The organism is Streptococcus sp. NSSLK0004, from assembly GCF_059039125.1.
On the sequence record NZ_CM180142.1, the window covers coordinates 1,129,429 to 1,187,099 of the forward strand.

A 57,671-nucleotide genomic window follows, 5' to 3' on the forward strand; every position below is an offset into this window, starting at 1 on the left:
ATGATTGAATCAAGTGGTGTGCATGGATTTTGGTCTGCTTGAGTTGCTGGCGGTCGTTTCTGGAATCATAGAGCCGATCATTGTTGGTCAAGTTTGCCTGATACATCTCCACCAATTCCTCATAGCTGGGAAAGTCCAAGTAATTGCTCATGCCAAAATCAGAGACCAGTTTCAGCTTCTTCGTCTTTTCTGGATTGAGAATATACTTGATGAGGCTCTTACGATACTTGGTGCTATGCACCGCAAAGTGTTTAGTGACGACCATAAAACTCCTTCAGCTGCTGACACTTTATGTTAAAGTCCTTCTCCACTTCCTTTATGAGTTGGCCAATGCCTTGCACCAAAAATCCACGGTCGCTTGGTGTTAAGATGTGAGTCTGGTTGACGGTCCGTGCGATTTGATTGAGGTTGTTTCCGATTCGTCTCAACTCAAATACCAAGTCGTCATAGTTACTGGTGTCAATGGTCAGAAAGGTCATGTTGGGATTGAGCAGAACTTTTCTAGCATAAGCAGAGAAATTTTTACAGCCACTCTGACCGATACGGTTGTTCAGGGTTTCCAACTCCTGGTCTGTCAGAAAGACTTTTTTGAGGTTGGTACGGTAACGATTTTCCATATCTAACCTCCCATGTACTTGTCACGAAAATCTGGGCTAAGTGGGATAGCCTTCTCCACTTCTGCCATCAGCTCCTGCACACAGGTTAGGATAATTCGCAAGTGCTCTGCTGTAACCTGATGGGTCTGTTCAGCCATGATAGTCACTTGTAAAATGTCTCGACTGATTTGTTCAATCTTCTGGGACTGCCAGAGGGCAAACCAATCCGTTACTGCCTGCTTCCTCTCAACCAAGTCCATCAGCTTTTGACGGACAAAGGGAGAGAATTGCTCTGCGTGTTCCTGCTTCATCAGCTCCTGAATCTGCTCAAGTTCTCCTGGTGTCAGATTGATTTCCTTACGGATAATACGATAGTGGTCTGTCATCTCGTTATACTCCTTCTCTACTTGCCTCTATCGGGTCAGCCCCGATACCGTATGGGATACGGGTGCTTCCTAAAAGCCTCAACGCTTCGCTTTTCGGCTTTTGCGAGCTCAGTTATTGTGTCCACAATAACCTAAAATCTAATCGCCAGCTGAACCCAAACCTTACAGGTTGGTCAGCCGACGATAAGAAAACATGGTGGCTTCGCCCCAAACCCCCAAGAAAAAGTCAAGGGTTGATTTTCTAAAACTAGATAGAGTGTAACAAGAGAGAGCTGAAAAAATTATCACAGGAAAAGAAAAAGAGCCATTTGGCTCTCGAAAAATTTCTGAAATGAAATAGCTTAACCTAAAACTTCAAAATCATCACTACCATCGGCTTCACCTGTTAGACACGTGAAGCACATGTAGCTCCCTACCAGTGCACTCCCTGCTACCCAAATAGGAGATCCACAATTCATACACCTTGCCCCTCCTTCTTTTTCTTCAAGTACTGCACGCAAGGTTTCTTCAAGCTCTTTGGGATTGATGTCTGGATTATTATTGATAGTCAATTCGACAAATTCTTTGATTGAAATAAGATTCAATACTTTACCTCCGTTCTAATCTATTTTTTAGTCCGTGTCCATCTAAGCACTTATCATATCTTTATTGCCAATAAATCCATCCAATTTTTTGGAAAACCATAGTGTCTCAAATCCACTTGTTCTTGATTACTTTCTTCCAGAAGCTTTTGTAATTTTTTATTCCAAAAATTCTTAGTTTCTATGGACATTGACAAGATAAGATGTCTCATTGCTATAAAATAGATAAATAGTGTCTTGCTATCATTCTCTGAGTCTGTCACTAGCAACTCTCTGTCAGAATGATGAAAAGCTGGCAGTGTATGGTGTAAGCGACCATATAATCTGCCATTGTGTGAGCAAATATTCCTAAGATAACGAAGAGCGTTACACCAAGACAATAAGATTTTAGCTGGAATGTTATCATCCTTGTCCAAGGGAAGACTAATATAGGCAGCAACCTTATTTCGATATTCTGGTTGTAGGGCAACGAGGAAGGACGCTATATTTCCAAATGTCATTAAACGAAAAACGGTCCAAGGTAACACGACCCCATATTGGTTAATCTGATTCTTGATTGTGGCATCATCTTGTTTTTCCAAAATCAATCGTGACAAATGATATTTTGTTTTCAAAACAATATCCAGCCTCTTAGGATTTTCTTTTCGGTATTTAGATTGTTCTGAATAATAGAGAGCATCATCTTCAAAAATATAAGAAGGTTTATTGTATCCAATCGTCAGAGCATCAGCTGTACTCTTCTTCAAAAAAACTTCGATACGCTCCAATATCTCTTGAAGAAAATTTCTAAAGTAGCTATCAAATAAGTAAACTCTTTTTGCTTCTATGTATTTTCTGTCCACCAACTTCCCATATTGAGAGAATGATTGGAAGTCTATATCTCTTAAAAAGTCAATACAATCCTGTTTATAAAAATCATCATTCCCATTGTATTTGAAAGACCAGTTAGAGTTTTCTTTCATATGGACATATAACTGTTCTTCAGTTAAAGCCGGCTCAAGAGAACATTTTAATTGAGTTGGTGCTAATACTGGTCTATAAACCAACCTAGTTTTATCAGTAATATCTAAATCTAACGGAAAATAGTCCTTAAAATTTATTAATTCAAATACATTATTAGGCATAAAATATCTCTCCGCAATATGAAAAAAGGCCACCTAGTTATACATTGCTGTACCTTCGATGACTTCTAATCTAACTAAATTATACCACAACACCTCCTACTAAGCAAGAAATATTTTTACTTCGTTTGATTCAACGATGACACATATTACAAAAAACAGGCCAAAATAATTGGTCTGTTATTTGTTATTATTGCTCTCTCGCCGACCTTGTCTAAATTTCTCAATGTTTTTTTCCAATTGTTCCATGTTAAGTTTATTTTTCGCTTCTTGGATCGACTTATCAAGACTTTGTTCCTCATCGGTTATAACGCTTTGAGATAATTCAACGTTCTTATCAGGCTTAAAATTTGTATCAAAAACCACATCTAGGAGTTGTTCTACTTTGGTTAGTTCAGTATCTGACATCTCAGATAGTCGATGAATCAGTCGTTTAAATTGATCCTGGTTCTGTTTTTTCTTTTGAAAAAATTTCATTATCTTCTCCTTCAATTGTAAAAAGGTAGCCTTCATAGGACTACCTGACTTATAAATCATCAATGGCTACTGAAATAGCCTGCAACTTTTTATTTTGGATTTTCTTTTCATCAATCAATTGATGAAGTTCTTCAATTTGCTTCTGACAGGCGGAAATATCCTTGTTGTTTTGTGCAATGGTATCAGCCAAGTGTTGTTTATAGTCACTTGTGATATTTACCTTCTTCGGCTGACTTTGTTTAACGGTTGATGCGAGCGTTTGTACATCTTTAGATTCTGACTCCTTTTGTTGCTGTTCAAAAGCAGCCACATAATCTACTTCTTCAATTGGTTTTTCATCCTGTTTATGGAAAAGTGCTGCAATTTTTGCTCGTTCTTCATGGGAAGATGTTGGTTTCACATCATCTAGTGGCTGATCAAAATTCCAAGTTTTACTCATTTTATATCCTCATTTCTGTAATCTGAGTGTAGTGTGGTTTCTTTACCAAAGGCTTGCTCTAGTGCTTCATGAAATGACAACTGACTAGATTGTTGCCGTTTGATAAAGGTACTGTACATAGCTGTTTGTAGTTGGTCTCGATAGTGTTCCAATTTCTCAGTCTCACGTGAGACTTTTTCTTCTTGTCTAGCTACTTTTTCAGCCAGACGTTCAATCACACTCATAGGGTGTCCTCCTTGTCACTTTCTAGATTATGATAGTGGACTTGATTTTGTTATCACAATTCCATAGCACGCTCTCGTTTAGGTGGAGGATGATTCTTATTAACTTGTGCTTGGGCTGTTTGGATACAATCACTTAAGGATAGTTCACTCTGCTGTTTCACAATATCATTCCAATCTGACTTTGTTTCAAGTCCTTGCAATGGTGGTAAATCTTGAGAAAGCGGAAGTCCTTTATCTGACAGTTTCTGACAAAATTCTCTTCCTGCCTCATCGTTATCAACAGCCAATGTTAATGCATTTGAATGAGTTTGGTAGAAGGTTGTCGTCTCTTGTATTGCCTGAAGATAATGACTAAGTCTGCTTGGATTTACTGTATCTAGAAATGCCAATTTCCCCTGTTCCTCTGCTGCTAGACGCAAGGTCTGATAAGCAATCACAGAAAGTTTTAAACCTTCCATTGAAATCAGGCGAACATCGGATAATTGCTTTTGGTAAAGCTGATAATAACTCATCATATCGATAACTGATTCACAAAAAATGAGTCGCTTAGGATCCCCAATATCGAAACTAATACCGACATGGCCATGAGATCCTTTCATGATTTTTTTGAGATAACCTCGATCGTGCTTTTCTTCATTTTTGACGAGACCTTGAAGGCTTGCGGCCTGTAAGATCCCATTATGGTCAAAGCTTTTAAACACTAATGCTGACTCCGAATGATAAGTAGCTTGAGCAAGCAATCCTTGTCTACCAAAGGTATTTATAGTCTCATCACTTAGGCCACGAACTTCATTCAAGTAAGTAAGTGCTTGCTGAAAGGGTTCTTCACGCAAATAATATTGAAACGGTTGATAAACCTCTTCTATTACTTTGGTCAGTTCAAAATCTCCAGTTTCAAGATAAGACACAGCCTCTTTGAAAGAAACACCTGCCACTAATTGAACAAAGTCTATCACATCCCCTTGTATATCTCTTGAAAACCATTTGAAAGTATTGGTATCCGCAAAAATCCGAAAGGAATCATGGTCTGGGTGTTCATAAATGTGTCCTGATAAACGTCTGAAGGAATAACCCAGACTTTCAGCCACATTTAAAATGGCCTTTTGTTTTACTGCTTTAATTCGTGTCATCTTGTCTCCCTATAAAAAAAGCAGAAGAATGTCTCCTGCTAGTTGTTCTCACTTGTTGTAGTTCAGTCGGTCATTTTTTGCGGACAGTTCATACATGCTATCCTTTTCTGTTCTCTGCTCCTGCGTTTGCTCTCGTTTGATTTCTCCCTCCGTATCTTCTTGGCACAAGCAGGACAATACCTTGATGCACCAGAGCCCGGGACATATTCAACGCCGCACACCGTACAATTTTTAGCGGGCATTGCTGCCCACCGTTTTGTAGGTATGATATGTAATTCATCGACAAAGCCGATGAATTTATAGTAAATCTTGATTTCCTGCTTCACTGTTCCGTCTGCCATCTTCTCACGCTCCGAAACAAGTATCTTGTCTATGAGTGCGTTTATAACTGTTGCATCCAGTTCTTTTAAGCCTTGATAATTTCGGATAAGGGCGAGGAAGTCACGGATTCCCCGTGATTTCTCGTAGCTTTCATTAAGAGTTTCCGTCACCTCTTTCAGCCTTGCTTCAATTTCAAGCTGCTCTTTCTGGTATTTCCCCGACATCATCTCAAAATTCCGCTCGGTAATACGCTCCATGACCTTATCCTCGTAGAGAGAGGAAAACAGCCTGTCCAGTTCCGCAAGGCGTTTGTTCAGCTTCTTACGTTCTTTCTCTAATGCTTTCGCCCTGCTCTGGTCTGTTTCCGTGAGCCGCTTTTCTATGGCCCTGACCGCCTTTTCATCATTCACTGCCATATCCGCAAAACAGTTGATGTCGGCAAGAACGGCATTGAATAAATCCCTTGCTTCTATATTGTGGGCACTACACTCGCTTCTTCCGTTTCTTGCATAATTATTACATGAATACTGTACACAGTCGATAATCTCTGGGCGTTTCCTCCTGTGTACGTTCATTGCCCGCAGAGCACATCCGCAGTCCACACACTTGATAACGCCTGCAAAAATATTTACAAATCCTCCCTTGTTCTGTGGAAGCCTACGACTTGTAATAAGCTGTTGGACAATATCAAATTCCTCCTGCGTGACTATTCCCTCATGGGTATTGGGTATCACTTCCCATTCTTCGGGCAGCTTAGAGGGGCGTTTCTTGCTTTTCATATTGGCGGCAATCCGTTTGTAGCCTACAAGATTTCCCGCATATATCGGGCTTCTTAAAATGCTCCTCACGCTGTTCCCACTCCAAATATAGCGTTTGTCCTCGTTCCCCTCAAAATGACGTTCAAAGCCTGTTTCGCCACGCTCCGCCGCATAAGCGGCAGGGCGTAGGATATGCTGTTTATTAAGATGTCTGCAAATTTTGGCAACTCCATTCCCTTTTAATGCAAGGTCGAATATCTCTTTTACAACATGTGCCACTTTATCATCTATCAGCAGATGGTTGTGGTCGGCAGGGTCTTTGATATAGCCATAAGGGGCGGTAGTTCCCATGAATTTCCCCTGTTGAAACCTCGCCCGATATGCCGATTTTATCTTAACAGATATGTCAGCGGCATACATTTCGTTTAAAATGTTGCGGAAAGGCGTGATGTCCATAGCAGATTTATTCAAGGTATCTACGCCGTCATTGACCGCTATATACCTCACGTTATGCTCTGGGAAGAAAACTTCCAGATATAACCCACAATCAAGATAGTTTCTCCCCAGACGGGATAAATCTTTCGTAATCACGCAGTTTATCAGACCGCTTTCAATGTCTTTTATCATATTCTGGAAACTTGGTCTTTGGAAATTTGTACCAGAATAACCATCGTCCACATACGTTTTTGCTATGTGCCATCCCTGCTTTTTCACATAATCCGTGAGGATGGATTTCTGTGTCGCAATGCTCGCACTCTCGTTATCCGTACCATCGTCTTTAGATAAGCGGCAATAAATGCCGACTAAATAGATTTTCTTTTCTTCTTTGATTCCTGCCATACTGTAAAACCTCCGTATCTGTCCTATCTGTTTTCATGTCCCATTGCGTACATTCTAAGCGGACAGCCCCTCATTGTCGAAGGTGTCGCCCTCGGCAATCTTCTTCCGAATATCCTCGGAGATAATCGGGACAAACGCTTCTGTAACGGTCTGTGTGCCGACATATTCACGGCTGATTATCATCTGCACTGGTGCTTTTGGCACGATACGCTTTCTCTTTTTATCTGCTTTCTTATCCTCGCCCATACTTAAATCTTCCTTTCCAGACAGGGCAGGGAAGAGTTTGGAAATGTCCCCGCCCTGCCAATCAGATACCATTAATCCTCGCTGTTTAATTCTTTCTGTAATGCTTTAAGGAGTGCCGCCGCTTCATCAGCGTTCAGCGTGATTCCCTTGCCGCACTTTTCACGGTTCGGGGAAAAGCTGCGGATGTCATACTTCGGCTCTTTCCCATTCCATGAAATGAGATTGATTTCCTTTGTGTAGCCACTGTCGCCCGTAGACAATACTGCGATTTCCTTTACGATTTCATACTGGATTTCTCTCATTCTCCATACCTCAACTCTCTGTATTTACTTCCCGAAAAAAGAAGATTAGCGGCTGTCACGGTTGCGTTTCCTCTGCAACTCACGCTCCAAAAGTTTGATGATGGTTTCCTCCATCTGCTTCGGCGTTGTGTTCTTCGGAAAGTATTTTTTCAGCTTGCTTGTGTTGATTTTCAAGGTTTCTTTCTGGTTGCCCTTTTCCTCCGTCATAATCGCAAATATCGTATCCATGTCAAGCCGCCCGCTCTGGCTTAACTGTTTCATCCGCTGTGCCTGTGAGAGTGAGGGCGTTGCTTCTTCGCTCTCCATCGTGGCAAAGAGGTTTTCCTGCTCGTCTTTCTTCAAGAAGGACAGTTCCACCGCAGGCGTGAGGGCGATTTTCCCCTCGTCCACCATCTGCAAAATCGGCGGTATCAGTTCCGTCAGGCGGATAAAACGCTGCACGGTCATCCTGCCCACGCCGAAGCCCTGTGCCACCTTGTCGTCCGTCCGCAACTTCGTCACAACTTGTGACGAGGTTAAGTCTGTGCGGAAACCCTGCCGCTTCATGGCTTCGGATTTCATCTTGTAAGCAAACGCCCGCTCCGATGGCAGGATATTCTCACGCTGCAAATTGCTGTCTACAAGGGTGATGATGGCTCGGTCACGGTCTAAGGGCAGGACAAACGCAGGCACGGTATTTATCCCTGCAAGTTCAGAAGCACGGACACGCCGCTGTCCTGCAATCACTTCATAACCGTCCCCGTCCTCTTTCGGGCGTGTGATTATCGGCGTGACAATGCCAAATTCCTTGATGCTTTCCGCTAACTCTGACAGTGTTTCATCTTCTGCCACATGAAACGGATTGTCGGGGAACGGGTACAAGTCTTTGGTCTTTAACACCTTAAAATCCTGTTTCTTCATTCACATATCTACCTTTCTTTCGCTCTGCTTCTATGATTTTTCTGCAATTCTTCCAACACTTCGGGCGGTATTTTTGACAGCAGCCGCCCCATCTGCTCGTTGGTTCTCTGCAATTCAAATATCTTCTGATTCGCTTTCTGCACCTTTAGTTCCTGCTCGTACTTTTCATCACGCATACGCCCCGCATAGTCTGATTCCTGCCCAATTCTCTCTTTCAAACTGTCGATATACGCCTGCTGTTTCCCGATTTCCTTAGAGAATTTCTCCACGTCTGGCAGCCATGCAGAGAGTAAATCTAACGCTTTATCCCTTTTCTTCCCTGCGTTAAAGGCGTTGATGTCGGATAGGGCAGACACGATTTCTTCATACTGTTTATCAAGCCTGCCGCCTAATTTATAGAGCCATGTGGGGACGTGTTTCCGCTTGGTTTCCATTGAGGACTGCCCCCGTTCAAGCTGATTCCACCGTGAGGACATCCGCTCATGGTAGGCGGTCTGCCACTCGGATAATGATTTCTGGTTGCCTAAGATAGCTTTCGCTGACAGCTTATTGTCTGGCGTAATCGGCACAAAGCAGAGGTGCATATGGGGCGTTCTCTCGTCCATATGGACGACAGCGGAGAGGATATTCTGCTTTCCAACACGCTCCGAAATGAAGTCAAGAGCCGTCTGGAAATACGCTTTTTGTTCTTCGGGCGGTAACTGGTTCATAAATTCTGGTGAAGCCGTGATGAGCGTTTCCACCATCATCACGCTGTCTTTCCTTGTCCTGCACCCTGCTTCGGCTACCTTTCGGTTAATCTCTTTCTTATAGGTGTACTTTGGCGGTGCGACAAGATGATAGTTATTTTTAGAGCGTTCCATGTCGATATCTGGGTTGCTTTTGTAGGCTTCTTTCTTCCGCTCGTTGTGGCGTTCGCAAGCCGCAACGCCGCCCGCTTTGCGTTTCTGGAAACGCAGGATTGCATAGGGCATAATCCATCATCTTCCTTTCTTCGGCGGGTAACTGCCCTTTGGGTGACAGCGGTGACGGTGGTGACGGCAGTTTTGGGATGCCCCCTGCCGATTGCCGTAACTGTCACCCTTATCCCCTGCATGACGGTCATGACGATGGTGACGGTGTTTTTGGGATACTCCCTCGCAAGAGCTGTAACCGTCATGCCGCCGTTCTTTTATCCGAAGCCGCAAGGCGTAGGATAGCAGGGCGTAAGACCTGCCATAAGGGAGTCCAGAGGGAACGTCTGGCACACGGCTCTTTGCAGGGCAAAGTGTAGTGTGTTACACCCTGTAAACGCAGTCGGAAAAATCGGAGAGATTTTTCTGACCGCAGGGGTGATTTTACACGCCCGAAAAGGGCGGGTGAATCCCACGCCTGCATTTTGCGTTTGCGGGGTGTTCTCCCGTAGGGATGACAGCGGCAGGGTATCCTAAAATCACTGTCACTGCCGTCACCGCTGTCACCCGCAGGGCAGAGCCGCCAACTTTACATGGCTTTAAGCGTCAATGACAGTAACAGGGGGTATCCCAATATCGCTGTCACCGCCGTCACCGCTGTCACCCGCCCTCCTTGCAAGGGCAATCTGCCTGCCGTCTTTCCTGCGGCTGTACTGGTAGCAGATACGGTTCTCGCTTAAAAATGTGGTGTGATATTCATTCAGCCATTTCGTAATCACCGTGGGTATGGTTTCCGTTTCCCCCATAGCGGCTAACAGCTCCGTTGCCGTGCCTGCCCATTCTTCCTTATCCCTCATAAAATCCACCAACCGAAAAAGGACATCTGGTATCGTTTCTTTCGCAAGCTGCTCCTGCGTTTTCCTCTCCACAAGTTCCCAACTGCAATCACGGAAACGGAGCGTGTATTCCTGATAGGGCGTGTCCCTGCCCGTTACATACAGCTTGGCGGTGTCAGATGCCCGTTTCTCCTTTTCCAGAACAAAGGTAGCGTCCGCACTCCCCGTTAAGCCTGTCGTCCCAGACACCTTGTTGAACACATCGCTGTCATTCTGCTTTCGGATGTGGTGTACGACAATGACCGCCAGAGAGTGCCTGTCGGCAAAATCTTTGATTAGGGAGATGTCCCCATAGTCGCTTGCATAGGCGTTGTCTTTTGAAGCTGTACGGACTTTCTGCAAGGTATCAATGACAATGAGCCTGCTGTCTGGATAGTCTTTCAGATAATCCTCAAGCTGCACGATAAGACCGTCTGACAGCTTGCAGCTTGCCACGGCAAAATGAAGCCGCCCGCTCGCTTCGTCCGTCAAGCGGAACAGCCTGTCCTGTATGCGGCAGAACGTGTCCTCAAGGCAGAGGTAAAGCACATCGCCCTCCATTGTCGTCATGTCCCATAAGGGGATTCCCTGCGACACGCATAAGCACAGCTTCAGCATGAGCCAGCTCTTGCCTATCTTCTGTGAGCCGCAGAACAGCGACAAGCCTGTGGGGATAAGGCTGTCCACCACAAAGGACGGCTTCTCAAGCGGCTCATAAAGGAGCGTTTCGGCGTTGACTGTCTGTAACTTCTGCATGGGTTTCCTCCTTTCGGGCAGTTATCTTGTTTTTGTTGCACATAGGCGTTGACCTCCTTAAAAATAGATTTACTCCCACGAAAAAAGTGAGAGTATGTAATACCGCCAATCCCACACAAATAAAAAACAGATTTCTTTTTCGGGCGGTGTCGGTCATGGTTGGAGATATTTCCTCATTTCCGCTTTTACTTTCTTCTTTGCAACAGCAACGGATTTCTGTATTGCAGAAGCGGTGCAATGCTCCATAGCGGCGATTTGGTAAAAATTGAACTCATACTCGTAGTAGAGCAGGAAACGTCGCCTTTGTATCTCTGGCAGTCTGTCAACCGCCTTACAGAGCAGTTCCGCCCGTTCTGCTTCAATCATTTGTTCCTCAATGCTCTTAGGCAGCTTTAACGCCCGCCTGTTCAGCGTTTCGTCCCATACTTCCGAAAACTCCCTGTGCCGCTCGTCCCATTGGAGAAGATTCCTGTTCCTGCGTTCCATCTGCCGAAATTCAAAGAATAACTGCTCGGATACTTCCAGTTCGTGGTGTTCCCCCTGCCCGTCCTTAAAACTGATAAAATACCTTATACCGCTTTCCGTGGATTCCTCCCGAAGCGTGTACGCCTTAGCTTTATATGCCATCCCGTTTTCCTCCTGCCAAAAATAAGCGGGGAGATTCCACTCCCCACCCAGTAGCCCGCAGAATAATGGGATGTATTAGACGCTTACAAAATTTTCCGAAGCTTCTTCCGCAGATGGTCTAACCTCGCATAGATGGCACCAGTCGTCAAATGCACAAGTGGGGCAATCTCCTTTGTGGAATACCCCTGCATTTTCAGCAGGACGATTTTCAAGGTACGCCCGTCCACCGTGACTAATACTTGATAGAGATTTTCGCTCTCAATCTCGTCCAGTAACTCCGCAACTGTATTCACCTCCGCTTGCCGCTCCCTGTCTGCCATGTCCTCAAGGTATTCCGCAACGTCATTCGTCCATCGGTAAAACCGCCTGTTGGAATTGAAGTCTGCCCTGTCCGCTATGCGTATCTGCTCAATGGTCACTTCATCAACGCCGCACTCACGCAGCAGCTTTTCCTCCGCTTCTTTCCAGATACGCCATTTCCTGTCCTCCCGTCCGTGGTTGTATGCCATTCTTACTTCCTCCAATCAGAATTGATTGAGAGGGCAGAGAAAAGCCCCCTCATTTTCCCAAAGGAAAAAACAAGGGGGCTGAACGCCTTAAATTTTAATTTTCTATTATCTTTCTTAGTTTTCTTAGGATTCTGGCTTTGCGTTTGTTCACAACGCTCTGGGTTATGCCTAACCTCGCCCCGACTTCACGCTCGGAAAGTCCGTCAAAAAAGATTGCCTGTATCAACTCCTGCTCACTATCCGACAACAAAGGCAGGGCGGCTTTCAGCCTGTCCACCATAACAGCATTGACAACGGTTTCCGCAATGTCCGCCGCTTCATCAGCGATAAAGTCCAGAGGATTCCCCTCGCTGTCCGTAAATCCGTCCAGAGATAGCAGGCTGTTCCTCGCATCTAATTTTTGCAGGTAACGCCACCGCTCCCTGTCACGGTAGAAGTCCGCATATTGCTCCCTTACGACTTCAAGCAGACAACCTTGGACGGGGATAAACAGCTTGTCCATATATCCCTTGTCGGCTTGCCTGCGGCGGCAGAAATCCGTATAGGACAGTTCCACATAGCCGCCGCTTTCTTTGATATATACTTTTCTTGGTGCGTATTTCACCGCTAATACCTCCAATCTGAATTTTTGAAATGTAAAAATCCAGATGGAGAGGCGGGGAGCGGCAACGCACACCAGAAACAGCCCTGCGGCACTTTCCAACAAAAAACGACAAAAGAAAAACCGCAAAGGCTCTGTGACCTTCACGGTTATGGGAAATACAAATTCTGTTGTATGGAGATTGTACTTCCACTTTCAAGGTGAGAAGTACCGCTGCACTGGCAGAAATTTTTTTAACTGGTTTCCTGCCATTCTCTGATATGCTATGTATTGATAAATTTTACTTCGTATGAGCAGATGAATAACCGCCCGAAAAAAGAACATAAAAAAATCCCTCCAAATTTAAAAACAAATTCAGAGGGTAATTTAGGGTATAACAAAATAACCCACCCGAATATCGTTTTTTTTATTTGGTGAGTTTGTTCTTTCAAATACGAAACAAAAAGAGCCGATGATTCGTGAATTGTTCCACAATTTCATCGGCTCTGCGTCTTAAGCGTCTGGCTCTTTGATGACAGTTATCTTCAAGTTGTCAACTTTAATCAATCTTTCTTGTCTGCATTTTGGACAATAAAGGGGATAATTCTCCAAAACAGTGTCCTTCCTAATTTTATTACGGGTTTTGCTCCCACAAACAGGACACAATATCCATTCGCATTTCATCATAATTAGTCTCTAATCCTTTCAAATCTCATTTTATATGACTTTTGCAAGCTGTTAAGCTAACTTGTGGAACATATGCCGAACCTTATCTATACGGCTATTCGGGCGGCGGGGTTGGCAAATAAATTTACCAATAGCTGGCTGGTATCCTTTTAACTCTGTCAAGCAGACTCCCTGCCCATTTGTGAAATAAGTTAAATCGTTCCTGTATTCTTGAATACATCTAGCAGGGATTTCTCCTTTCAGAATGACCTCGTCATTCTTTATCTGAGTACTTACAATATCTGCACAATACCTTGGAGCATCATGATACGCCCGTGAGAGATATTCCTGCGGTGCATAAATTTCAAAGTGGAGATATGGCTCTAATAGTTCTGTCCCTGCTTTTTTTAAAGCCTGCTCCAATACGATAGGGGAAAGCAGCCGAAAGTCTGCGGGGGTACTTACAGGACTATAATACAATCCATATTCAAAACAGATTTTACAGTCTGTCACTTTCCATCCATACAGCCCCTGCTCGCAGCCATAAAGAACCCCCTCCATAACCGCATTTTGGAACGATTGATTTAAATATCCAAGTGAAACTCTGCTTTCATACTGCACTCCGCTTCCAATAGGGAGCGGCTCTATGGACAACCCGACAGAAGCCCAGAAAGGATTTGGCGGGACTTCTATGTGGATGGTATATTCTGCTTTTCTAAGCGGTCTTTCCATATATATAACAGTAGGCTCTTTTATTTCTGCCTCCACATGATATTTTTCCTCAAGGATGGCACAAATGACTTCCATCTGCACATTCCCCAAAAAAGAAAGTATAATCTCATGCGTTGTAGTATCCACGTAATACTTTAAAAGAGGATCGCCATCTGAGATTTCTGTAAGTGCCTCAAGCAACACTTCCCGCTGTTCGGATTTCTTTACTTCAATTGTTGTTTGGAGCATAGGGAGCGGATTTTCAATAAATTTTCTCTGCGGCAACAGTATTTCGTTCCCCAAAATACTGTTTAGCTGCAAAACATCATTTGGTAAAATTACAATATCACCAGAGTAAGCCGTATCTGCTAAACACAATTCACCGTTTGTAGGAATACTCATCTCTGTAATTTTTATTTTCTCTTTTTCTGATATTCTGACAACGTCCCTCGAATGCAATGCGCCGCTGTACAGACGCACATAAGCCAAACGCCTCCTTTTTTCTGAATATTCAATCTTAAAAACCTGCCCGCATAGTTCAGACTGTTCTTTGGGCGTTGATGAATAAAGCCTGCCTGTAATTACTTCTATAAGCTGCCGAATCCCCAGATTGTTTTTAGCACTTCCGTGATAAACGGGAAATAACGTTCCGTTTTGGAATCTCCTGTTTTCTTCCTGTTCCAGTTCTGACATTTTAAACGGTTTCCCTGACATATATTTCTCTAATAGTTCATCGTTTCCCATAATTACCGCATCCCACTGTTCCATATCGTCATTGTCCGTTACATTTATATGGGGATGCTGCCCAACCTTTTGCTTCACTATAATTTCCGAAGAAAGCTTTGCTTTCATTTCTTGATATACCATTGGCAAATCAATCCCCTCTTGGTCAATTTTATTGATGAAAAAAATTGTCGGAATCTTCATTGTCTGTAGTGCATGAAACAGTATACGGGTCTGTGCCTGTATGCCATCCTTTGCAGAAACTAATAATACTGCTCCGTCTAATACGGATAAAGAACGGTATACTTCCGCCAAAAAATCCATATGGCCTGGCGTATCTATAATGTTGACTTTTACATCCTCCCACTGAAAAGATGTCACTGCTGTCTGGATAGTGATTCCCCTTTGACGCTCCAAATTCATTGTATCTGTCCTTGTTGTGCCTTTATCTACGCTCCCTGGTTCTGCAATTGCACCACTGGTATACAATAAACTTTCCGTTAATGTTGTCTTTCCTGCGTCAACGTGAGCCAGAATGCCTAAGTTAATTATTTTCATGTGATTTTCCTCCTATCAACACCCAAAAAAGGGCATAAAAATACCCAGTGATAAATACTCCTATCACTGGGTAAATAACTCCAATAGCCCCAAAACACTTATATGTTTTCGGGCATATAAAATTACATGATAAAAGTATTCTTAAACTGGGTACAAAAAACTAAGCCCCATATTAAAAGTGAAACGGGACTGCTACTTTTTGTTCCCACTATCAAATTGACAGTTTATTTAAGAATACCTTGCCGCATATTTATTAACTCCTTGTATAATACTGAATCTAATTATATTCCTTAACCCTTTATTTGTCAAGTCCTTAACCCTTTATTTGTCAAGCTGACAAACTAAAGCAGAAAAAGCGGCAGGATTTCCCCCTGCCACTAATCATCTGTTTATGCAAAAATAATTTCCTTTTCCACAATCTCCCTCGCACAAGCCCTTATGTTATTGAGGCATCCTGTCCATTCTAAGGCGTTTTCTGCCTTTAGCTGTTCCGTTATGCCCTGTGCCTGTTTCATACCCTCTATGAGCCTTTCAAAGCGTTCCTGTGCCTGTCTGTTGATGTCGGCAAGGTAGGCGTTTAGCCTGCCGCTTGTAAGAAGATTGGTGTATGTAACTTTGCAGTGATGCTTCAGATAATCCAAATGCCGCTGTCCCCAGATGCCTATCGGCTGTTCTTCTTCGGCGGGTACAGTTAAGCACGGTATTAAATAATCGCCTTGCCTTTCGTATTTGCCGCCCATTTCCTCAAAAATTGTCTTTGCCATTGTCTGTTACCTCAAAAGCCCTCTTTAAAGGGCTTTTATGCTTATTTTGAAAAAGAGATAAAATCAATATATCCCTTTTCTCCGATTTTTACAACGGCATTGTAGGACTTTCTATCTTTCGTTTTGATTCCTTTTACCAGGGTTTCTTTTCCCTCTAGTAATTCTTTTACATTTGTTTTGGTGAGTTTTTTCTTTCTAAAATGTTCAGCTAAAGTGAAGGTACATTCAGGATAATTTGAACAACCATAAAACGATTTTTTTAATACAATATTGTTGCCACACTTAGGACATTTTCCTACAAGGGGTCCCGAGCGCTTAGTGGGAATTTGTACCCCTTATCGATACAAATTCCCCGTAGGCGCTAGGGACCTCTTTAGCTCCTTGGAAGCTGTCAGTAGTATACCTAATAATTTATCTACATTCCCTTTAGTAACGTGTAACTTTCCAAATTTACAAAAGCGACTCATAGAATTATTTCCTCCCGTTAAATAATAGATAACTATTAAAAATAGACAATACTTGCTCATAAGTAACGGTACTTAAATTGTTTACTTTGGCGTGTTTCATTGCTTGATGAAACTGATTTTTAGTAAACAGTTGACGATATTCTCGATTGACCCATTTTGAAACAAAGTACGTATATAGCTTCCAATATTTATCTGGAACATCTGTGGTATGGCGGGTAAGTTTTATTAAGACACTGTTTACTTTTGGTTTAGGATGAAAGCATTCCGCTGGCAGCTTAAGCAATTGCTGAATCGAGACTTGAGTGTGCAAGAGCAACCCTAGTGTTCGGTGAATATCCAAGGTACGCTTGTAGAATCCTTCTTCAACAATCAGATAGATGTCAGACGCATGGCTTTCAAAAACCACTTTTTTAATAATTTGTGTGCTTAAATGGTAAGGAATATTCCCAACAATTTTATACCTCTGTTTGTTAGGGAATTGAAACTGTAGAATATCTTGGTGAATTAAAGTGACACGAGTGTTCAGTTTTAATTTTTCTGACGATAAGTTGAATAGATGACTGTCTAATTCAATAGACGTTACCTGTTTACTTATTTTAGCCAGTTTCGTCGTTAAATGCCCTTTACCTGTTCCAATTTCGTAAACGGTATCGGTTTCTTTTAAATTCAATTGTTTTATTATTTGGTTGAGTACTTTTTCACTCGTTAAAAAGTTTTGAGAATATTTTATATTTTTGTTCATGTAATCACTCCTGAAGTGATTACATCTGTAAATAAATACAGAAGTTAAATGATTTGTTTGTAATTTTAGTTATCTGTTTAAAAAGTCATAAGATTAGTCACTGGTAGGAATTAATCTAACGTATTTATTTATCTGCGTAATCACTGTTTTTAGTCTGTTTCAAAACAGTAGATGTTTTATCTACATTACGCATTTTGAATACCAACATGACGAATCCCTCCTTCTTAATTACAAATTTTTAGCATCTAATTTAACTTCAATTCCTATTATACAAAATTTTATGATATGGTGCAAGTCAGCACGAACACGAACCGTCTTATCTCCCATTATATCTTTTTTTGCACTGATTGGTGTATCATTTCGTTTTTCTTTTTGTGCGCCTAAATTTCCCACAATCACTCACTTCTTTCTATTTCTTCTTATTCTTATTTTATCATCAACAATCACAAATCACTTGTGATTTGTGATAAGTGATTTGTGATTTGTGATTAATATATCACATTCTTTTTTATTTTGAATGTCCGCAAAATCCGTCCTACATCAGACGGCCTCCAGGGAACGTCTAAATGGTGGACTGCTTTCATACGTGATTGGACGTTTAATCCTGTTCCCCCTTTTTCCGTAGAAGCCATGAGAATCCGTACTTCTCCGCTATTGACCTTTCGTGAGAGAGAGTTTTTCTTCTCATCAGTATTGGCATCATGGACAAAGGCAATTTCTTCTTTTGGAATCCCTCGATCAACCAGCAAAGCTTTCAGTTCGTTGTAGACATCAAAGCCTTCTTCCTTACTTTTAGGTGTTCCAATATCAGAGAAAATCATCTGAGTGGCTTTGTATTCAGCTCCTTCACGGTAAATCCGCTCGACATTATCGACTACTTGAAGGATTTTCTCATTGTCTGATAAGGTATAAGCAGGGTCAATCAACCGCATATCAATGGCTAGTTTTCTAGCTTCCCCGGTTATCTTTAACATATTATCTCTACTTGGATCGACACTACCTGACTTGATAGCGTCTGAACGCTCTACCAGTTCTTCTAAATAGTATTTCTGAGCTTGCGTTAACTCGCTTTCCACCGCAATAATCTTAGCTTCAGGTACAGGTAAATCAAGCATATCAGAAGTCTGAATATCGGCGGTTTCCTTGTAAATACGCATTAGTTCGGGCAAGTTGACAAATTTCTTGAACCGTTTCTTAGGTTGGTATTTATCACCTGTCGGGGCTAGTTCCATAGAGTTTTCAATATTCCCAAAAGCCCCAACCCAGGAATCAAAATTAGATACCTGGTATCGCTCTAAAACATCAGGTTGAATGTAATTCATCATGGTGAAAAGTTCACTAATAGAGTTAGAAACTGGTGTTCCTGTCGCAAAAACGACATTTCTATCTCCATGCTCTGCCTGAACTTGTCTCACCTTCATCTCCATATCCACGTTCTTTTTAGAAGTGGTATTGGTAATGCCAGCGACATTGCCAAGTCCTGTGATTGGACGGATATTCTTGAAGTGATGAGCTTCATCCACAAAAAGAAAATCAATTCCAAGGTTTTCAAATTCGATAAAGGTATCTCGCTCTAGTTTTTGGAGTTCTTCCAACTGGTGTTCCAATCCCTTAATCGAACGTTCCGCTTCTTTCACCGTGTAATCACTGTCACTTCCTAGCTTGATTTCTCGGAGTTGCTCGAGTTTGTCATTGATATAGGTGACCTGTTTTTCACGACTCATTGGAATTTTTTCAAATTGTGAATCTCCAATGACAATGGCATCATAGTCCCCTGTAATAATACGGGACACAAACTGCTTACGTTTGGCTTTGGCAAAATCTTTCTTGGTGGTCACATAGACTTTCTTGGTTGGGAAAAATTTCATAATTTCTTGACCAAACTGTGCAGTCAGACTAGACGGCACCACATAAAGTGGTTTATGCACCATTCCTAGTTCTTTCAACTTGAAACCAGCTCCAAGCATGGTCAAGGTTTTTCCAGACCCTACCTCATGGGCGAGTAGAGCTCGTTTTTCTTCCACAATCCGTTGAATGGCATTCTTTTGGTGGGGACGTAAGGAGATATTCTGGGCAAGTCCATCAATGGTTAAATGGCTACCATCATAGGACTTTGATACTGTACGATTGTAAAGCCTATTATATGTGTCTTCAATCATCTGTTGGACTTCTGGATACCTTGCTACAAAACCTTGAAAGAGTTCTTGTAGGTGTGTTTCCTTGGCACGCAGGACTGTTGTTTTCTCCACATCCGTCACATTCTTTTTCTTATCCCCTTCAACAACTTGTTTTGTGATGGTTGGTTGATTGGAATTCAGGAGGTTTTCAAAGATTTTTCGACCACTATCATAGCGTGAAGCAGGGACACCTAAACTCCTATCCGTTACGTTGGAATAGGTGTAGGCAAACTTAGATTGGTAAGTGATAACCCCGTCAATGGGACTGACTTCAAGGACTGTTGCTACTTCTTGGTCTGACAATTCATAGGCTTTCCCCATAAAGGTTTCTTGGGCAAATTTTCCGTAAACAGACAAAGGAATCCAGCGTGAACCGATTCGATAATCAATGTCTGCTAAAGTAATACGTGCTGGTTTGACCGTCTCAAGTAACCCTGCATAATGCGACCAGTTAAAGTCCTGATTGTCTTGTTTGACAAATAGGTCCACCACTTCTAACTTGGTAACGACATCCCCTGACAGAAAGTCTTGGCGAGAAACATAGGTCAATTCTCCATTCAAATACTTCTCAGGATCAGGCATAATGAGGTCGCCTAATTCCTCAATCAAGGTCATCTTCGATTCAACCTGATAGATAGACATCATATAATCGAAATCAACACCTCTTCCGTCAGCCAAGCTCGAATTTAAGGCATCAAGGGCAGTATGTACCTTTTTAACCTCTTTTTCAGGACGCACTAGAGCCTTCTCAAAGGCAAGGGATTTAGTATAGATAACAGACTTTCCACTTGGATCCAGACGTTCATCTTCCAAACTAGCAAGAAGCGAATACTTATCATCACTATCAAAAAGATTGCGGTTCACAGCACTATTCAAATACCCATAGCGTTTGACAAAGCTATCATAGGTACGATTGAGTTTGCCTAACAAGTGGTTAAAGGTCTCCTTATCGTAGTCATAATAGCGTTGAATGGCAATAACTTCTTGGTAAGCATTGCGAATATCGACCATTCCTTTGATTCGTGCCACTTCTTTATAAGACAATGGAGCTTCATAGAAAACTGTCTTTTTATAATACCCCTTAAACTGACCACGTTTGGCTGCATCATCGGTCACATAGACATCCAGAGCAGTGTTATCAGTCACTTCTAAGGCATTAAAGCGATCAATCTGCTTTTGAGAATGTTTGGTGTCCCATGCTTTGAAGTTGCCCTCTTCATCGACATAGTAACTGATTTCTTCCGTCTTGGTTCCGACTCGAATGCCTTTGTTATCTCGATAGTAAACTGTAGACCCCTGATAACCAAAACTGTACTGACCTAGATTTTCCCTCATTTCAGCTGGAATGGAGGTATCATTGACTTGTTTGATCAACACATCTGGGTTAATGATGACCTCATTTCTATCAATCTTTCTTGGGGCTTTTACTTGATGTAGAGCTGTTTCAACACTTGCAATCAAGTCATCACTAGTCCCCTTAACAGAAAGTGTTCCGCCATTAAAATTTCTGACCTCGTAGGTTCCTAGCACCTGGCTATTGTATTCTCCATCAAAGTAAGGATTGAGCCAAATGCGACTATCCTTTTCATAACGAATGGAACCTGAAAAGGCTAAGTCGTCTGCCACATATTCCTTGTTCAGGTGTTTCTGGAAGAATAACATATCCGTTGTGACACTCGTTCCCGCAATGGCCTTAAAGGCAGAATCAGGCAGTCGAACCCCACCAAAAAATTCAGTTGTCTCACGAATATCTTGTAAGATGTTTTCTGTTCGCTTATCCATAGTTCCTATGGAAGAGATAATCGCTACTTGTCCACCATCATGGACCAAATCAAGTGACCTTTTGACAAAGTAGTCATGAATCATGTAAGGCCTATCGTACCTGTTATCCGCAATTCGAATATTGGCAAAGGGCACATTTGAAATCACCAAATCAAAACTATTGTCGTTAAAAGCCACCGTCTCAAAGCCCTTAATTTCAATGTGACTATTTGGATGAAGGTGTTTGGCAATAGCTCCTGTAATAGTATCTAATTCCACACCATATAACTCACTCTTTTCTCTTAAGTGCTTGGGCATTGCTGCAAAAAAATTCCCTGTTCCCATGGAAGGATCTAGGATTTTGCCACCTGTAAAACCATCTCTTTCCAACTTATCCCACATCTGACGAATCAGGGCTGGGTCTGTGTAATAGGCTGTCAGAGAGGACTGTTTCATATCCGAATACTCTTTACCTGTGACTAGGCTTTTCAGTTCTTCTCGTTCCTTATAAAATTTTGGATTATAGTCATCAAAAAATTCATTGGCTAGTCCACCCCAGCCTACATACTTGGCAAGGAGTTCTTGTTCATTTTTACTTGCCTGACGGTGTCCCGTTTCAAGTGTTTTAACCAAACGAATGGCCGCAATGTTTGTCTCAACCTTATCTCTAGCAGTCTTTGGATAAAAGTCCGTCATATCTTCTGGAAAATAAAAGTCCATTACTGGAATCTCTGGAATTGTTTCGACGACTTCCTCTTCAGGAATTTGATTATCTGTTTCTTCAAGATCAGTATCGTTATGACCTTTTTCTGAACCATCTGGTTCCAATAGTCCAATACTCTGAACTGGCTCCTCTTCCAGAAATGAAAAAAGATTTAGTTCTTGGTCCGCTTCTTCTAACTCTGTTTGTGGTTCTGCCTTTGGCTGATGAAGTGCCTGACTGACTTCTTCCCAGGTCCTCACATAAAGAACTGGATTTTGTTCAATGATATCCGAAAAGTCATTGACTAACTCAATCCGAATCAAACCGTTCAATCGAGCATCGCTGACGGACACGACCTCAAAGTCCTGTCCCTTATAGGAAACCAATGACCCCAGAGGATAAGTGTCCAAGACTCTCTGAACCAGTGGATTTTCCGCGAATTCTTCATCAACTACTTCTTTCGTCTCAGCTTTCTCTAGCTTGCTTTTCCAATCTCTAAGGGTTAAATCTGGCTGATTACCTTTATCTTTTTCAAATTGCTCCGCATCTTCTCTGCTGAGTTCTTGGTGTAAAAAGGCATAAGCAACCTGTCGCAACTCTTCTAAAGATAGTTGACTACCAAAGAAAAATTCAACCTTTTCATGACTTAGTCCCATTTGGAGTAGTTCTGTCGCAAGGGCTAGTTGAGTTACCGAGGCTTTGGGATAGCCACCTAGTAAAGCCAAATCCGCATTTTTCAAACGAAAACGACCTGCCGCATCCAATAAAATACCGACTTGGTCTGGGTCAAACTGAGATAGCTCAATCCCCACTTGAGTCAATTTTTCTTGATTTTCTATCCTAATGGCTTGTCCAATTTTTTCTAATTCCTTTTCTTCGACTGTAGTCAGTGTTCGTTTCAGCTCATAGGGACTGCCATCAGCCTCTAGATAGGTAAGTAACTCTTCTCCTTCAAAGACTGGTGTCATTTCCATTTCAGTGTCAAAATCACCTCGTCTAAAACTTGGGACTTTTGAACGTTCATTTCGAATTTGGTCAAAATATGTTAGTATCTCAAATTTACGTCGTAAAGATAACTCTTCATAAGCTGGCAAATGACTGGTTTTTCCTGTTTGAACATCCAGTTGAGATAAATCTACATCCAAACTAGCAATAACCAGAGTGCCCTTTTCTCGAAAAGATATTGCCTGCTGAACACTTGTTTTATGCTCATCAACAGTTTCATCAGCTCTTGTTTCAAGCTCAGGCTCGTAAGTCAAGAGAAACTGCTCAATATCTCGGCTGATCCTATCCGCTAAATTATTAGCCACACGATAAACATTGACCAAATTTGCTCCCCTACTCTTTTGTAATAGAGAATATGGTGAAATAGTTTGATAGTGTCCATTGGAATCCAATAATTGAAAACGAGTGGCCAGATTAAACAAGGCCACTTCTATCACCAAGTCTTTTTCAGACGGCGATAATTTGTCGAGTTTTTGGAGACCAGTTTGGCCGAATACTTGTGTATAGGTCAATAGATCATGAGCAGTATCATAAGGACTAGCCTGGACAAAAGCTGAAACATCTGTCTCAAAGTGAAGTACCTGAACAGGTCTGATGTTTGCTTGTCTATTGGTTAAAAACTGACGAATAAGACTATCCCACTCCTCATCAAAATGCTCAGCTTGGTAATATAAAAACGCCTCAAGCAAGGCTCTATCACGAGGAATGGTGGCTCTCATCATTTGTAGTAAGACTTCTTGATTCATTTTTCCCTCCCATTTAAAAAAGGCTGAGAGTGTTTCTCAGCCCTTTGCGTTAATCTAGGACCAAGGCACGTTGGTCTCTTTCTTGTGGAATACCTTCCATTACAGTTGCCACATAGTATTGTAAGAAATGACTTTTCTGGTCTAGTAACTCTTTCTGCAAGGCAAGGTGAACCAGATCTCCAAAATAATCTTGACTGGAAATGGCCAAGTCCTGTTGAATCATGGCCTGTAAGGTTTCAAGGCTAAGTGGTGAATAATCGTCACTATCCAAAACCTCATACTGTTCCAAGGTATCCGAAAGACTGTTTGAAGACATTAGATCCATAATAAAACTAGAGCCTTCACCTGTTCGGTACAATTTTTCCAGAATATCAGTCATATCTGCCTGGACTTCATCCAGATAGCCATCCACTTTAACTCGTAGCTCATCACTAATCAAGGATAGATCATCTTCATCCATATAATCTTGGTATACTTGATTGAGGATTGTTCTATCAGAAATACTTAATTCCAATGAGAGAAAGGCCTTGATAAACTCTTGGTAATTGACCTTTTCCATTTCAGACAAAGTCTCTTTCATGGTGTCAAAGTTCCAAGCCATCACACAACTCCTTTTGTAGGACTAGTGGTGAATGTCCTGATTGTAGTTCTTCTAAATCAGCTTGACCATCACCATCTGTGTCAATAGCGTATGGATTGGTCCCAAGAGCCAGTTCCTGAGCGTCTGTCAGACCATCCTGGTCTGAATCCTTTTCATAAATGCTTTTTGGATTCATCTACTTCTCCTCCTTTCTCTTCAGTCCATAAGCCGTACCAAGTAGAATACCAGCTCCAATTAAGCCCAAAAGGGATTCCTGTTCCCCTGTATTTGGCAAAATGCTTGCTGGAACAGGTGGTTCAAGAGACTCAATCGGTGGTTGAGGTGGAGTGGGTTGATTTGGACTTGGTTCTTCAGGTTGAGGTGTATGTGTTACAACTGTATTTGAACTGATGACATAGCCATTCACTGTATGGAGATAGGTATTCTCCACCTGACCAGCCGCAATCCGTTTCATTTGAAGGTAAACATCTGCCTGAAAGGCTGAATCATCAGAGACAGTCTCTAAGAAGGATTTATCAAATGAAATTGACACTAGGCCATTTTCTGTATCCACTTGTTGCAAGGTATATTTCGTAACCTCCGTTCCTTCTTTTAAGACAGAACCGTCTTTGAGGATGACATCCGTCATCAGATAGCTGCGATAAACACCATTATACTCATCATGCTTTTCATCATAGTTATCTTCAAAACCATATTCAAATAAATCAGTCGCACGATTGCTTGGAATCATCGCTCCAACCAAGCGATAGTTAAAGGTTTGATGCAAGGCCACTTCTTTCCCGTCAAGGCTCTCATCCTTATGAGACAAGTCAATCACCACATCTTTTTGTGGGTCTAGTTTGGGAACATTATTGACCACTGTTTCCGTGACATAGGCCAAGCCAAAATCAATCTGATAGGCTGTATTTTCATACTGACCACCTGTTTTGGTCAACTCATTTTTTACCGTCATCGGAAGCGTGACAACTAAGGTTTGACCAGTCTTCACATAGGTATCATAAAAGGTTTTGGGATCATCGCTACTAAGGACCTGAATGGCTCCTTTAGGTGTAAACTGACGTTTAGCCATGGCATCTTGGACGACTTTCGGAGCTTCTGACAAACTAGCGTAGGTGCTGACAGAGATACCAGATACACGATTGCCATCCTTATCCAAAACTTGAATGCCATCAGGAATTAGGGTAAGGGCTTCTTCTGGGTAATCGTCTACCATGTAAAATCCCTTGGCAAGAACATCATCCGTCACGACCATGTCCTTGTATTGACTGTAATCCAAGACAATTTTGTAATAATTGACCGTATTCGGAAGAACAGTCTTTCCATCAATTGAAATACCTTCTTGGTTGGTATTAGACTTATGTGGAGTTACTTTAGGGACAAAATTGGTCACCGTGTTTGTTTCATAGGCTTGCCCAAAGTCCACCTGATAAGCCACGTTTTCATAAGACTTCCCTGAATTAAGCATGGTTTCCAAAACCGTCATCGGAGTGACAATGGTAATATTCTCCCCCTTGGTCACATAAGATTCAAAAAAGGCTTGTGGGTCCTCAGGCATGAAAACTTGAAAAGCTCCTTTAGGCTGAATTTTTTGTTTCGAAAGGGCTGCTTGTAGCGTTTTAGGAGCTTCTGATAATTGAGAGTAAGACTTCACTGTGATTCCTGAAACTGTTTTGCCATCAGATGTGACAAACTGAATAGCTGTTTCATCTGGTAATAAAGCTTCTTCTGGATAATCATCCACAAAGTAAAAACCTTGTGCAATCTGAGAGTTGTCTGCTTTAATCCCTCGGTATTGGTCCAAGTCCCATGAGAGAGTATAGTGATTTTGAGTTCCCACTAGCATGGGCTTCCCATTGATGTCTACTTTGTCTTTATTGAGGTTTTGTTTCTTGGGTTCTGGAGAAACAAGGGTGTTGGTCACTTCCTTGGTTTCATAGCCATTGCCAAAATCAACTTGATAAGCCTTGTTTGTATAGGTCTTAGTTTGACCATAGAGACTATCTTTCACCGTCATTTTGGTCAAAAGAGCTAAAGAAGTTCCTGTTTGAACATACTGGTCATAAAAGGCTTGGTTGTCATCCGGCAAAAAGACTTGAAAGGCACCTGTCGGTGTAATCTTAGCACGAGCCAATTTATCTTGAAGGTCTTTAGGGGCTTCATTTAGGGAAGCATAGTTTTTAACCGTAATTCCTGATACCTTCTGACCGTCAAGGGTTGTAACAGCCGTCCCATTTTCCACCACATCAAGCACTTCCTCTGGGTAATCGTCTACAAAGAAGAAGCCTCGTGCAATTGTCTCTTTAGCAGAACGATCTCCCTTATACTGGTCCAAATCCCAAGTCAAACGATAGTGGTTGGTTGTGCCAAGGGCTACGACCGTGTCATTAATGAGGATACCATCCGCATTTTCATTGTTTTTATCTGGTGTAATGAGCGTGGTTGTCTCCCCATCACCTGGTGTACGAACCGTTACAACATTTGAAGTGACTGTGTAAGCATTGGTTGTGCCCTTGTTCAAAAGGAGTTTATAACTATTGGAATAGGTTGCCCCATCATTTTGAACAGAACCATAGAGTTTTGGAGCGTTCAGTTGATAAACCTTGGTTAAATCTTTATTTACCTCCTGCAACAAGTTTTCCTTTGCGGTCAAGGTCACAAAATTCTTAGTCTCATCAAAGCTAAGGACATAGTTTCCATTCTCTTTTTGTGTTGTTTCCTTATCAAATAGGTAACCAGCAGGCAAGTAGTCCTCAAAAATGAGACTAGTCGTTTGGGCACGATTGGGCGATAAGGCATCAACTATTAAGGGATAAATCACCGTTGAATCTTTTGCGACAGTTTTCTCATGAAGATTAGCTTGGTCACTATTGACCACTTCTTTCATAATCTCTGGAGTTGTCGTCAAATGATACGCATGATAATGGACAGTCGGAACTTGTGGTGGCGTTGGAAGTTTTTTTGGAATAGGTTTGACAGGTAAGGTTACTTTGGTCAAGGACAGACTAGGCTGCACTACTTCTTCCAAAGGCTTTGGCGTGAAGGTCACAGGCTTTTCTGGTGTAAATGTTTTTGGTGTATAGATATCTGGTGTTACCGTAATAGGTTCTGGAATGGGTTCAAGTTCCACCGCTACATGAGGTTTGGGACTATAAGGTGTCACTGTACGTGCAACTGGTAAGGTATTTAGGGCAAACCAGTAAGACAATCCAACATTCTGTGGCATATCGCCTTGTCCAAAGGTTACTGTGTAGGTATTACCTGATGTAACTGTTGAGACAATAGCTCCTTTATAAGCATAACGACTTGATGTGGTATCCCATTCCTCAGGTAAATTCAAATCACTTGCACGGTTTGAACCCAACGAACGGGCCAGACCTTCATTAGTCACTTGAACGGTAGAACCATTAATCGGCACAAATTTCCCAGAAGTATCTTTGACATATTCTAGACCAATGTCATTATGATTGAGGGAAGAATGCGTGAAGACTCCTGGTTTTTCTTTGGAGAAGGTGACTTGTGAACCGTCTTCCAAGAAATACTTAGCAACTACACGAAACTCCATCTTGTCTGTTCGCCAGTCACCGTTTCCGTCATTTCGATAGGCAATGAAGCCTTCGGTAGGATCATTTGGTACAACCAATTTCACGGCATTGGTTCCAGCAGGTGATACAAGGTTGGTAATATCGTAAGTCACTCGACTAATCTTTTTACCATCAAATCGTGCATTTTGAAGATTTTGATAGTTAAAACTAAGGGTCTCACCTGTTTTGAAGCTATCATAGACAAAGAATCCTGTTGAATCCAATATTCTTGAGTAGCCACCCAGCATGGTATCGCCAGTTGAAATGATTTGATTAGGATTTCGGGTAATTGCTCCATGTTGTGCTTGTGGCTCACCGTTATTGAGATTGAGGGCTTGAGCAAGGGCTTCAGAAATATAACCTTCTTCACCTTTTGAAATCTCGGCCAAGTCACGTTGATAGCGTTCCAATTCTTTGGCATTATAGGCATCAATCGCTTCATTCTCTTTTCTGGCTGCGGCTTCTTTTTCTTGATTTCGTTTAGTAATGGCTTCAATCTCGGCTGCACGATCTGAAACTAATTGTTGTTTCTCCTGATTAGCTTGATCTACTGCGGCTTGACCTGTACGGTTTTCAGCATCAACAGCTGCTTGACCAGCCTGATTACGCCTTTCAATGGCTTCATTATCTGCCTTTGCCTTAGCAAGTCCAGCTTCATTTTCTTTTTGAATGGCCTGATTTTTCGCAACAATATCATCTGCCTTTGTTTTCTTTGTTAGATAATCCGCTACTGCTTGTTCGTTAGTAGATTGGATGGTTTCAACAGCCTTGCCATAGTTTGTATAGTCAAGTTCAGATGTCCCATTTCCTGATGAAACTACTTGTTCATTTACTGTCACATCAGCATCTGCATACCGAGTTTTTAGGTCATTGACTTTAGAATCAACCCAAGCATTTGTCTCTTTACCAGTTTGGTTGGCCCCTTCGTAGGCCTGTGACAGCTCCTTATTTTCCTGTTCAATGAGGACTTTATTCGATTCGTATGTCGCTTTGTCAGCTTTGTAGGATGCAGTAACTTCATTGATAGCCTCAACTTGGTTTTGGGCATCTGCTTCTGCTTTTGAAATTTGTTGGCTGGTCTCTGTCGCAGAAGTTGTATTTCCTAAATCCATTGGACTATCTTCAACCGTAGAAACACCTTCAGCCTTTGCTTCTTCAACTGCTTGTGTTACCGTATCATGTGGTACGGTGACTGCAATTGCACCGTTAGATTGTCCAGTTGACCCTAAACTTTCAGTTTGTTCAGAAACAGGGCTTGGTTGTGTTTCTGGTAAATTCGTAGCTGGATTCTCCGTTCGTTGGATGATGGTGTCAACTGTTGATGTAACTTCATCAGCATGTGCAACCGTTCCTCCCCAAGCAACAACAGCCGTCACCATGGTTCCAAGGGCAACGGAACATAGAGTGCGATATTTTTTACTCTTGCGAAAGACGTGTTTCTCGCCTTTTTCCTGATTGACAAGAAAGTGATGATTACATGTTTTGGTCATAAATAGTCCTTCTTTTCTTTTTTATGTAGCAACAAACTGTCACTCTTTATTAGATACGAGGGCGTTAAGCGAGCACGACAAAAATAGGAGTTTTGACGAAGAACTTTCCGTTCTAGGAGAAACTCTCTTTTTTGAACAGCTCGTAGCCCAAGTTCAATACCATCATAAAAAAGAAGGCTTGATTTTGTTATCACAATCAGTTCAGGAAAAGAAAAAGCCATCCACAAAAAGTGGATGACCTGATTATCAGCATATCAATTTTTACATTAAGACGGCCAATTAACCTTTCTAACTTTAGCAGTCTTAAAGCGTTTCTTGTCAACAAGTTTCAGCTCTATTTCTCTACAATTTGTAATTAAGGTGTCGTTGATTTTAAGACTTCTTGGAAAGTATTGATTTCCTTGTTCATGTGATAATTCAACGGTATAACTAATACCATTACTTAATTTGAAGACCACAAAATAAATATTATCTCTTCTAAATCGTTTACCAACTTTTCTATTCAAAATACCATCCGTTGTATAAAATTTACATTCCATCACATGTAACATTTGATAAAGTAGTAATGTGCCAACGATTTTGAATTTATTTTCGTTAAACCATCCATTATCAGCCTTATTTAGACGCTGCAATGTCCAATCATCCTTTAATCCTTCAAAAATACTCCCTGCATTATTAGTTGGTAAATTGACATGATGATCTCTTGATAATCCTAATAGATGGGGAATAGAGGAATTTGGGACGGAGAGAACAATTTCAGGATAGTTCTCCATATTTGTCTGATAAACGTATTTGTACTGAGAAACATATTTCTCAATAGTATTGGCCAAACAAGACATATCGACATTGAGAATATCAATCTCTCCATCAAAGGTCTCGAGCCATTCCAAAGTATATGTCATTTTATTTTTCTCCTAAAAAAGAGAAGGAAGCAGGTGCTTCCTTCTCTTCCACGTATTGAGTTTCACCTCACGCTAGATATGCCCTATCTATTCCTCAAGGGTAGGCAGTCCTGCTATTCTTTTTCTCAACAAACAGTTTGAACTGAGTGCGGAGCCCACAGGCGGGTGCAGACCATATCCACTAGCCCACAAGTAATTTATAATCTTTATTTACCCTTATTATACGGGATAATTCCTTATTTGTCAACACCTATGTTCACGCTTAAAGTTTAGATGAGATGACCACTTTGTCCCAAATATCATACAACATTTAGGACAAGAAGACAAGTATTCTAATATTTTTATTTCGTCGTATAAGCAAAACTCAAGCTACTATCCACTCCAGATAATTTACGGAAGGTGTAGTTGGGATTGCCATTGTAATTGGTTTCGGAGATAAGGAATGAGCCATCTGGGTAAACTTTTTCGACGAAAGCCACATGTCCGTATTCTGTTGGTGTACCATGTCCTCCTCCCGCAAAGGAAAGAATAGCTCCAGCTTGTGGACTTGTCGCTGTCTCTCCACCGAGACTTGCGGCTGTTCGTACCCAATCTTGGCCATTGCCCATGGTACTGATAATTGGAATCTTCTCACCATTTTTACCTTTGAGTTTTAGCCCCAGTTGGTTGATACGGGTTGCAACTCCCCAAGTACATTGGCCGTAAGCGTAACCCATCCCGTCACCACCTCCTGGAATAGAGTTTTCAAAAAGGTCTCCTCGTACAGCTTCAAGTGCTTTTGGATCACTTTGTGCTGTCCCACCGTTAGGTTGACTAAAGCCTTTTTCAATTTGGTAATACCACTCACTTGCTCGTGTCTGACGTTCAAGTAGCTTATCACCACTATTTCCTTCCCAGTAACTGAGAAAGAGTTGGGCAAGACTAGCTGGACTACCTGTATTTTTGAAGAAGTCCTTTAACCAGTTGGTGTAATAAGGACTATCCCCATGCAACATGAAATCCAGTTGTAAGCCTAAGTCATACCACTTTTGATGTTTTCCTTTGGCATATTCCAACAATAAAGTATGTCTGCGTGACCCATCCGCGGTATCTGTCCATTGTCCTAAGCCTAAACCACGTTTGAGAATATTTGGGTAACGCCCATTGTATATAGTTGGACCATTAAGTGAGAGCCAGCCCTCATCATCCCACGAACCGTCTGTCGCACCAATAGGGGGAGATAGATAGTCGCCCTCCGCACGCTTGGGATTAATAGAGGATTCTACCGACCAATTTCCTAGAATGGCTGCGATAGCTTGATTGGTCGCACCTTTGCTTTTAAGATAGTCATAAATTGCCTTGGCTCTCTCAAACTCATCGCCGCCAAACTGACCGATAGTTGGAAGAATGGTGGTCTGAACCTGAATCACTTTTGGAAAGTAGAAAGCTGGATTGACATAGACTAGCTTATCCGTGTCATCATCAACCTTTTGATAGGTGACTTTTAGACCCGTTCCGTCTTTAGTCTGACCAATAATATCTCCTGCCAAGACTTGTTGATTTTCACTCACACGACCTGAATGAATGCCAAACAAGGTTAGTTTAGTCTTATTCACTCCCTTACCAGATGTCAAAACAACGTTCTCTCCATCAAGTGATACCTTGCCATCCATCGGAGCTACAATGACTTGACCTTCTTTCGCTTCTAAGATAATATGGTGATGAAGCGTTGGTTTCTCATCAATGACCTCATACCCATATCGGTAGGTCATGCTTAAGCTATCCTCGTCAGTCTGTCCCTGAAAGGGATTGTCCAATTCTTGAAGGGCTAAATAGTTGCCTTCTTCGATTAATTCCTTTAGTTCTTCTTGATCCTCATCAGACAGCTTGTAAGCAGGTTCTTTATATAAGTCAGACATGGATTTAATAGAATCTCCACCATTTAAGTCCGTCCAGACTTGACTGAGAAATGCTTTATAAGTCGCACCACCTGTTTCCATGAAATCGTCAAGCTTGTAGTCTTGGTATTGATGATTCATGTAAACCATGACCTCATCAATTTTGGTGTAGTAGGCAATCCCATTTTCATTGGTTCTCGTATGCTCCGCATCTTCCCACGTCATGTGGGTATAGGCCTTGGTCAATTCCATCTCATCTTGTTGAATGACACTACTACCTGAAACACTCATGAAAAAGCTCATCATCAAAAGGAGTATCAAGAGAATGCCTGAGACAATCCAAGTCAAAGGATTTCCCGCAAGGACAGAAAAGAAAGTCATACTTCCCTTAATGGCTTGGACGATTCCTTTGAAACCTGCGACACTTTGTTTTCTGGCAAGCTTTAAAAAGGTATGGTAGCGTCTTCTTGGTTTAAGAGGTTTCTGGCGTGTGAATCCTTTTCCCTTTTTGAAGTTCTGGAATCGTTCCTTTCCATGAGAAAATTTTGTCTTGGTAAACCGCACACCAGTCTGTCCACTTTTTACTATCACCTTACCTGCTTGAAAGGTAAACCTTCCATAGCGTCTGGCTTTCAAACTAGTATCCTTCATGGTTCTTAGACCATCTAAATCATCCTCCTGTGCTATCAGGTCAAGGGATTCAGATGCAGCAAAGCCTAATCCAACTTTGACTTTGGTAGAGTTTTTCTTAGTCTTTTGGACTTTCTTGAGTTGTTTAACCTCACGCTTGGCAAAACTTACGTCTTTTTCTGCACTAAGTCTATCAAATGATTTTTCTTGGTGAAACTGAAAGCGAGACTTCAGGGAAGGATTTTCTTTTTGGAAAGTAAACTTGGGATTAACTACCTGTTGTTTCTCACTTAGTTTCACTTCTGACAAATGTTTTCTTGCCGTCCGCAAACGCTCTTGAGCTTGAGGAAGTCGATAGTTCTTGATTTCCTTAACCTTCAACAATCTAGGAGACACATAGGTAATTCCCTTTAGAAACTTCTCTTCTGCTTCTTGTTGGCTACTGAGTAGATTTTCTTTTAACTCTGTTTTCTTTTCCTGAAAAAGAGAATTTTGGGCTGGTTTACGCCATCGTCCTTTTTTAGGAACAGTCTGTCTTAAGGTCCTAACTTCTTTCCGATAATGCATACGGGCTGATTTTAAGTTGCTTCGAAAATTTTGCCTGGCTTGTTTGACTAGCTTTTTATCCTCTTTCATCTCATGTCCTCATTTTTTCAGGGTCCGTACTCATGATGTCAAAGAGCTTGGTGTGTTGTGGAATCTTATTCTTGAAAGGAACAACTGTGGAACCGGCCTTAATTAAGCCTGCCCCTTTTTCAGGATTGACTAAGTACTTCTCTAGCTCTTTAGAAAGCCCAAGCATATGCACCAATTCTTCTCGATCGCTCTTAGCCTGTTTTAAAAGAATCATGAACTCGCTATTGGCAATAATGCGTCTGCCATTGGCATCCAAAAGAAGCGTTTCTACATTCTGAGTAATACCTGTCGGTATCGCCCCATACTTACGGACACGACTCCAAAGTTTGAAGAAGAAATCAGAGGCATACTTGTCCAATAAGAGTAGCTGCATTTCATCAAAGTAAATCCAGGTTTTCTTGCCTAGTTTTTGATTTTTCACCACACGATTCCAAATCTGGTCAAAGATAACCATGAGGGCAATTTGTTTTAATTCATCGCCTAACTTTTTGACATTGTAAATCAGGAAATGACTGTCTGTTTTAATATTGGTCCGATGTGAAAATATGTCCAGCGACCCTTCCACATAGAGTTCCATATCAAGTGCCAAGTCCTTAGCTTCCTGTTCAGGTTGTTGAGATAAGACAAAGACCCATTCGACCAGGGACGGTGTGTCAAAATGCTTATAGGTGAGTCGTGTCACACGGTCAATCAAGGATTTTTCACGACCATCCATTTTGCGATCCAAGAGCTTCCCAATCCAAGACAAGAGAAATTCGGACTTAACCTTAACCGGATCCTCATCCATATTCTCATCAGATAGATCTAAGACATTTAAGAAGGTAGTGGAATCTGGAGCAATATCAATACTCTCCCCACCAAAGGCTTGGCCGATAATACTGTACTCATTTTCTGGGTCAACAATGATAATTTCAGTATCACTATCTGCTTCCTTGAGCTTAGTAGAGATGATTTCATGTTTTGTCGCCATCCCTTTTCCAGCTCCAGAAGTCCCTAAAATCAAACCTGACGGAGTATTTAACTTGCCACGGTCAATACTGATGATATTACTTGAGATTTGATTGATGCCATAAAATTTCCCACCCTTGTCCTGAATATCTACGGAAGTCCAAGGGGCATTCACGGCAATGTTTGAAGTCAATAGAGACCGAGAAATACCTTCGAGATAGTTCTTCCCAAATGGCAAGAGACTATTAAAGGCAGCTTCTTGCATACAGGTCAAGTTATCGATAATCATATCATTTGACCCAGCCACTTGCTTGATAATATCAAGAGATTGTTTGAGTTGGTCTTCAGTATCCGCCAGCACGCCAATTAGAAATACGGTGTCAAACAGTTTATCTCCTGTTTGAGTCATGGTTTGAAGAAGAGCCTCAGCTTCATCGATATTGTTTTCAAGAACATGCCCGACCTTCTCCAAATAGATTCCAGTCCGAGCCATCTTTTGTTGTTCCCCAATCTTTTGCGATTCCATCAAGGTCTTCTTGGTTCGTAGCTTGGTCATGGTTTCAGACTTGGTAGAGCCTTTAGCATGTAGACTAATCATCACTTCCAAATCTGACTGCATTAAGTCTCGAATAAATTTATCCCCTAACTCCATACCATAGTCACGAACATAAACAATCTGTAATAATCGTTCGTCCAATTCAATATGATTCTTGTGTTTAAAGGAAAGGTAGGTTGGGGCAATAAAGTGTTTGGTGGATTGACCTGAGAGCGTCAAATCCTTGTAAGAGAACGGTAAATGATTTTCGCCTCGTAACATATCCGAAAGGACATTCACTCGCTCCTCTCCACCGAGCAAACCAAGAGATACATCAATCTCTGAAAAGCCACTCTTGAAATATTCTCCAATTTGAGACAGAGAACGAAAAGCTAGTTTTGGTGTTTGGTCGCTCTTGCCAAATGAAAGAAACTTGACGGCTGAAAAATTGTTCTCACCCGCCTCTAAGTTGGCATCCATCATGCGATTCAATTCATCACGATAAGCATCAAACCCATCTTCCTGCAAGGGATAGAGAATACTCTTACGGAATTTTTCCAAATTAACTTTTTGATTGAAAATAGTCAGTTGGAAATTGGTCTGATCATCCAGTGAATTGATTAAATCGGAATATTTCTCCACGATAGCTCCCTTATCTTCTAAGCCAACTGTTTGATAATTGACATCTCCTAAGAGATAGGTTTGTGAGAAATAGCTTGGGCTGACCTGCATAAGGCCATTCTGAAAAAGCCCTTGATAGGCTAACGTATTTACGGTAGAAGGTCTGATCTCCTGCTTCTGTGTTTTCGTCTTTTGCTTTTGGTCATTAGAAGGTTTCTTTGGTTTCATTGAGTGTTTTAATTTTTTCACGTTGGTCTCCTTTTCTTCCAGTAAATGTGCGGTCTGGCACCGTTAGTTCAAAATGAAAACGGTACTTGAGGTAGGTTTCAAATGGTAAATCGTTGGGGCGATAGACCCCAAATAACATGAGTGGAATGGTAAAGCTAAAAACAAAACCATAGACAAACCAATCCCCAAATTGCCAGTAAAATAGGTTCAAGCCCAATACCAAAATGGTTAGGGCGACGGCTGGAAATACAAAAATAACCTGTCTAGTTGTAAATCCCAGCCATGCCCTGTGTTGAACCTTTGAAATGTCCTTAAAGACACGTGTGTTCATAAATGTTCTCCAATCTAAGTAAGCTATAAAAAGAGGAGGCGGGCAATTTACTCCCATCCTCCTACATCCCCAAAATACTTCGGGCGGTCCGTTGACTGCCAACCAAGGCAATGATTAACAATATGGCCTGTACCAAGCCACCAAACATAATGGCGAGTGATTCCATAACTCCAGCTCCATTTGATACGACAATCTTTCCAGCCGATTCAAACAAGGGAACAAGAGATACAATTAGAAAAATCAAAATACCTTGAACTGCATAGACCATGATGTTTTTAAGGTAACCAATCCCAACACTTCTCCAGTCATCACTAAGGAAGGTCGGAATGGTAATAGGGGCAAAAGGAATCATCAGATAGAGTTGGATAAAGCGAATGGTAATCAAGATATTGACAACCATGATGCTGGCCATTCGTACCAACCAAATGAGAATCGCAAAAAAGCCAATAATCATTTTTCCTACAATTCCAGATCCCTTAATGCCTGAGATGGTATCATAATTAGCACCACCATTCGTGACAAGACTTGCCACTTGTTCAATAACATAAGAGGCAATGGCAATAATGGCTTCCACAATAACCGTCGTATTGGTAATCACGACCGCGACCATGATGTAGCTGACAATCATAGGTGCCATGGCTTCAAAGGTCATTGCACCACCTGAGTTTGCGATTTTCTTGGCCATTTTTGAAAATTCGAGTACGAGAACAACCGCAAGAATAGCTACTCCCAAGGGCTGCATAATCCCCTTGGTAATGGCTGTCATGTAAGACCACACCGTCGGATTAAAGTCCGCTAGTGACTTAACCAAGTTGGTGGTTGATTCTAAATCCACTTGAAACCCTTCAAAAAGGCTATCGCTAGATACTTTTTCTGAGGCTAGAAATACAAAAGGTGACGTAAAATTCATTATCATGTCATGTGCAGTCCTCCCCTAAATGGTAATCTGAGTCACAAAAGCACCAGCGGCTCCCACCATGACCCCACCAACAATTTCTAGAATGGCATTTCGGACACCTGGCCCACCATCTTTAATGTTGGTTGAAAGGTTGATAATGCCCATGACAACAAGAAAGGCTCCTACTGCAATTAAGCCTTTTTGTAATAGAGACATGGCTTGAGAGAACATGGAGCTGGCGTCCACTCCGTAAACAAAGCCTGTTAGTTTTTGATTCATATAATTCCTCATTTCTATTAATGTAGTGTCGTTTCTGTGCTTAAATCCCTTATTTTATGGTCTGACAAATCTACCTCTTCCTCAGCGGTTAGGGGATTGATATGATAGTGCCACCAGCGTTCATCAGATTCCTTATCCGCAAGCCATTTCCAATTCTTATGTTTGAGTGAAAAATATTTCTTGGTTCGAAAAACAGGAACTCCTGCAATGCGTACGAGGCATTCATCTCGTTTCATATTCCCTACTTCATCAGCCGTCATCAAGTCACGGGCAATTTTCTGGTGAGAGGTAGAACTTGAGCCAGTCTGCCCAAAAGAACGACTGGTACTTCTGACATCAACGGTTTGTTTGCTTAATAGACCACTCATAAATTTGAAAGTTTCCTCGTCATTTCCACCCAAATAGAGGAGGCTGTCACAGTTACCCAGTATAGTTTTCCAAGCCTCTTTTTCCTTATAAAGTCCTTGGAGTTGAGCAATATTTTGCAAGATTGGAACTAGACTCATGTTCCTAGAGCGAACTGTTGAGGTTTGTTCAGCAAAGTCTGGGATTTCTCCGACATTCGCAAACTCATCCAGATAGCTTCTAACATGAATCGGCAGTTGCCCTTTAAAGTCAACATCAGCCTGTCTGGTCAAAGTGGAGAAAACCGTAGAGAAAAATAAAGCAGATAGGAAACGAAAGGTAGTGTCATTATCTGGAATAACAAGATAGACCATGGTCTTTTGAGTGCCCCACGTTTTCAAATCCATAGTGTCTCTTTGCGTCAAATCAATCACCGATTGGATATTAAAAAGGGCAAATTTAGCTGTTGTGACCGCAATCACCGAATCCAAGGTCTTGTCCTTATAGTTTTGGAAATCCGCCCAGTTTCGCATGGTAAAGTTTTCGTGACCATATTTTTTAGCATAATCTTCAAACAGGACTTCAAGAACACTTTTGTCCTGATTGTCTCCCTTTGATAAGAGTTTGATGAGTTTCCCAATCTCAGAAAAGGCTGGATAACGGCCACGCTTACGTCTTGATTCCTGTTCTTGTTTTGAACTACCTGGAGGATTGTAAAAATCCACCAAGTAAGAAGCAATGGCTCGCACCAAGGTCATGGAAGCCTCATCCCAAAAAGGATCACTACGAGAACCATTTCCTTTCGTATTATTAAAATAGACCGTTAACATGCGGTTCAAATCATTCTCAGTTTCTACATAACGAAAGGGATTAAAACCGTCTGAATTGGTCATATTAACCAAGTCTAAAACCTTGACCTGATAACCGTTTTCTAAAAAGAGTTTACCTGTCTTCTCAGCCAAATGGTCTTTAGGATCTACGACAATATTGGAACAATTAAGTTGGATAAGGTTGGGTTTCACAAAGCGAAAGGTCTTACCTGCCCCAGAACCGCCAATGACAATCAAATTTTTATTTCGGTCAAACTGGGGTTTCTTCTTTTCCAACAAGGTTAGACGAACATCACGAGCCATAATCGTGTCATTGAAAGGATTCTTACTGTAAAAGTTCCGCTTTTCCTTACTGGTTCCAAATCGTGCAGAACCGTATTCTTCCCCTTCTCGATAGACCTTCTGTCCTGTCGATACATAAAGATAGACTAGCGTCATCGTTAGAACCCCAAGGATAAAGGCAAGAAAAGATTTTTGAGTAAAGGAAAATAGCCATATAGGATTGAAAACCTGATTTAACCCCTCTCCTAAGAGGTAGGCAATACGTTCCATAGGTGGGGCATTGGTTAAACTATCATAGAGCAGGGTTAGACGATGGCAGAAATAACCAAAGGCGAGCCCCAAGAGTCCAAAGACTAAAGCTTTTCGTCTTGAATACATTACAAGGTCACCTCCTTGGTTTTGACTGCCGAAGGTTCTGTCACTCTTATTTTTTCTTTGGCCAGTTCTATCTCTTGGTCCAAGGTTTTATCAAAGGTTAGACCTTCTAACTTTTCTGGATTAGACACCAGTTTCTTCAACAATTCATCCAAGTGATGATCGAGCAAGGTCTTATCCTTGGCATAAAAGTAGAGATAGTCTTTTTGCCAACTAATTGCGATTGGCAGTTTTTCTGACTCCATCAACTCCTTAAATTTCTCCACATCAATTGGCTTATCCAGTATGTCTTTACTAACATCTATCGCTTCAATTGCGTAAGGGCTTTGAAGGAGTTCTTCCAGTTTTTGAACCCCAATCTTATAAGCTGAATCTTGAGCTAAGGCTTGCCTAGCCGACCATTCTAAGAGTTTTAAGAGGGTTCTAACTGTCAATAAACTACTTCTTTCCACGTATTGCATCGCTTGACGTTCTTGTTGTTCAGATGACATGGTGACCTCCTCTTTTTTCGATTCCCTATCAAACATAAGGTGTTTCCATAATACGGAAGCACTCTTGATTTTGGTATCACAAGAATGTTACGACATAAGCCAAACTATTCCAAAGTAAATGTAAGGCGATTGCCGTCATACAATCAGTTTTCAATCGAATAGCAGCCAAGGTCAAGCCAAGACAGCTATAGATGAGCCAACTCCCTAACTGATTGGGTCCATGGGATAGAACAAAGAGAAAACTGGTCACGACTACTTGTACAAAAGGGAATGTCAATTTTTCCCAGAGCAACTGCCTATAAACAATCTCTTCAAGGATACTTGCATTGAACAGAAACAATAAATAGATAACATGAGGAACCTGCTTTCCTACTTGTACCAATACTGCTTGATTCCTAGTCTGAACTGACAATAGGAAACTAATGAAGAATGCAAAAGCAACCATGGCCACAAAGCCAAGAAGCAACCATCTTAGGCGATTTTGTATGGTCATATTTTTTGATTGAATAATTTTGTGATGAGTAATCTCTAGACAAGCTACACCTAAAAGAAACATTTGTAGCAAGATTAGGACCTCAATCGTCAGATACTCTTGTAGGTATAAACTCACCAGAAGTCCATTAAGCTGTATGGCTAGATAAAACAACACTATCCTTATCATTGTCACCTCTTAAATAAATCTTCATAATCAATATCTAATACCAAAACAATTCGCTCAACCCATCTTATCTGTGGCATCAGGCGATTAGATTTGTAATGCCGTAATTTTTGATAGAGGCGATTAAATTCACTTGGATAAACATATTGACCTTTGAATACTTTGCGAGCTAGTTCTGCCCAAGTGAGGTCTTTTTCTGCCAGAATGATCTCTAAATTGTCCCAAAATCGTTCATTCATCTTCACACCTACCCTGTCACCTGTTTCATCAGGCTGGCCTGAAACAGTTCTTCTTTTACCTGTCTGGGAAGAAAGGTTCGCACTTCGTCTAGCCCAATAGCTGGATAGACATGATTCTGACAGACAATGAGAGGCAGACGAAGGTTTTGGTCTGGCTTTTGGAGAACGAGCTGAATCATCTCATTCAAACTTATCGAATATTGACGTTTAAAGCGAAGAAATCGTGGCGACAGTAACTCAAAACAATCCGTGGTTTTGGCAAAGAGTGACAGTAAGATTTCACGGTTTACATCACACGCTTTTATACAACGATAAGTCACACCATAGGTCGTCAAAATGGTTAGTAAATCTTGATTTGTATTGGCATTATTTCCTAGATATACCTCAAGCATAGGCACCTCCTTATAGGGTTAGGCTATTTTCAACTGTTGGTTCAGGAGTTGAGAAATAGCGACTCATATCAATGGGCATCCGTCCTTCACCAAAGCACTTGACCGTCACTAAAGTCGTTAAAATGCCATCCTTTCCCCTAGCAGAATAATTTTCACCAAAGGCACGAAAGGCCAGGTGATTGTCTTTCGTCAATAGTGTATCTACACCATTTTTAATATCCCTAGTTTCCATAAAATCCGAAATCCGATGAAGATTGGATTCGTAGAATAGGGGATCATTCATCTCTTTGTGGTAATCATCTTCAAAAGTCACCTCAAAGTCACAATCAAAATTGGGGAGCGACAGTATCTTTTGTAATAACTGATTGGTTTCAACTTGGTGAATACGTTCTTCTAATTCAGTACAATCTAGGATACTTTTCTTATGTAGTAGGTTCATGTTTTTCTTCCTCTTCCATTCTTCTAAATTCTCTGGCAATGGCTTCAATAACCGTCACCGTTACACTATTGCCGGCCTGTTTGTATAGTTGGCTCTTACTAGAAACACCCTCTGCTCTTTCATAAGCCCAGTCAGGAAAGCCTTGAAGTCTGAAACACTCTCTTGGTGTCAGTCGTCTTATTCTCAAGCGATAAAGTTTCCCCTCTAAGACAATGCCTGTGACTTCATACCACTTATCCTGTCTATATTCCAGAGCAGCAACTACCACTCCCATATTGTCTGAAGTCGTCAGGGTATTGGATATTCCCTTTCCCACTCGTCCCCTACGTTTGGTTGAGTCTGGATAAGCCAGATTGACAGAGTCTCCAAGAGTTGCCTTTGCGTACCCTCTTTTTGTGGCTTCCTTGATCTTCAGAAATGGCAGCTCCTCCCTCAGCAAAATCTTTGGCACTTTATCTCCACCTTGCATGGTGGTCAAGGTCGGTGACAAGCCCGCAATGTCAAATACTCTTCCGGTCTGGTCAAAGCTAGTCGGCAAATTTCCTGCGACAACAACCCCGTGTCTGTCTTGACTGGTCAAAGTAAACATAGGGTCTTGATTATCCTTAAATCGACGCCCATTTTGACGTTTTTCAATTCTATCTGGGGTTAAGACAGGAATGGCGATTTTTGCCCCCTCTCCTTTACCTCTCGTTAGTGTAGGAGCAAGTCCACTCGTCAGATAGACTTCACCATTCAAACCACGTTTAGAGGGATTTATATTTCCTAGCCTTTCAAGATGAGCTGGACTGTTTTCTCTTCTGAGAGGAAATAGGAATCTGGAACGGTATCTTCTAGAATGTCCGATAATAAAGACCCGTTCTCTGTTTTGCGGGACTTGGAAGTCCTTACTGTTAAGCACCTGCCATTCGACATCATACCCCAATTCATCCAGCGTGGAGAGGATTGTGGAGAACGTCCGTCCCTTGTCGTGATTGAGTAGGCCTTTGACGTTTTCCAAAAATAGAAAACGTGGTTGGATTTGTTTGGCCGCTCGAGCAATCTCAAAAAAGAGAGTCCCTCGAGTATCTTCAAATCCCAGTCGTCTGCCTGCGAGTGAAAAAGCTTGGCAAGGAAATCCCCCGCAGATAACCTCCACTTGCCCTCTAAATTGTCTAAAGTCATAGTCTGTGACCTCTTTAATGTCATGATATTCTATTTCTCCTTCTGTGTTAAACATGGCTTTGTAGGATGTTCTAGCGAATTTATCAATTTCACAAAAGCCCAAACAATCATGGCCCTGTGATTCCATTCCTAGCCTAAAACCACCTATCCCAGCAAATAAATCTAAAAATTTCATTCTTCCTCTCTTTCCAAATAAAAAAGAGCCTTACACTTGTAAAACTCTTGCCTATATATGATCATCCATTTCTGGTGCACAGATGATTTCAACAATCAAAATGATGATAGAAATCAGATAGATTCCGCCTAGTATCCACCAAATCAACTTAATCACCTCCCTTTACTTCTTGTCGTCTCAGTTGCTTGGTCCACTCTGACAGCACTCCATTAAACACGTATTCAGCTATCACTTCCGCTGACCGAGCAAATCGCATATGTTCCAATGCATACTGATAACGGTCACTAAAATAAATCATGGCATAGTCACTAGCTGACTGAGATAGACCTGTCAGTCTTAACTGGTCATGAACCAAACCCCAAATATAGTCTCGATCGTACTTGGTCACGCCATCGACTTTTGAAGTAAAGTTTTCTTCTTGTTTTTCATCTACTAGCTGCCTCTCCTCCTCGTCCTCAATAAGGAAATCACTCCCTTTAGTTTCACTATATTTAGTCTCACTTCCTTCAGTCTCACTAGTGGCTGAATTTAAGACTGGCCCCGGCTGATTTTGATACCTCCCTGGTATTTTTTGAACACTACCCCCGTCTGAATTTGAGACTGGGGTAGGTTCATGTTCCAACTCCCCCAAATAAATCTTATTGGCCATTCGTCCTTTTTCACTGGAAGACTGTTGGACTTCATCAATCAAACCATACTCTCGTAAGGTTTTCTTAATCGTCAATAATTTTGACTTTGAACAACCTAATAGTGCCATCAGATTTGAATTGGAATAAATCAAGTAAATTGCTCCATCCTCATCAATCCAGCCCTTACTCAAAGACAGCTCCAACCTATCTTTTAAAACCGCGTAGGCTACCTTAACTTCCAGCTTCATATCCGTATAACGTTCACTCTCAAACAAAATTTTAGGGAGTTTATAATAACGCTCTGATGTCTGATATTGATTAGCGGTAATTCGTTTCATGATTGTCCCTCCAAGACTAAAACGCCAACATTTCCGAATTCATCAAATCGGATTAAACCTACTTGTTCCATTTCATCAATTAGCTGTGTTGCTTTCACAATATCAACTCCAAAAATAGTCACGAGATGACATATCACGATTTGGCGTGATGATTGTTCCTTCTTTTGCATGAATTCCTCCTGAAAATAAAAAAACGAGAACACTTAGTAAAATGTTCTCGCTTGTGCGATATGATATTATAAACAAAAAATAAATTTTTCCTCCTTAATGACAGATTGTAGAACGCTCAAATCCTTGATTTATCAGCGTTTTAAGCACCTGTCATTATTATGACACAATCCCCACCTGGCAAGGACCAGAGCCCATCGTTTTCCTGAACCAGTAGGATTTTATCCTCTTGGAAAATAGCTGCGCGGGTATCGAGCTTGGGTGTCTGATAGCCTGTTTCGTTACAAAAGAGCTCTTTCACCACTTCTAAGGGTTGACCAGAGGGTTCAAGCAGCATTTCCGCCGCAATCTCTCTGATTTCTTCAAATCGCTCAATATCATAAACATCTTTTCCGTAGGCTAGACCTGTCTGAGCCAAGGCCTGTAAGCGTACCGCCCATTCCAGCCATTTATCTTGTGTCATCTTTTCTCCATTCAATTATTGCTTGTGCATGAATATGTCCCTCAGCTAGAATTTCATGCTGACTGATTAAGTCTTGACGAACAGTTCGTGAATAAATAGAACCCTCGGGAGACACTTCCTTAATATATTTTAGCTGGACCTTGGCAGGGCTATGATTGAGTAGAAAATCATAATCTAACGATCCGTACATCCATTCCAAATATTTTCCATTATTAACATGGCCATTCATGTCAATGTCAAAATAGCGGATGTGAAATGTTTTCTCATCAAAGGCTTGCAATTCTTGGTACTTAGGAGCTCGAGGCAATTTCTTGACCTGCTCAGACTGATAAGGTGCAATCAGCTCTTCTGGAACAGGTGCAACCTTGCGGCTTTCAAAGTCAATCAAAACAAAATAACAAAGAATATCCAGTAGAAGATTTCCCTTTTCATCATAGATATAGAACATCCGATGACAGAAAAACTTATTGTAGGCAACTGCTTCTGTTTCAATCGTGATGGTTTCGTTGTACTTTGGCAGACGTTTAATCGTGAGTTCGTAGTCTGTCACCACCCAAATCAAGCCAAATTCTTGATAAACATAAAGATCACTACGACCAAGATTTTCTGACTGACGACCTGACAGACCTAGACAATAGGAAATAAAATCTGGTAGTTTGATTTCTTGTTTGACATCTACCATATCAAAAGGAATGGTAAAATTTTCTTTATATTTCAATCCCATCGTTGTCACTCTTTCTAATCTTCTATGATAAATCGCTCCGCAACGGTATCTCCTAAGAACAATCCCTTCTTAGTCATCCGAATACAAGTTTCCTCTGCTTGCAAAAGACCCTCATTGATTAAGTCTTTGACAACCTGACCGTAGCGTTCTTCAAAGGAAATGCCAAACTTTTCCTCAAATCGCTTGATGGACACGCCAGTTTTTTTCCGTAACCCTAAAAACATCTCTTCTTCCATCTGCTCAGTTTTGCTGAGAAATTCTTCGTGCAAGCGGGAATGCCCTTTTTCACGAATGGATTTGAGGTAGTGCTGAATAGGACCGCGATTGCGGTAGCGCATGCCATCGATGTAGCCTGAAGCCCCTGCTCCTAAACCGTAATACTCGGAATTGTCCCAGTACATGAGGTTATGCCGACTTTCAAATCCTGGCTTAGTAAAGTTGGAAATCTCATAGTGCTCAAATCCGTTTTTCTCTAACTCTTGAAGAATGTAGTCAAACATATCCGATTCCACGTCTTCATTTGGTAGATGAAGATTGCCACGACGCTGGCGGTTCATAAAGACCGTGTGATTTTCCAATATCAAGCTATAGAGGCTCATGTGGGGAATATCAAGTTCCAAGGCTTTGGCAACATTATCCACCACCTGTTCCATAGTCTGACCAGGAAGAGCGTAAATCAGGTCGATAGAAATATTGTAAAATCCTGCTTCCTTGAGGGCAGAAATTGTTTCATAAATCTGTGCTTGATTGTGACTACGACCAATCTTTTTCAACATACGGTCATCAAAAGTCTGAACACCCAATGATACTCGATTACATTTGGACTTTTTCAGGACTTCAATCTTGTCTGCCGTCAAATCACCTGGATTTGCTTCAATTGTAAATTCTTCCACCTGTGACAAATCCAACAATTCTTCCAGATTGGTCAGGAGATAGTCCAGTTGGTCAGCCGAAAGAGCCGATGGCGTCCCACCTCCGATGTAGAGGGTTCGTAGGGCAGGTAGGTCATAAAACTTAACCTCTTCCATGAGGGCAGCCAGATAATCATCAACAGGCTGATTTTTGATAAAAACTTTTGAAAAGTCACAGTAGTAACAAATCTGAGTACAAAAAGGAATGTGAATATAGGCTGATGTCGGTCGTTTTTGCATAGGACTATTATAGCATAGAAGCCAGTAAATTTATTTTTTTGAGCCACTTCTTCCTTCTTAAAAGCACATGCATCAAAAAAATAAAAATGACCTCGAAAGGTCATCTCTACTTTATTATTTGGCTTCCAAATGCCAAATATCTTCGTTATATTGTTGAATAGTACGGTCTGATGAGAAGAAACCAGCTTTAGCAATGTTGACAATAACTTTATCCAACCAGCTGTCACGGTCTTCATAATCCGCCAACATTCTTTCCTTGGTCACAATGTAATCTTCCAAATCCAAGAGTGTCATGAAGTGGTCATTGTGCTTGAGATTGTCTTGTAGACGCCATAGACGCTCATCGATACCACCAGCATTGCGTACTGTATCAGATGTGATGAAGTCAATCAATGGACGAATAGCTTCACGCTCATAGAATGAATATGGATGATAGGTTCCATTTGCGTAATGGTCAATGACTGTTTGGCTATCTTGACCGAAGATGTAGATATTTTCATCACCAACCAACTCATGAATTTCCACGTTGGCACCATCATCTGTACCGATGGTTAAAGCTCCATTGAGCATGAATTTCATGTTACCAGTACCAGACGCTTCTTTTGAAGCAAGAGAAATTTGTTCAGAGATATCAGCTGCTGGGATAATGAAGCTAGCTTCAGTTACGTTGTAGTTTTCAATCATAACCAACTGCAAGTGTGGTGCCACTTCTGGATCATTTTTGATAACCTGTGACAAGACCAAAATTAAATGAATGATATCCTGAGCTGTTGTGTAGGCAGGAGCAGCTTTTCCACCAAAGAAGACTGTCAATGGACGAGTTGGGATATTACCAGCCTTGATATCCAAATACTTGTGGATAACATAGAGGACATTCATCTGTTGACGCTTGTACTCGTGCATACGCTTGATTTGTACATCAAAGATGGATTCTGGATTGACCTCCACACCTTGCGTCTTAGCAATATGACGTTGCAACTTACGCTTGTTGTGCTGCTTGGTTTTTTCTAACCAAGATTTTAATTCCTTGTCATTCTTATATTCTAAGAGTTTTTCCAACTCGCTGGCATCATGGTGGTAGCCATGACCAAGTAGGCCATCAAGATAGCTAGCCAATCTTGGGTTAGCATGCATGAGCCAACGGCGGAAGGTGATACCGTTAGTCTTGTTGTTAAATTTCTCTGGGTAAAGCTCGAAGAAGGCTTTTAACTCTGATGTTTTCAAAATCTCAGTATGAAGGGCTGCCACACCATTGATAGAGTAGCCATAGTGAATATCCATGTGGGCCATGTGGACACGGCCATGCTCATCAATGATATTAACCGCTGGATCATTTTTTACTTCTTTAGCACGGCGGTCCAACTCTTCGATAAATGGCACCAAGTGAGGCACCACACGGTTCAAGAAGTCAAGCGGCCATTTTTCAAGAGCTTCTGACAAGATAGTATGGTTGGTATAAGCTGTCATCTTCTTGACAATCTCAACAGCCTCATCAAAGGAAATTCCACGAAGTTCCAACAAGCGAATCAACTCTGGAATGACTAATGATGGGTGAGTGTCGTTGATTTGAACAACTGCATAGTCAGGTAAGTCATGAAGGTTAGACCCTTTGGCAACCGCTTCATCAATCAAGAGTTGAGCCGCGTTTGATACCATGAAATATTGCTGGAAGATACGGAGCACTTTACCCTCGTCTGTCGAATCATCTGGATAAAGGAAAAGGGTCAAGTTACGGAAAATGTCTTCCTTGTCAAACTCAATGCCATCATAAATGATATTGTCATCTACTGAACCAAGGTCAAACAAGCGCAAACGGTTCTTCCGCTCTGTCTTATAACCAGGCACATCGATATCGTACAACTTCGATGTCAAAGTAAAGTTAGCAAACGGCACTTGATAAGAAATTGGTGATTCAGTCAACCAAGAACGTGGCGTAATCCACTCGTTTGGCACCGCTGATTGCTGATGGTACTCAAACAACTGACGGAAAAGACCGAAGTGATAATTCAAACCAACACCATCACCATTAAGGCCAAGGCTTGCAATAGAATCAAGGAAACACGCTGCTAAACGACCTAAGCCACCATTACCAAGAGATGGCTCCATCTCAACATCCTCAATAGCAATCAAGTCCTTACCAGCCGCTGCAAGCTGGCTCTTAACCTCATCATAAACACCCAAGTTAATCAAGTTGTTAGACAAAAGTTTACCAATCAAGAACTCAGCAGAAATGTAGTAAACTTTTTTCTTCTGCTCATTGGTATATTTGGCTTCGCTCTGCTGTTTTGTAAAAGCAAGCAAGGCGTAATAAAGTTCTTGATCTGTACAATCCTCGATGCGTTTAGCATACATAGATTGAACAAAATTTTGTAAATTAATCATAAAATGTCTCCTGCATATATTAATGTAATCATTCAGAAAGGTTACGCTTTACCTTTGTAAACGCTTTCCATATTATACCCTATTTAGCGAAAAAAGGCAAGCTATTCTACAAAGAGTACAATAGTTTGCCTTTCCTACTATTCAGTAATTAAAATGAACTAGTTGCTCCGTCCATTATTTTTTACGATTATCTTTGAATTTTACAACCACACGGAGTTGCCGTTCAGGATGTTCAGCAAGGTCAATCATTTGAACCCGGGCTTCAAGAATGTCACCATGTCCATAGAATAACAAACGACTAATCAGGCTATTTTTATGCTTGGGAATATAGCCCAACTTTTTACCTTGATACAGAATTACCACTGCTTCTGAATCATAGGGGTTAGTCGGTTCTGCAAGCATTTCTAAAGAGGTCCCAAGTTTCAATTCTTCTATCACATCAAGTCCATCATAGTAAGCAAATCCAGCTAAATGAAAATCTTCAATGTGACGTGTCGGCTCAAAGTTTGCAAAAGTCATGATATTCCTCCTTACCAACTATTACAATTTATTCAGCAATAAGAGTTTCCAAGCCAACCTTCATCATGTCAGTAAAGGTATTTTGACGTTCTTCTGCTGTCGTATCTTCTTCTGGATTAACCAAGCTGTCTGAAATGGTCATAATAGCAAGTGTCTCTACACCGAATTTAGCTCCCAAATAGTAGAGGGCTGCAGCTTCCATCTCAACTGCTTTAACACCAATCTGACCAAGCTCCAAGTTACGAGCAAACAATTTTGGTGAGTAAAAACTATCCGAAGAGAGAACATTGCCCACATGGGTTGTCAAGTTGAGCTCTTTAGCAATATGATAAGCCTTATCCAAAAGATTGAAGCTAGCAATCTGTGGCAAGTCATATTCTGGCCAATCAATATTGATCATGCGGGAATTAGTTGCTGCCGCTTGAGCTAAGACCAGTTCCCGCACGTGAACATCCTTATTCAAAGAACCAGCAGTTCCCACACGGATGAGTTTCTTCACACCGTAGTCATTGATAAGTTCGTGGGCATAAATAGAGATAGAAGGCATACCCATACCTGTTCCCATAACAGATACGCGATGACCTTTGTAAGTGCCGGTATAACCGAACATATTGCGGACTTGGTTGAAGCAAACTGCGTCTTCAAGGAAGTTTTCAGCGATAAATTTAGCACGAAGTGGATCACCAGGAAGCAAGATTTTGTCTGCGATTTCGCCTGGTTTTGCAGAAATATGGATTGACATGTATTGTACCTCTTTGTTCTATTTTCAGATTCTTACAACTCAGCCAAGATAGCTTTCACCAAGCCCTTGAAGTTGCCCTTGATTTGCTCGGTTACTTCTACGACTTCTTCGTGATTAAGCTCTGATTGGAAACCAGCCGCAAAGTTTGTGATGGCAGAAATTCCTAAAACTTTCATACCTGAGTGTGCTGCTACGATCACTTCTGGCACTGTTGACATACCAACTGCGTGGGCACCCATAGTCTTGAAGGCCAAGATTTCTGCAGGTGTTTCATAGGTAGGACCTGTCACTCCAAGATACACACCATCATCCAGCTTGATACCCAATTTCTCAGCAACTGCATGAGCTTTTTCACGGTATTCTTTTGTATAGGCATTGGACATATCTGGGAAACGTGGACCGAATTCTTCCAAGTTTTCACCAATCAATGGATTTTGACCAGTCATGTTGATGTGGTCTGTAATGGCCATAAGGGTACCTGGCCCGTAACCAATACCGCCCGCCGCGTTAGTCACAATCACACCCTCACAACCGAGAGCCTTCATAACACGGACTGGGAAAGTCACAACTTCCATAGGGTTTCCTTCGTAGAAATGGAAACGACCTTGAAGGGCCAAGACCTTACGTCCTGCCAAATCACCATACACCAACTTACCAGCGTGACCCACAACGGTTGATTTACCCCAGTTTGGAATGTCTGCATAGTCGATAACGATAGCATTTTCCACTTCTTGAGCCAATTCGCCCAAGCCTGAACCCAAAATCAAACCAAACTCTGGCTTGACCAAGCCTTTTTCTTCTAAAAACGTTTTTGTTTCATTGATTTTTGCAAGTAAACTCATGATTTCTCCTTTTTATAAATACTGTGACCAGTCATATTCTGGCATTTTTTCTTTAATGATGTCGAGAGGACGACAGAGGAAAGCTGTTTTATCTCGCTCGATAATAGGACGGTTGAGCAGTTCTGGTTTCTCAACTAATAATTGAAATAAATCCTTTTCAGATAAACCTGTACGGTCGTCTTCAGCCAAACGAATAACTTCTGAAGGTTGACAAGCTAATTTTTCCAGCAAATTAGCTAACTGATCTTCCTCTAAAGGCATTTCCAAATAATTAACCCACTCGACTTCCAGCTCCTGACCTGAAAGTAAGATTCTTAGTTTTTTACACTTGCTACAGTCGGGATTGTAATAAACCGTCAGTTTTTCCATTAAACCAACCCGTCCAAGAAGCTCTCACCAATCATGGCTGTATCCACACCGAAGTTTTCAGCAATAGTCGCAGAAATATCCGCAAAATGTCCAACTGGTAAGACGCCGCTGCCTTTGAAGGACTTGCTGTAAGCCAAGAGTGGCACATATTCACGAGTATGGTCTGTACCTGCATAAGCTGGGTCATTTCCATGGTCAGCTGTAATAAGAAGTAAATCATCTTCACGCATGTTTTCGATGATTTCTGGGATACGTGCATCGAATTCCTGTAAGCAGTCGCGGTAGCCTTCGATATCACGACGATGTCCATAAACTGCGTCAAAGTCCACCAAGTTGGTGAAAGAGAAGCCTTTCTCAAACTCAGCTAGTTTTAGTGTGTCAATCAAAACATCTACACCATGCATATTTGACTTGGTATGCCCCATGTCATTGGTAATACCTGATGCATTGAAAATGTCGCTGATTTTGCCGACAGAATAGGTTGGCACTCCTGCATCTGCTAATTTGTTGAGGACTGTTGCTTCAAACGGTGACACTGCATAGTCATGACGGTTGGCAGTCCGTGAGAAATTCCCTGGCTCACCAACATATGGACGTGCAATGATACGACCAAGCAGAGCTGGGCGTTCAAGGGTGATGGAACGAGCATATTCACAGATACGGTAGAGTTCATCTAGCGGAATAATCTCTTCGTGAGCCGCAATCTGAAGAACAGGGTCTGCGGAGGTGTATACGATTAACTCCCCAGTTTCCATTTGGCGAGGACCAAAGTCATCAATAACAGCTGTACCTGAGTACGGCTTGTTTGCCTCGCGGATGATTTTACGACCTGAGAACTCTTCGATTTTTGTCAAAATCTCTTCAGGGAAACCATCCCAGAAAGTATCGAATGGCTCGGTGATATTAAGCCCCATGATTTCCCAGTGACCTGTCATGGTGTCCTTGCCAAGCGATACTTCTTCCAACTTGGTCACATAACCTGTTGGATGACTTTCAGCAGGAACAGTCGCAAGGGCTACATCACGAGGGATGTTTCCAAGACCGATTTTGGCCATGTTTGGCACAGCAAGACCTGCTTCTTCAGAGATGTGGCCGAGGGTGTCAGACTCCGTGTCCGCAACTCCTGCGTTAAAAAACTTGTCCGCATCTGGTGCAGCACCGATTCCGACAGAATCCATCACTACCAAATGAATACGATTAAATTTAGACATAAGAACTCCTTTTCTAGGAACCTGTATTACTAGTGAAGTGCTTTTATATAAGAGATAGTTTTTTGCTAATCGAGGCAGTTTTTTGAGGAAATACTGACTGTATTTTGAAAAAAAACTAACGATGAGTAGCTGAAAAAACTAGCCTTAGATAGAAGTGCTGAACTGTAAATTCAGGTTCAAACGTTCGTGTTTTCATTATACCACAAAAACGCTTCCCATTGTAAAAATGAGAAGCGTTTTCACTTTATTTCTTTTCAAGAATTGTTGGTCCTTGTGGCGTTCCCACAATCACCTTGGAAATCAAACCAATAAAGAGCCCGTGCTCGACTACACCCACTGTTTTGTCCAGTTCGTCAGCCAAGGCTTCTGTATCCTCGATGCGCTGTAAGTCAAGATCGATAATGAAGTTTTTCATATCGGTCACGTGTTTCTGGCCGTCTTTCATCCGAAAACTTGGTCGGTAGCCTTTGGCCTCAAAGAGTCGATAGAGATTTTCCGCACCGTACTGCACAACTTCCACTGGTAACTTGAAGGCACCTAGGGTTTCTACAACCTTAGACTCATCTACAATCCAGATGCTATCTTTACTATTAACAGCCACTACCTTCTCCATAAGAAGTGCAGCACCACCACCCTTAATGCCGTTGAAGGCTCCGTCCACCTCATCAGCACCGTCTACTGTCAGGTCCACATAGTCGACTTCGTCTATATTTTTTAGGGGAATCCCAAGGGACGCAGCGTGTTCAGCCGTAGCATGAGAAGTCGTTACGCCTGTTATTTGTAAGCCCTCTTCTGCAACCCGACGACCGATTTCCTGCACGAAATAGTAGGCAGTCGATCCTGTACCAAGACCAACAATCATCCCGTCAGTCACAAATTCCGCCGCCTTAAGTCCAACCTGTTCTTTTAGGTTTGTCATATTATTCTCCTTTGTAGTAAAGCGATTACATATAGTATAACACGGAAAAGGTTGAATGGACAAGTGGGAATTAAATAATCAATTAATAATGTTTTAAAAAAAACATAACTTTTAAAATCCTATATTTTCATTATCAAGTATTAGACTAAGTTTTTCTCATCAAAATATACGAAACTAGTCCTGTCAAAAATTTAGTCTCATCGTCAAAATCCGCATATAAAAAAGCTATACTTGTTCTCCTCTTTATAAATCTTAAACTCTTCAAAATTGATTTCTTCCAATATTGCTTCTCCTAGTAGAATTTATATTTCAAATATTTATTAGCATTTAATTAGAATAAACTATATGTCTATTATATCAAATAACAAACCGTTTTCAATACATATCTGAGCTCTCCACATCTCTATGATGTGCTTTTTTTCTCGTTCCATGTTAAACTAATAAGTAAGATTTTAGTTAGAAAGCACAACTCTATGATTACCAAAGAATTCGACACAATTACAGCCATCTCTACTCCTCTCGGTGAGGGTGCTATTGGAATTGTCCGTCTGTCTGGGACGGATGCTTTTGCCATTGCCAGCAAGGTTTTCAAGGGCAAGGACTTGGCGACTGTGCCAAGCCATAGTCTGAACTACGGTCATATTATTGACCCAGAAACGAATCAAGTACTGGATGAAGTCATGCTCGGTGCTATGCGGTCTCCACGCACCTTCACCCGAGAAGATGTGATTGAAATCAACACGCACGGGGGTATCGCCGTTACCAACGAAATCCTCCAGCTCCTCATTCGTCAAGGTGCTCGCATGGCTGAGCCTGGTGAATTTACCAAGCGTGCCTTTCTCAACGGTCGTGTGGATTTGACACAGGCCGAGGCCGTCATGGATGTTATCCGTGCCAAGACTGACAAGGCCATGCACAATGCCGTCCGCCAGCTTGATGGTTCCCTTTCACAACTTATCAACGATACCCGCCAAGAAATCCTCAACACTCTGGCTCAAGTCGAGGTGAATATCGACTACCCTGAGTACGACGATGTGGAAGAGGCAACGACAGAGCTGGTCCGCGAAAAGACTCTTCAGTTCCAAGCGCTTTTAGAAAATCTCCTCCGTACAGCCCGCCGTGGCAAAATCTTGCGTGAAGGTATCGCAACTGCCATTATCGGTCGTCCTAATGTGGGAAAATCCAGCCTGCTTAATAACCTCCTACGCGAGGAAAAAGCCATCGTTACAGACATCGCTGGAACAACTCGCGACGTTATCGAAGAATACGTCAACATCAAGGGTGTCCCCCTCAAGCTGATTGATACTGCGGGTATCCGTGAGACAGATGACATCGTTGAAAAGATTGGCGTCGAACGCTCTAAAAAAGCCCTTGAGGAGGCCGACCTTATCCTCCTAGTCCTCAACGCATCCGAGCCTCTAACCGAGCAAGATCGTAATCTCTTAGCCATTTCAGACATGGCCAACCGCATCGTCCTGCTCAACAAGACCGACCTAGAAGAACAGATTGAAGCAGACCAACTCCCTGAGGATGTCATTCGCATTTCCGTCCTGAAAAACCAGAACATCGACCAAATCGAAGAAAAAATCAACCAGCTCTTCTTTGAAAATGCTGGTCTGGTAGAGCAAGATGCCACCTACCTATCAAACTCTCGCCACATTTCCCTGATCGAGCAAGCCGTCCAAAGCCTACAAGCTGTTAACGATGGGCTGGAAATGGGCATGCCAGTAGACTTGTTACAGGTTGACCTGACACGCTGTTGGCAGATTTTGGGAGAAATCACAGGCGATGCTGCTCCCGATGAACTCATTACCCAACTCTTTAGCCAGTTCTGCCTTGGAAAATAAGCAGCAACGAATGTCAAACAGGCATTCGTTTTTTTCTTATAAAAAATTGTAGGATATTCATAAAAGCGCTTGCATTTTTCATTCTATTGTATTATTATGTTAGTGAAAGGAGGATTTGCCATGAAAAAAATTGTCGTTGCCATTATTTCATTAGTAATCCTTGCAACAAGTCTAATTGCTTGGAAGTTAATCACTTATAAAAATGGAGAATTCCAACCTAATTCTCAAGCTAATTTTTATATTATTTATCCTGGTAAAATCGATTCCTACAAACTAGAAACTGATCAGCCTATACTCTTAGAATCCCAAGCACTCCCAGAACCAGATTATCTTGGATCTGGCACAAATTTTACTTTAGATAATCGTCACCTTCTATTTTCGAATTATGTGCATAAATATTCGAATAGCAACCTTGTATCTATTGATTTTGAAAATGGAAAGATTCTACGCCAACCAAGTAAATATTCTACAAATATAAGTGGAACAGATGGAGAATTTTTCTACACTGCTAGTCCGCATGGCGTAGCAAAATTTGATAAAGAATTAAAACACCTCAAAGATGCTAAACTCCCAGAATACTTCAATCCAAATCCAACAATTATGATAGACGATAATACAATCTATCTAGTTGGAACAGAAAATATTCCTGACAATCCAGATAATTGGAAGCAACTTCTTATTTTAGTGGATAAACAGACTATGACTGTATCTGAAACGATTGAATTAGACAAAACTATGGGTCTGCATTCAGACTATTTGATGAATAATATTTTGTATCTGCCAATTATCTCTTATACCTCCGAATCCCTAGAATATACACAATCCCAACAAGTATTAACATTTAATACCCAATCAAAATCAATTGATTTAATTGAACTAAGTAACCCTAGTCCAGCAAAGATGCACTCTCTTGACTCCAATAGTCACATACTCATAGAACACGATGGCTATACAACTAATGATATCCGATTTACCATTTATGACACGAAGACGGGCGACGAGAGTTTCCATGTCTTTCCAGATGTCAATCCAAGTTACCTAACTATCTCTCACCTACAATCTTTAGACGATGAACGACTGCTCTTCATAGTTGGCGACCAGCTCTATCTCTACAATTGGAAGACCAAAGAGGTACTGAACCAGATGTCACTTGATTCCGACTACATTACTGGTATTTGGGTAACAAAATAAACATAAAAAGATTGAAGATAAGGCCGACTAGGCTTTCTCTTCAATCTTTTATTTTATTCATCATCACCCAAGTCTACACTTGGTACAGTCGTTGCTGCATCACTAGTCGCTTGGAAGAGTTCTACTTTCTCATAGCCAAACATAGAGGCATAAATCGATGTTGGAAATCGCTTGATTTTTTTATTGTAGGCTGTTGCCACCGCGTTATAATCTTTACGGGCGACCAAAATCCGATTTTCAGTACCTTCTAGTTCGGTAATAAGGTCAGATACCTGCTGATTGGCTGTTAGTTGCGGATAATTTTCCGTCACCATTAACAAACGAGAAACAGCAGAATCCAGCTGACTTTGAGCTTGATTGTAGTCTGTGCTTCCTTGTTGACTAGAGCCAATTTTCGCACGCGCATCCGCAATAGCTGTAAGAATCTCTTCCTCATGTTCCATAGCCCCTTTAACTGCCGCAACAACATTTGGAATCAGGTCATACCGGCGTTGGAGTTGGGTATCCACATTGGCCTGAGCATTTTCCACTTCAGCATAACTATCCACTAAGCCATTGTACTGTCCGATTGTTCCTATTCCTAAAAATAGCAGAGCTAAAATCGGAATCAGTACGGCTAACCATTTCTTATTCATAAATTTACCTTTCCTTTCTTACCAACCAGATGAGGCTCCTCCGCCTCCGCCACCTCCTCCTGACCAACTACCACCTCCAAAGTTTGAGGAACCTGATGAATGAGAATTTCCTCGATTTGAACCACGGTAACCATCAATAGGTATCCAAAGGAAGGCCCCCGGTCCTCCACCACCACGACTTGATTTATCAATAGTCAAGAAGATAATAATCACTACAACAATAATTAAAAATGGGAAAATAATACTCTCCTCTTCAGTTGTCCTCTCCTCTAAGGAAGCCAGCTGACTCTGTCCAAGACTGGTCCCGTAGAAGCGATCTCCGATGGATTGGACAATGTAGGTCACGCCTCCATCATAGTCTTCTTGTCGGAAAAATTCACTGGCATTTTCCAGAATATCCTTGGCTTCCACATCCGTCAAAACCGTAGCAGCATTGTCAGAGGTTTCTATCCGAAATTCCCTGTCGGCTATAGCGACAACTAAGAGGACGCCATTATCCGTACCAGCAAAGCCGACTTGCCAGTGACGGAAGGTTTCATTGGCCAAACTTTCTATATCGGTTGATAAACTTTCAGTGACATAAACTCCAACCTGTAGCTCTTGCTCCGTTACTGCCCACTCTTGATTGAGTTGGTCAATTGTCGCTATGGTTTCAGTAGAAAGTAGCTGTGTTTCATCAACCACCGTCGTATCCACTGGTCTCGCTGGAATACCTTCGGCACGTGCAGTACTTGGCAAACCAAGGCTAACCAATAAGAACAAAAAACTCATTAGATAGAAAAGATATTTTTTCATGATGCACCTCCTCAATTGGAAGAAAATCAACCTCTTTACATTATTATATCATTTTATCTATGTTTTTTCATTATTTCCTCAATTATTTTTTGTACCCGAAGAATAGCTTCATATTAAAAATAAGGATGCTTAGCTTGCCAAATATTGTTCCTTGGAGATAGGGGAGAGAGGAAAAAAGTTTGGGAGGTAATCACCCGCATTCTCCACTCTCTCAA

The 57,671-nt window shown here is 41.6% G+C and carries 55 protein-coding genes and 4 pseudogenes (1 of these 59 running past the window's edge); 2 read left to right on the plus strand and 57 right to left on the minus strand.

The genetic code is table 11. The features are described from left to right. The 55 genes and pseudogenes from AC4CS8_RS05790 to rpiA form a co-directional block, all read right to left on the minus strand. Positions 1–265: the start of an SAG1250 family conjugative relaxase gene (locus AC4CS8_RS05790; RefSeq protein ID WP_248050938.1), read on the minus strand. 1,610 nt of this gene lie to the left of the window's left edge; the window shows 265 of its 1,875 coding nt (coding positions 1–265); the start codon lies at positions 263–265; its stop codon lies off the left edge, out of view. Continuing rightward, positions 252–617: a plasmid mobilization protein gene (locus AC4CS8_RS05795; protein ID WP_017768985.1), complete on the minus strand. Its 366-nt coding sequence runs from the start codon at positions 615–617 to the stop codon at positions 252–254. Before AC4CS8_RS05795 ends, AC4CS8_RS05790 begins: the two co-directional genes overlap by 14 nt. Before the next feature lie 2 nt (positions 618–619). Beyond that, a complete protein-coding gene (locus tag AC4CS8_RS05800) occupies positions 620–982 on the minus strand; it encodes an SAG1252 family conjugative relaxosome accessory protein (protein ID WP_024376479.1) in 363 nt (120 codons plus the stop codon). 341 nt (positions 983–1,323) lie between these two features. Beyond that, positions 1,324–1,566, minus strand: coding sequence for an ADP-ribosylation factor GTPase-activating family protein (locus tag AC4CS8_RS05805; protein WP_002936408.1), 243 nt, complete (start codon positions 1,564–1,566; stop codon positions 1,324–1,326). Between the two features lie 53 nt (positions 1,567–1,619). Next, the gene (locus AC4CS8_RS05810; RefSeq protein ID WP_002936409.1) at positions 1,620–2,687 is read right to left on the minus strand and encodes an Abi family protein; all 1,068 of its coding nucleotides are present in this window, start codon (positions 2,685–2,687) and stop codon (positions 1,620–1,622) included. A 177-nt stretch (positions 2,688–2,864) separates the two neighbouring features. Beyond that, on the minus strand, positions 2,865–3,161 hold the full coding sequence (locus AC4CS8_RS05815) for a hypothetical protein (RefSeq protein WP_172095065.1): 297 nt from the start codon (positions 3,159–3,161) through the stop codon (positions 2,865–2,867). A 49-nt stretch (positions 3,162–3,210) separates the two neighbouring features. Continuing rightward, the gene (locus AC4CS8_RS05820) at positions 3,211–3,600 is read right to left on the minus strand and encodes a DUF5945 family protein (protein ID WP_002935071.1); all 390 of its coding nucleotides are present in this window, start codon (positions 3,598–3,600) and stop codon (positions 3,211–3,213) included. After that, a complete protein-coding gene (locus AC4CS8_RS05825; RefSeq protein ID WP_002935073.1) occupies positions 3,597–3,824 on the minus strand; it encodes a DUF5965 family protein in 228 nt (75 codons plus the stop codon). Before AC4CS8_RS05825 ends, AC4CS8_RS05820 begins: the two co-directional genes overlap by 4 nt. Positions 3,825–3,877: 53 nt before the next feature. Beyond that, positions 3,878–4,954, minus strand: a complete 1,077-nt coding sequence (locus AC4CS8_RS05830) for a DNA primase (RefSeq protein ID WP_493892366.1) — start codon at positions 4,952–4,954, stop codon at positions 3,878–3,880. 62 nt (positions 4,955–5,016) lie between these two features. Next, positions 5,017–6,873, minus strand: a complete 1,857-nt coding sequence (locus AC4CS8_RS05835; RefSeq protein ID WP_001820670.1) for a recombinase family protein — start codon at positions 6,871–6,873, stop codon at positions 5,017–5,019. Between the two features lie 54 nt (positions 6,874–6,927). Beyond that, entirely contained in the window at positions 6,928–7,191 is a 264-nt protein-coding gene (locus AC4CS8_RS05840) for a hypothetical protein (protein WP_000253176.1), read from the minus strand. After that, positions 7,191–7,421 (minus strand): YdbC family protein, encoded by a 231-nt coding sequence (locus AC4CS8_RS05845; protein WP_001206986.1) that lies wholly within the window; start codon positions 7,419–7,421, stop codon positions 7,191–7,193. Before AC4CS8_RS05845 ends, AC4CS8_RS05840 begins: the two co-directional genes overlap by 1 nt. A gap of 45 nt (positions 7,422–7,466) precedes the next feature. Next, positions 7,467–8,321, minus strand: coding sequence for a ParB/RepB/Spo0J family partition protein (locus AC4CS8_RS05850; RefSeq protein ID WP_000743700.1), 855 nt, complete (start codon positions 8,319–8,321; stop codon positions 7,467–7,469). A gap of 8 nt (positions 8,322–8,329) precedes the next feature. Beyond that, positions 8,330–9,295, minus strand: coding sequence for a MobV family relaxase (mobV, locus tag AC4CS8_RS05855; protein WP_044991835.1), 966 nt, complete (start codon positions 9,293–9,295; stop codon positions 8,330–8,332). 6 nt (positions 9,296–9,301) lie between these two features. Further along, positions 9,302–9,568 (minus strand): hypothetical protein, encoded by a 267-nt coding sequence (locus AC4CS8_RS05860; RefSeq protein WP_162495498.1) that lies wholly within the window; start codon positions 9,566–9,568, stop codon positions 9,302–9,304. A 252-nt stretch (positions 9,569–9,820) separates the two neighbouring features. After that, positions 9,821–10,845, minus strand: a pseudogene (locus AC4CS8_RS05865) (AAA family ATPase). Positions 10,846–10,998: 153 nt separating this feature from the next. After that, positions 10,999–11,472: a sigma factor-like helix-turn-helix DNA-binding protein gene (locus AC4CS8_RS05870; RefSeq protein ID WP_000323521.1), complete on the minus strand. Its 474-nt coding sequence runs from the start codon at positions 11,470–11,472 to the stop codon at positions 10,999–11,001. 83 nt (positions 11,473–11,555) lie between these two features. After that, positions 11,556–11,981 carry an RNA polymerase sigma factor gene (locus tag AC4CS8_RS05875; RefSeq protein ID WP_000323896.1) on the minus strand — a complete coding sequence of 142 codons (426 nt, stop codon included), beginning with the start codon at positions 11,979–11,981 and terminating at the stop codon, positions 11,556–11,558. Positions 11,982–12,075: 94 nt separating this feature from the next. Continuing rightward, the gene (locus AC4CS8_RS05880) at positions 12,076–12,729 is read right to left on the minus strand and encodes a sigma-70 family RNA polymerase sigma factor (protein ID WP_004852858.1); all 654 of its coding nucleotides are present in this window, start codon (positions 12,727–12,729) and stop codon (positions 12,076–12,078) included. A 345-nt stretch (positions 12,730–13,074) separates the two neighbouring features. Continuing rightward, positions 13,075–13,248 carry a cysteine-rich KTR domain-containing protein gene (locus AC4CS8_RS05885; RefSeq protein WP_002779755.1) on the minus strand — a complete coding sequence of 58 codons (174 nt, stop codon included), beginning with the start codon at positions 13,246–13,248 and terminating at the stop codon, positions 13,075–13,077. A gap of 51 nt (positions 13,249–13,299) precedes the next feature. Continuing rightward, positions 13,300–15,219, minus strand: a complete 1,920-nt coding sequence (tet(O), locus tag AC4CS8_RS05890) for a TetM/TetW/TetO/TetS family tetracycline resistance ribosomal protection protein (protein WP_248029508.1) — start codon at positions 15,217–15,219, stop codon at positions 13,300–13,302. A gap of 389 nt (positions 15,220–15,608) precedes the next feature. Next, a complete protein-coding gene (locus AC4CS8_RS05895; protein WP_044681971.1) occupies positions 15,609–15,983 on the minus strand; it encodes a TnpV protein in 375 nt (124 codons plus the stop codon). A gap of 41 nt (positions 15,984–16,024) precedes the next feature. Continuing rightward, positions 16,025–16,285, minus strand: a pseudogene (locus AC4CS8_RS05900) (topoisomerase DNA-binding C4 zinc finger domain-containing protein); the annotation flags it as partial. 169 nt (positions 16,286–16,454) lie between these two features. Next, positions 16,455–17,192, minus strand: coding sequence for a 23S rRNA (adenine(2058)-N(6))-methyltransferase Erm(B) (gene erm(B), locus AC4CS8_RS05905; protein WP_002321849.1), 738 nt, complete (start codon positions 17,190–17,192; stop codon positions 16,455–16,457). A 124-nt stretch (positions 17,193–17,316) separates the two neighbouring features. Further along, a complete protein-coding gene (locus tag AC4CS8_RS05910) occupies positions 17,317–17,400 on the minus strand; it encodes a 23S rRNA methyltransferase attenuation leader peptide (RefSeq protein WP_013641314.1) in 84 nt (27 codons plus the stop codon). A 68-nt stretch (positions 17,401–17,468) separates the two neighbouring features. Then, positions 17,469–17,591 (minus strand): annotated as a pseudogene (locus AC4CS8_RS05915) (peptide-binding protein); the annotation flags it as partial. Positions 17,592–17,680: 89 nt separating this feature from the next. Next, positions 17,681–23,584 (minus strand): helicase-like domain-containing protein, encoded by a 5,904-nt coding sequence (locus AC4CS8_RS05920; protein WP_493892367.1) that lies wholly within the window; start codon positions 23,582–23,584, stop codon positions 17,681–17,683. Positions 23,585–23,633: 49 nt separating this feature from the next. Then, positions 23,634–24,185, minus strand: coding sequence for a hypothetical protein (locus AC4CS8_RS05925; protein ID WP_000312471.1), 552 nt, complete (start codon positions 24,183–24,185; stop codon positions 23,634–23,636). After that, entirely contained in the window at positions 24,169–24,360 is a 192-nt protein-coding gene (locus AC4CS8_RS05930) for a calcium-binding protein (protein ID WP_493892368.1), read from the minus strand. The genes AC4CS8_RS05925 and AC4CS8_RS05930 overlap by 17 nt, the downstream gene beginning before the upstream one ends. Then, positions 24,361–29,256, minus strand: a complete 4,896-nt coding sequence (locus AC4CS8_RS05935; RefSeq protein ID WP_493892369.1) for an SspB-related isopeptide-forming adhesin — start codon at positions 29,254–29,256, stop codon at positions 24,361–24,363. It lies immediately after the preceding gene. Between the two features lie 266 nt (positions 29,257–29,522). After that, on the minus strand, positions 29,523–30,158 hold the full coding sequence (locus AC4CS8_RS05940; protein ID WP_000222716.1) for a hypothetical protein: 636 nt from the start codon (positions 30,156–30,158) through the stop codon (positions 29,523–29,525). 341 nt (positions 30,159–30,499) lie between these two features. Then, positions 30,500–33,301 carry a phage tail tip lysozyme gene (locus AC4CS8_RS05945; protein WP_493892370.1) on the minus strand — a complete coding sequence of 934 codons (2,802 nt, stop codon included), beginning with the start codon at positions 33,299–33,301 and terminating at the stop codon, positions 30,500–30,502. A 1-nt stretch (position 33,302) separates the two neighbouring features. Then, the gene (locus AC4CS8_RS05950) at positions 33,303–35,654 is read right to left on the minus strand and encodes a VirB4-like conjugal transfer ATPase, CD1110 family (RefSeq protein ID WP_493892371.1); all 2,352 of its coding nucleotides are present in this window, start codon (positions 35,652–35,654) and stop codon (positions 33,303–33,305) included. Beyond that, on the minus strand, positions 35,611–35,964 hold the full coding sequence (locus AC4CS8_RS05955) for a PrgI family protein (protein ID WP_053865965.1): 354 nt from the start codon (positions 35,962–35,964) through the stop codon (positions 35,611–35,613). Before AC4CS8_RS05955 ends, AC4CS8_RS05950 begins: the two co-directional genes overlap by 44 nt. 61 nt (positions 35,965–36,025) lie before the next feature. Continuing rightward, positions 36,026–36,880 (minus strand): VirB6/TrbL-like conjugal transfer protein, CD1112 family, encoded by an 855-nt coding sequence (locus tag AC4CS8_RS05960; RefSeq protein ID WP_493892372.1) that lies wholly within the window; start codon positions 36,878–36,880, stop codon positions 36,026–36,028. 18 nt (positions 36,881–36,898) lie between these two features. Next, the gene (locus AC4CS8_RS05965; protein ID WP_001072182.1) at positions 36,899–37,141 is read right to left on the minus strand and encodes a hypothetical protein; all 243 of its coding nucleotides are present in this window, start codon (positions 37,139–37,141) and stop codon (positions 36,899–36,901) included. A 17-nt stretch (positions 37,142–37,158) separates the two neighbouring features. Beyond that, on the minus strand, positions 37,159–38,976 hold the full coding sequence (locus AC4CS8_RS05970) for a VirD4-like conjugal transfer protein, CD1115 family (RefSeq protein ID WP_493892373.1): 1,818 nt from the start codon (positions 38,974–38,976) through the stop codon (positions 37,159–37,161). Beyond that, positions 38,976–39,464, minus strand: a complete 489-nt coding sequence (locus AC4CS8_RS05975; protein WP_016480093.1) for a hypothetical protein — start codon at positions 39,462–39,464, stop codon at positions 38,976–38,978. The genes AC4CS8_RS05970 and AC4CS8_RS05975 overlap by 1 nt, the downstream gene beginning before the upstream one ends. Positions 39,465–39,540: 76 nt before the next feature. Then, positions 39,541–40,125, minus strand: a complete 585-nt coding sequence (locus AC4CS8_RS05980; protein WP_172066146.1) for a CPBP family glutamic-type intramembrane protease — start codon at positions 40,123–40,125, stop codon at positions 39,541–39,543. 2 nt (positions 40,126–40,127) lie between these two features. Beyond that, positions 40,128–40,361, minus strand: a complete 234-nt coding sequence (locus AC4CS8_RS05985; protein ID WP_014636277.1) for a hypothetical protein — start codon at positions 40,359–40,361, stop codon at positions 40,128–40,130. Between the two features lie 8 nt (positions 40,362–40,369). After that, positions 40,370–40,753, minus strand: coding sequence for a thioredoxin domain-containing protein (locus AC4CS8_RS05990; protein WP_074390216.1), 384 nt, complete (start codon positions 40,751–40,753; stop codon positions 40,370–40,372). A 10-nt stretch (positions 40,754–40,763) separates the two neighbouring features. Further along, the gene (locus tag AC4CS8_RS05995) at positions 40,764–41,192 is read right to left on the minus strand and encodes a hypothetical protein (protein ID WP_016480097.1); all 429 of its coding nucleotides are present in this window, start codon (positions 41,190–41,192) and stop codon (positions 40,764–40,766) included. Next, entirely contained in the window at positions 41,176–42,531 is a 1,356-nt protein-coding gene (dcm, locus tag AC4CS8_RS06000; protein ID WP_172066148.1) for a DNA (cytosine-5-)-methyltransferase, read from the minus strand. Before dcm ends, AC4CS8_RS05995 begins: the two co-directional genes overlap by 17 nt. Positions 42,532–42,679: 148 nt before the next feature. Then, the gene (locus tag AC4CS8_RS06005) at positions 42,680–43,498 is read right to left on the minus strand and encodes a replication initiator protein A (RefSeq protein ID WP_172066149.1); all 819 of its coding nucleotides are present in this window, start codon (positions 43,496–43,498) and stop codon (positions 42,680–42,682) included. Next, a complete protein-coding gene (locus AC4CS8_RS06010) occupies positions 43,495–43,668 on the minus strand; it encodes a hypothetical protein (RefSeq protein ID WP_172066151.1) in 174 nt (57 codons plus the stop codon). The genes AC4CS8_RS06005 and AC4CS8_RS06010 overlap by 4 nt, the downstream gene beginning before the upstream one ends. 164 nt (positions 43,669–43,832) lie before the next feature. Then, positions 43,833–44,129: pseudogene (locus AC4CS8_RS06015) on the minus strand (NUDIX hydrolase N-terminal domain-containing protein); the annotation flags it as partial. Next, complete coding sequence (locus AC4CS8_RS06020; RefSeq protein ID WP_493892374.1) at positions 44,116–44,853, minus strand: acyl-ACP thioesterase domain-containing protein; 738 nt, start codon at positions 44,851–44,853, stop codon at positions 44,116–44,118. The pseudogene AC4CS8_RS06015 and the gene AC4CS8_RS06020, both read right to left, overlap by 14 nt. Positions 44,854–44,867: 14 nt before the next feature. Beyond that, on the minus strand, positions 44,868–46,004 hold the full coding sequence (hemW, locus tag AC4CS8_RS06025) for a radical SAM family heme chaperone HemW (RefSeq protein WP_493892375.1): 1,137 nt from the start codon (positions 46,002–46,004) through the stop codon (positions 44,868–44,870). A 114-nt stretch (positions 46,005–46,118) separates the two neighbouring features. Further along, on the minus strand, positions 46,119–48,386 hold the full coding sequence (locus AC4CS8_RS06030; RefSeq protein WP_493892376.1) for a glycogen/starch/alpha-glucan phosphorylase: 2,268 nt from the start codon (positions 48,384–48,386) through the stop codon (positions 46,119–46,121). A gap of 174 nt (positions 48,387–48,560) precedes the next feature. Then, complete coding sequence (locus AC4CS8_RS06035) at positions 48,561–48,905, minus strand: HIRAN domain-containing protein (protein ID WP_493892377.1); 345 nt, start codon at positions 48,903–48,905, stop codon at positions 48,561–48,563. A 28-nt stretch (positions 48,906–48,933) separates the two neighbouring features. Continuing rightward, complete coding sequence (deoD, locus tag AC4CS8_RS06040; protein WP_493892378.1) at positions 48,934–49,647, minus strand: purine-nucleoside phosphorylase; 714 nt, start codon at positions 49,645–49,647, stop codon at positions 48,934–48,936. Between the two features lie 32 nt (positions 49,648–49,679). Further along, positions 49,680–50,489, minus strand: coding sequence for a purine-nucleoside phosphorylase (locus AC4CS8_RS06045; RefSeq protein ID WP_002935585.1), 810 nt, complete (start codon positions 50,487–50,489; stop codon positions 49,680–49,682). 12 nt (positions 50,490–50,501) lie between these two features. Beyond that, entirely contained in the window at positions 50,502–50,858 is a 357-nt protein-coding gene (locus AC4CS8_RS06050) for an arsenate reductase family protein (RefSeq protein WP_493892379.1), read from the minus strand. Next, positions 50,858–52,069 carry a phosphopentomutase gene (locus AC4CS8_RS06055; protein ID WP_493892380.1) on the minus strand — a complete coding sequence of 404 codons (1,212 nt, stop codon included), beginning with the start codon at positions 52,067–52,069 and terminating at the stop codon, positions 50,858–50,860. The genes AC4CS8_RS06050 and AC4CS8_RS06055 overlap by 1 nt, the downstream gene beginning before the upstream one ends. A gap of 244 nt (positions 52,070–52,313) precedes the next feature. Then, entirely contained in the window at positions 52,314–52,988 is a 675-nt protein-coding gene (gene rpiA / locus AC4CS8_RS06060) for a ribose-5-phosphate isomerase RpiA (RefSeq protein ID WP_493892381.1), read from the minus strand. Between the two features lie 473 nt (positions 52,989–53,461). Between rpiA and mnmE the strand changes: the two genes are divergently transcribed. Both mnmE and AC4CS8_RS06070 read left to right on the plus strand, forming a co-directional pair. Further along, positions 53,462–54,835, plus strand: coding sequence for a tRNA uridine-5-carboxymethylaminomethyl(34) synthesis GTPase MnmE (mnmE, locus tag AC4CS8_RS06065; RefSeq protein ID WP_493892382.1), 1,374 nt, complete (start codon positions 53,462–53,464; stop codon positions 54,833–54,835). 120 nt (positions 54,836–54,955) lie between these two features. Then, on the plus strand, positions 54,956–56,026 hold the full coding sequence (locus AC4CS8_RS06070; protein WP_493892383.1) for a hypothetical protein: 1,071 nt from the start codon (positions 54,956–54,958) through the stop codon (positions 56,024–56,026). Between the two features lie 53 nt (positions 56,027–56,079). On the opposite strand, the gene AC4CS8_RS06075 is transcribed toward AC4CS8_RS06070, so the two are convergent. Continuing rightward, positions 56,080–56,661, minus strand: coding sequence for a LemA family protein (locus tag AC4CS8_RS06075; protein WP_493892384.1), 582 nt, complete (start codon positions 56,659–56,661; stop codon positions 56,080–56,082). Between the two features lie 18 nt (positions 56,662–56,679). Then, entirely contained in the window at positions 56,680–57,456 is a 777-nt protein-coding gene (locus AC4CS8_RS06080; RefSeq protein ID WP_493892385.1) for a TPM domain-containing protein, read from the minus strand. Between the last annotated feature and the right edge of the window lie 215 nt (positions 57,457–57,671).

Coding starts and splice junctions, on each gene's coding strand:
- AC4CS8_RS05795 (WP_017768985.1), bottom strand. CDS start 617: ATGGAAAATCGTTACCGTACCAACCTCAAAAAAGTCTTTCTGACAGAC.
- AC4CS8_RS05800 (WP_024376479.1), bottom strand. CDS start 982: ATGACAGACCACTATCGTATTATCCGTAAGGAAATCAATCTGACACCA.
- AC4CS8_RS05810 (WP_002936409.1), bottom strand. CDS start 2,687: ATGCCTAATAATGTATTTGAATTAATAAATTTTAAGGACTATTTTCCG.
- AC4CS8_RS05815 (WP_172095065.1), bottom strand. CDS start 3,161: ATGAAATTTTTTCAAAAGAAAAAACAGAACCAGGATCAATTTAAACGA.
- AC4CS8_RS05820 (WP_002935071.1), bottom strand. CDS start 3,600: ATGAGTAAAACTTGGAATTTTGATCAGCCACTAGATGATGTGAAACCA.
- AC4CS8_RS05825 (WP_002935073.1), bottom strand. CDS start 3,824: ATGAGTGTGATTGAACGTCTGGCTGAAAAAGTAGCTAGACAAGAAGAA.
- AC4CS8_RS05830 (WP_493892366.1), bottom strand. CDS start 4,954: ATGACACGAATTAAAGCAGTAAAACAAAAGGCCATTTTAAATGTGGCT.
- AC4CS8_RS05835 (WP_001820670.1), bottom strand. CDS start 6,873: ATGGCAGGAATCAAAGAAGAAAAGAAAATCTATTTAGTCGGCATTTAT.
- AC4CS8_RS05840 (WP_000253176.1), bottom strand. CDS start 7,191: ATGGTATCTGATTGGCAGGGCGGGGACATTTCCAAACTCTTCCCTGCC.
- AC4CS8_RS05845 (WP_001206986.1), bottom strand. CDS start 7,421: ATGAGAGAAATCCAGTATGAAATCGTAAAGGAAATCGCAGTATTGTCT.
- AC4CS8_RS05850 (WP_000743700.1), bottom strand. CDS start 8,321: ATGAAGAAACAGGATTTTAAGGTGTTAAAGACCAAAGACTTGTACCCG.
- mobV (WP_044991835.1), bottom strand. CDS start 9,295: ATGCCCTATGCAATCCTGCGTTTCCAGAAACGCAAAGCGGGCGGCGTT.
- AC4CS8_RS05870 (WP_000323521.1), bottom strand. CDS start 11,472: ATGGCATATAAAGCTAAGGCGTACACGCTTCGGGAGGAATCCACGGAA.
- AC4CS8_RS05875 (WP_000323896.1), bottom strand. CDS start 11,981: ATGGCATACAACCACGGACGGGAGGACAGGAAATGGCGTATCTGGAAA.
- AC4CS8_RS05885 (WP_002779755.1), bottom strand. CDS start 13,248: ATGATGAAATGCGAATGGATATTGTGTCCTGTTTGTGGGAGCAAAACC.
- AC4CS8_RS05895 (WP_044681971.1), bottom strand. CDS start 15,983: ATGGCAAAGACAATTTTTGAGGAAATGGGCGGCAAATACGAAAGGCAA.
- AC4CS8_RS05910 (WP_013641314.1), bottom strand. CDS start 17,400: ATGTTGGTATTCAAAATGCGTAATGTAGATAAAACATCTACTGTTTTG.
- AC4CS8_RS05920 (WP_493892367.1), bottom strand. CDS start 23,584: ATGAATCAAGAAGTCTTACTACAAATGATGAGAGCCACCATTCCTCGT.
- AC4CS8_RS05925 (WP_000312471.1), bottom strand. CDS start 24,185: ATGGCTTGGAACTTTGACACCATGAAAGAGACTTTGTCTGAAATGGAA.
- AC4CS8_RS05930 (WP_493892368.1), bottom strand. CDS start 24,360: ATGAATCCAAAAAGCATTTATGAAAAGGATTCAGACCAGGATGGTCTG.
- AC4CS8_RS05935 (WP_493892369.1), bottom strand. CDS start 29,256: ATGACCAAAACATGTAATCATCACTTTCTTGTCAATCAGGAAAAAGGC.
- AC4CS8_RS05940 (WP_000222716.1), bottom strand. CDS start 30,158: ATGACATATACTTTGGAATGGCTCGAGACCTTTGATGGAGAGATTGAT.
- AC4CS8_RS05945 (WP_493892370.1), bottom strand. CDS start 33,301: ATGAAAGAGGATAAAAAGCTAGTCAAACAAGCCAGGCAAAATTTTCGA.
- AC4CS8_RS05955 (WP_053865965.1), bottom strand. CDS start 35,964: ATGAACACACGTGTCTTTAAGGACATTTCAAAGGTTCAACACAGGGCA.
- AC4CS8_RS05960 (WP_493892372.1), bottom strand. CDS start 36,880: ATGATAATGAATTTTACGTCACCTTTTGTATTTCTAGCCTCAGAAAAA.
- AC4CS8_RS05965 (WP_001072182.1), bottom strand. CDS start 37,141: ATGAATCAAAAACTAACAGGCTTTGTTTACGGAGTGGACGCCAGCTCC.
- AC4CS8_RS05970 (WP_493892373.1), bottom strand. CDS start 38,976: ATGTATTCAAGACGAAAAGCTTTAGTCTTTGGACTCTTGGGGCTCGCC.
- AC4CS8_RS05975 (WP_016480093.1), bottom strand. CDS start 39,464: ATGTCATCTGAACAACAAGAACGTCAAGCGATGCAATACGTGGAAAGA.
- AC4CS8_RS05980 (WP_172066146.1), bottom strand. CDS start 40,125: ATGATAAGGATAGTGTTGTTTTATCTAGCCATACAGCTTAATGGACTT.
- AC4CS8_RS05985 (WP_014636277.1), bottom strand. CDS start 40,361: ATGAATGAACGATTTTGGGACAATTTAGAGATCATTCTGGCAGAAAAA.
- AC4CS8_RS05990 (WP_074390216.1), bottom strand. CDS start 40,753: ATGCTTGAGGTATATCTAGGAAATAATGCCAATACAAATCAAGATTTA.
- AC4CS8_RS05995 (WP_016480097.1), bottom strand. CDS start 41,192: ATGAACCTACTACATAAGAAAAGTATCCTAGATTGTACTGAATTAGAA.
- dcm (WP_172066148.1), bottom strand. CDS start 42,531: ATGAAATTTTTAGATTTATTTGCTGGGATAGGTGGTTTTAGGCTAGGA.
- AC4CS8_RS06005 (WP_172066149.1), bottom strand. CDS start 43,498: ATGAAACGAATTACCGCTAATCAATATCAGACATCAGAGCGTTATTAT.
- AC4CS8_RS06010 (WP_172066151.1), bottom strand. CDS start 43,668: ATGCAAAAGAAGGAACAATCATCACGCCAAATCGTGATATGTCATCTC.
- AC4CS8_RS06020 (WP_493892374.1), bottom strand. CDS start 44,853: ATGGGATTGAAATATAAAGAAAATTTTACCATTCCTTTTGATATGGTA.
- hemW (WP_493892375.1), bottom strand. CDS start 46,004: ATGCAAAAACGACCGACATCAGCCTATATTCACATTCCTTTTTGTACT.
- AC4CS8_RS06030 (WP_493892376.1), bottom strand. CDS start 48,386: ATGATTAATTTACAAAATTTTGTTCAATCTATGTATGCTAAACGCATC.
- AC4CS8_RS06035 (WP_493892377.1), bottom strand. CDS start 48,905: ATGACTTTTGCAAACTTTGAGCCGACACGTCACATTGAAGATTTTCAT.
- deoD (WP_493892378.1), bottom strand. CDS start 49,647: ATGTCAATCCATATTTCTGCAAAACCAGGCGAAATCGCAGACAAAATC.
- AC4CS8_RS06045 (WP_002935585.1), bottom strand. CDS start 50,489: ATGAGTTTACTTGCAAAAATCAATGAAACAAAAACGTTTTTAGAAGAA.
- AC4CS8_RS06050 (WP_493892379.1), bottom strand. CDS start 50,858: ATGGAAAAACTGACGGTTTATTACAATCCCGACTGTAGCAAGTGTAAA.
- AC4CS8_RS06055 (WP_493892380.1), bottom strand. CDS start 52,069: ATGTCTAAATTTAATCGTATTCATTTGGTAGTGATGGATTCTGTCGGA.
- rpiA (WP_493892381.1), bottom strand. CDS start 52,988: ATGACAAACCTAAAAGAACAGGTTGGACTTAAGGCGGCGGAATTTGTG.
- mnmE (WP_493892382.1), top strand. CDS start 53,462: ATGATTACCAAAGAATTCGACACAATTACAGCCATCTCTACTCCTCTC.
- AC4CS8_RS06070 (WP_493892383.1), top strand. CDS start 54,956: ATGAAAAAAATTGTCGTTGCCATTATTTCATTAGTAATCCTTGCAACA.
- AC4CS8_RS06075 (WP_493892384.1), bottom strand. CDS start 56,661: ATGAATAAGAAATGGTTAGCCGTACTGATTCCGATTTTAGCTCTGCTA.
- AC4CS8_RS06080 (WP_493892385.1), bottom strand. CDS start 57,456: ATGAAAAAATATCTTTTCTATCTAATGAGTTTTTTGTTCTTATTGGTT.